56 protein-coding genes (1 of these 56 cut by a window edge) are annotated in these 54,751 nt (G+C 62.8%); 18 read left to right on the top strand and 38 right to left on the bottom strand.

The window, feature by feature from the left end:
* Positions 1 to 993, bottom strand: partial view of a tRNA 2-thiouridine(34) synthase MnmA gene (gene mnmA, locus NKH98_RS27800; protein ID WP_352903357.1) — the 5' portion only. It extends 198 nt beyond the left edge of the window; only the first 993 of its 1,191 coding nucleotides appear in the window; the start codon lies at positions 991 to 993; its stop codon lies off the left edge, out of view.
* Positions 994 to 1,254: 261 nt separating this feature from the next.
* Between mnmA and sciP the strand changes: the two genes are divergently transcribed.
* Positions 1,255 to 1,530, top strand: coding sequence for a CtrA inhibitor SciP (gene sciP / locus NKH98_RS27795; protein ID WP_023679563.1), 276 nt, complete (start codon positions 1,255 to 1,257; stop codon positions 1,528 to 1,530).
* A 57-nt stretch (positions 1,531 to 1,587) separates the two neighbouring features.
* Here sciP and NKH98_RS27790 read toward each other — a convergent pair whose 3' ends face one another.
* Positions 1,588 to 2,514, bottom strand: coding sequence for an NADP-dependent oxidoreductase (locus tag NKH98_RS27790; RefSeq protein ID WP_352903356.1), 927 nt, complete (start codon positions 2,512 to 2,514; stop codon positions 1,588 to 1,590).
* 93 nt (positions 2,515 to 2,607) lie between these two features.
* On the opposite strand from NKH98_RS27790, the gene NKH98_RS27785 reads away from it, so the two are divergent.
* Complete coding sequence (locus NKH98_RS27785) at positions 2,608 to 3,003, top strand: winged helix-turn-helix transcriptional regulator (RefSeq protein WP_352903354.1); 396 nt, start codon at positions 2,608 to 2,610, stop codon at positions 3,001 to 3,003.
* A gap of 62 nt (positions 3,004 to 3,065) precedes the next feature.
* Here NKH98_RS27785 and NKH98_RS27780 read toward each other — a convergent pair whose 3' ends face one another.
* On the bottom strand, positions 3,066 to 3,443 hold the full coding sequence (locus NKH98_RS27780) for a flagellar export protein FliJ (protein WP_352903353.1): 378 nt from the start codon (positions 3,441 to 3,443) through the stop codon (positions 3,066 to 3,068).
* Between the two features lie 451 nt (positions 3,444 to 3,894).
* On the opposite strand from NKH98_RS27780, the gene ctrA reads away from it, so the two are divergent.
* The gene (ctrA, locus tag NKH98_RS27775; protein WP_006203583.1) at positions 3,895 to 4,590 is read left to right on the top strand and encodes a response regulator transcription factor CtrA; all 696 of its coding nucleotides are present in this window, start codon (positions 3,895 to 3,897) and stop codon (positions 4,588 to 4,590) included.
* Positions 4,591 to 4,695: 105 nt separating this feature from the next.
* Here the strand turns inward: ctrA and NKH98_RS27770 are convergent, their stop codons facing one another.
* Positions 4,696 to 5,064, bottom strand: a complete 369-nt coding sequence (locus NKH98_RS27770; RefSeq protein WP_352466765.1) for a response regulator — start codon at positions 5,062 to 5,064, stop codon at positions 4,696 to 4,698.
* A gap of 239 nt (positions 5,065 to 5,303) precedes the next feature.
* A complete protein-coding gene (gene chpT, locus NKH98_RS27765; RefSeq protein ID WP_254819119.1) occupies positions 5,304 to 5,933 on the bottom strand; it encodes a histidine phosphotransferase ChpT in 630 nt (209 codons plus the stop codon).
* A 339-nt stretch (positions 5,934 to 6,272) separates the two neighbouring features.
* Between chpT and NKH98_RS27760 the strand changes: the two genes are divergently transcribed.
* Positions 6,273 to 6,854: a DUF1134 domain-containing protein gene (locus NKH98_RS27760; protein WP_023679557.1), complete on the top strand. Its 582-nt coding sequence runs from the start codon at positions 6,273 to 6,275 to the stop codon at positions 6,852 to 6,854.
* 147 nt (positions 6,855 to 7,001) lie between these two features.
* Positions 7,002 to 8,165 (top strand): coiled-coil domain-containing protein, encoded by a 1,164-nt coding sequence (locus NKH98_RS27755; RefSeq protein WP_352800111.1) that lies wholly within the window; start codon positions 7,002 to 7,004, stop codon positions 8,163 to 8,165.
* Between the two features lie 110 nt (positions 8,166 to 8,275).
* Here NKH98_RS27755 and NKH98_RS27750 read toward each other — a convergent pair whose 3' ends face one another.
* Complete coding sequence (locus NKH98_RS27750) at positions 8,276 to 9,073, bottom strand: TrmH family RNA methyltransferase (protein WP_352903352.1); 798 nt, start codon at positions 9,071 to 9,073, stop codon at positions 8,276 to 8,278.
* Positions 9,074 to 9,384: 311 nt separating this feature from the next.
* Between NKH98_RS27750 and NKH98_RS27745 the strand changes: the two genes are divergently transcribed.
* Positions 9,385 to 10,389, top strand: coding sequence for a L,D-transpeptidase (locus tag NKH98_RS27745; protein ID WP_352478068.1), 1,005 nt, complete (start codon positions 9,385 to 9,387; stop codon positions 10,387 to 10,389).
* 89 nt (positions 10,390 to 10,478) lie between these two features.
* Here the strand turns inward: NKH98_RS27745 and NKH98_RS27740 are convergent, their stop codons facing one another.
* From NKH98_RS27740 to NKH98_RS27725, 4 genes are all read right to left on the bottom strand, one after another.
* Positions 10,479 to 10,817: an ArsR/SmtB family transcription factor gene (locus NKH98_RS27740; RefSeq protein WP_254819124.1), complete on the bottom strand. Its 339-nt coding sequence runs from the start codon at positions 10,815 to 10,817 to the stop codon at positions 10,479 to 10,481.
* A gap of 173 nt (positions 10,818 to 10,990) precedes the next feature.
* Positions 10,991 to 11,797 carry a HugZ family pyridoxamine 5'-phosphate oxidase gene (locus tag NKH98_RS27735; protein ID WP_352478105.1) on the bottom strand — a complete coding sequence of 269 codons (807 nt, stop codon included), beginning with the start codon at positions 11,795 to 11,797 and terminating at the stop codon, positions 10,991 to 10,993.
* Positions 11,769 to 12,530: a 3-hydroxyacyl-CoA dehydrogenase gene (locus tag NKH98_RS27730; protein ID WP_352478066.1), complete on the bottom strand. Its 762-nt coding sequence runs from the start codon at positions 12,528 to 12,530 to the stop codon at positions 11,769 to 11,771. Before NKH98_RS27730 ends, NKH98_RS27735 begins: the two co-directional genes overlap by 29 nt.
* A gap of 65 nt (positions 12,531 to 12,595) precedes the next feature.
* On the bottom strand, positions 12,596 to 13,132 hold the full coding sequence (locus NKH98_RS27725; protein ID WP_352478064.1) for a GNAT family N-acetyltransferase: 537 nt from the start codon (positions 13,130 to 13,132) through the stop codon (positions 12,596 to 12,598).
* 278 nt (positions 13,133 to 13,410) lie between these two features.
* Here NKH98_RS27725 and NKH98_RS27720 point away from each other — a divergent pair, with 278 nt between their 5' ends.
* Positions 13,411 to 14,400 (top strand): glutathione S-transferase family protein, encoded by a 990-nt coding sequence (locus NKH98_RS27720; RefSeq protein ID WP_352478062.1) that lies wholly within the window; start codon positions 13,411 to 13,413, stop codon positions 14,398 to 14,400.
* A 114-nt stretch (positions 14,401 to 14,514) separates the two neighbouring features.
* Here NKH98_RS27720 and NKH98_RS27715 read toward each other — a convergent pair whose 3' ends face one another.
* Positions 14,515 to 14,994, bottom strand: a complete 480-nt coding sequence (locus NKH98_RS27715; protein ID WP_352800124.1) for an ABZJ_00895 family protein — start codon at positions 14,992 to 14,994, stop codon at positions 14,515 to 14,517.
* 57 nt (positions 14,995 to 15,051) lie between these two features.
* Entirely contained in the window at positions 15,052 to 15,552 is a 501-nt protein-coding gene (locus NKH98_RS27710; protein ID WP_352903351.1) for an NUDIX domain-containing protein, read from the bottom strand.
* Between the two features lie 53 nt (positions 15,553 to 15,605).
* Here NKH98_RS27710 and NKH98_RS27705 point away from each other — a divergent pair, with 53 nt between their 5' ends.
* A complete protein-coding gene (locus NKH98_RS27705; protein WP_352903358.1) occupies positions 15,606 to 16,550 on the top strand; it encodes a metallophosphoesterase family protein in 945 nt (314 codons plus the stop codon).
* Positions 16,551 to 16,622: 72 nt separating this feature from the next.
* Here NKH98_RS27705 and NKH98_RS27700 read toward each other — a convergent pair whose 3' ends face one another.
* From NKH98_RS27700 to leuA, 4 genes are all read right to left on the bottom strand, one after another.
* On the bottom strand, positions 16,623 to 17,240 hold the full coding sequence (locus NKH98_RS27700) for a hypothetical protein (protein WP_254819130.1): 618 nt from the start codon (positions 17,238 to 17,240) through the stop codon (positions 16,623 to 16,625).
* Between the two features lie 133 nt (positions 17,241 to 17,373).
* Positions 17,374 to 18,177, bottom strand: coding sequence for an alpha/beta fold hydrolase (locus NKH98_RS27695; protein WP_352903349.1), 804 nt, complete (start codon positions 18,175 to 18,177; stop codon positions 17,374 to 17,376).
* Positions 18,178 to 18,404: 227 nt separating this feature from the next.
* The gene (locus NKH98_RS27690) at positions 18,405 to 20,195 is read right to left on the bottom strand and encodes a tetratricopeptide repeat protein (RefSeq protein WP_352903347.1); all 1,791 of its coding nucleotides are present in this window, start codon (positions 20,193 to 20,195) and stop codon (positions 18,405 to 18,407) included.
* Between the two features lie 143 nt (positions 20,196 to 20,338).
* Complete coding sequence (gene leuA / locus NKH98_RS27685; protein ID WP_352651092.1) at positions 20,339 to 22,075, bottom strand: 2-isopropylmalate synthase; 1,737 nt, start codon at positions 22,073 to 22,075, stop codon at positions 20,339 to 20,341.
* 619 nt (positions 22,076 to 22,694) lie between these two features.
* Between leuA and NKH98_RS27680 the strand changes: the two genes are divergently transcribed.
* Positions 22,695 to 23,009 (top strand): nuclear transport factor 2 family protein, encoded by a 315-nt coding sequence (locus NKH98_RS27680; RefSeq protein ID WP_352651066.1) that lies wholly within the window; start codon positions 22,695 to 22,697, stop codon positions 23,007 to 23,009.
* Positions 23,010 to 23,026: 17 nt separating this feature from the next.
* On the opposite strand, the gene NKH98_RS27675 is transcribed toward NKH98_RS27680, so the two are convergent.
* The 4 genes from NKH98_RS27675 to NKH98_RS27660 form a co-directional block, all read right to left on the bottom strand.
* Positions 23,027 to 24,115 (bottom strand): AbrB family transcriptional regulator, encoded by a 1,089-nt coding sequence (locus NKH98_RS27675; RefSeq protein WP_352651064.1) that lies wholly within the window; start codon positions 24,113 to 24,115, stop codon positions 23,027 to 23,029.
* Between the two features lie 125 nt (positions 24,116 to 24,240).
* Entirely contained in the window at positions 24,241 to 24,546 is a 306-nt protein-coding gene (locus tag NKH98_RS27670) for a putative quinol monooxygenase (RefSeq protein ID WP_352508987.1), read from the bottom strand.
* A gap of 49 nt (positions 24,547 to 24,595) precedes the next feature.
* Positions 24,596 to 25,393 (bottom strand): SDR family NAD(P)-dependent oxidoreductase, encoded by a 798-nt coding sequence (locus NKH98_RS27665; protein WP_352690897.1) that lies wholly within the window; start codon positions 25,391 to 25,393, stop codon positions 24,596 to 24,598.
* A gap of 163 nt (positions 25,394 to 25,556) precedes the next feature.
* Positions 25,557 to 26,009, bottom strand: a complete 453-nt coding sequence (locus tag NKH98_RS27660) for a DsrE family protein (protein ID WP_352651062.1) — start codon at positions 26,007 to 26,009, stop codon at positions 25,557 to 25,559.
* Between the two features lie 102 nt (positions 26,010 to 26,111).
* Here NKH98_RS27660 and NKH98_RS27655 point away from each other — a divergent pair, with 102 nt between their 5' ends.
* Positions 26,112 to 27,212 (top strand): hypothetical protein, encoded by a 1,101-nt coding sequence (locus NKH98_RS27655; protein WP_352903344.1) that lies wholly within the window; start codon positions 26,112 to 26,114, stop codon positions 27,210 to 27,212.
* A gap of 224 nt (positions 27,213 to 27,436) precedes the next feature.
* On the opposite strand, the gene NKH98_RS27650 is transcribed toward NKH98_RS27655, so the two are convergent.
* The 5 genes from NKH98_RS27650 to NKH98_RS27630 form a co-directional block, all read right to left on the bottom strand.
* Positions 27,437 to 28,366, bottom strand: a complete 930-nt coding sequence (locus NKH98_RS27650) for a cation diffusion facilitator family transporter (protein ID WP_502894339.1) — start codon at positions 28,364 to 28,366, stop codon at positions 27,437 to 27,439.
* A gap of 32 nt (positions 28,367 to 28,398) precedes the next feature.
* Positions 28,399 to 30,588, bottom strand: a complete 2,190-nt coding sequence (locus tag NKH98_RS27645; RefSeq protein ID WP_352903342.1) for an anthranilate synthase — start codon at positions 30,586 to 30,588, stop codon at positions 28,399 to 28,401.
* A 227-nt stretch (positions 30,589 to 30,815) separates the two neighbouring features.
* A complete protein-coding gene (locus NKH98_RS27640; RefSeq protein ID WP_352646652.1) occupies positions 30,816 to 31,883 on the bottom strand; it encodes a M14 family metallopeptidase in 1,068 nt (355 codons plus the stop codon).
* Positions 31,884 to 32,013: 130 nt separating this feature from the next.
* Positions 32,014 to 33,390: an FAD-containing oxidoreductase gene (locus NKH98_RS27635; protein WP_352903340.1), complete on the bottom strand. Its 1,377-nt coding sequence runs from the start codon at positions 33,388 to 33,390 to the stop codon at positions 32,014 to 32,016.
* Positions 33,387 to 33,848 carry a DUF4126 domain-containing protein gene (locus tag NKH98_RS27630; RefSeq protein WP_352903338.1) on the bottom strand — a complete coding sequence of 154 codons (462 nt, stop codon included), beginning with the start codon at positions 33,846 to 33,848 and terminating at the stop codon, positions 33,387 to 33,389. Before NKH98_RS27630 ends, NKH98_RS27635 begins: the two co-directional genes overlap by 4 nt.
* 147 nt (positions 33,849 to 33,995) lie before the next feature.
* Here NKH98_RS27630 and NKH98_RS27625 point away from each other — a divergent pair, with 147 nt between their 5' ends.
* Positions 33,996 to 34,553 carry a sugar O-acetyltransferase gene (locus NKH98_RS27625; RefSeq protein ID WP_352903336.1) on the top strand — a complete coding sequence of 186 codons (558 nt, stop codon included), beginning with the start codon at positions 33,996 to 33,998 and terminating at the stop codon, positions 34,551 to 34,553.
* A gap of 57 nt (positions 34,554 to 34,610) precedes the next feature.
* Here NKH98_RS27625 and NKH98_RS27620 read toward each other — a convergent pair whose 3' ends face one another.
* The 3 genes from NKH98_RS27620 to NKH98_RS27610 form a co-directional block, all read right to left on the bottom strand.
* Positions 34,611 to 35,120 (bottom strand): RES family NAD+ phosphorylase, encoded by a 510-nt coding sequence (locus NKH98_RS27620; RefSeq protein WP_352903334.1) that lies wholly within the window; start codon positions 35,118 to 35,120, stop codon positions 34,611 to 34,613.
* A complete protein-coding gene (gene parS, locus NKH98_RS27615; protein WP_352903332.1) occupies positions 35,117 to 35,596 on the bottom strand; it encodes a type II RES/Xre toxin-antitoxin system antitoxin in 480 nt (159 codons plus the stop codon). Before parS ends, NKH98_RS27620 begins: the two co-directional genes overlap by 4 nt.
* Before the next feature lie 187 nt (positions 35,597 to 35,783).
* On the bottom strand, positions 35,784 to 36,773 hold the full coding sequence (locus NKH98_RS27610) for a helix-turn-helix domain-containing protein (RefSeq protein ID WP_352903330.1): 990 nt from the start codon (positions 36,771 to 36,773) through the stop codon (positions 35,784 to 35,786).
* A 128-nt stretch (positions 36,774 to 36,901) separates the two neighbouring features.
* On the opposite strand from NKH98_RS27610, the gene NKH98_RS27605 reads away from it, so the two are divergent.
* Positions 36,902 to 37,549 carry a cysteine hydrolase family protein gene (locus NKH98_RS27605; RefSeq protein WP_352903328.1) on the top strand — a complete coding sequence of 216 codons (648 nt, stop codon included), beginning with the start codon at positions 36,902 to 36,904 and terminating at the stop codon, positions 37,547 to 37,549.
* Positions 37,550 to 37,621: 72 nt separating this feature from the next.
* Here the strand turns inward: NKH98_RS27605 and NKH98_RS27600 are convergent, their stop codons facing one another.
* From NKH98_RS27600 to NKH98_RS27565, 8 genes are all read right to left on the bottom strand, one after another.
* Positions 37,622 to 39,301, bottom strand: a complete 1,680-nt coding sequence (locus tag NKH98_RS27600) for a formate--tetrahydrofolate ligase (protein ID WP_352903326.1) — start codon at positions 39,299 to 39,301, stop codon at positions 37,622 to 37,624.
* 307 nt (positions 39,302 to 39,608) lie between these two features.
* Positions 39,609 to 40,733 carry a DUF2333 family protein gene (locus NKH98_RS27595; RefSeq protein ID WP_023679513.1) on the bottom strand — a complete coding sequence of 375 codons (1,125 nt, stop codon included), beginning with the start codon at positions 40,731 to 40,733 and terminating at the stop codon, positions 39,609 to 39,611.
* 15 nt (positions 40,734 to 40,748) lie between these two features.
* Entirely contained in the window at positions 40,749 to 42,053 is a 1,305-nt protein-coding gene (locus NKH98_RS27590) for a DUF6638 family protein (RefSeq protein WP_254819151.1), read from the bottom strand.
* 198 nt (positions 42,054 to 42,251) lie between these two features.
* On the bottom strand, positions 42,252 to 44,162 hold the full coding sequence (locus NKH98_RS27585; protein WP_352800155.1) for an AAA family ATPase: 1,911 nt from the start codon (positions 44,160 to 44,162) through the stop codon (positions 42,252 to 42,254).
* A gap of 24 nt (positions 44,163 to 44,186) precedes the next feature.
* Positions 44,187 to 45,332: a hypothetical protein gene (locus NKH98_RS27580; protein WP_352903324.1), complete on the bottom strand. Its 1,146-nt coding sequence runs from the start codon at positions 45,330 to 45,332 to the stop codon at positions 44,187 to 44,189.
* A gap of 35 nt (positions 45,333 to 45,367) precedes the next feature.
* Positions 45,368 to 46,456: a hypothetical protein gene (locus NKH98_RS27575; RefSeq protein ID WP_352800159.1), complete on the bottom strand. Its 1,089-nt coding sequence runs from the start codon at positions 46,454 to 46,456 to the stop codon at positions 45,368 to 45,370.
* A 121-nt stretch (positions 46,457 to 46,577) separates the two neighbouring features.
* Positions 46,578 to 46,967, bottom strand: coding sequence for a c-type cytochrome (locus tag NKH98_RS27570; protein WP_352903322.1), 390 nt, complete (start codon positions 46,965 to 46,967; stop codon positions 46,578 to 46,580).
* 126 nt (positions 46,968 to 47,093) lie between these two features.
* Positions 47,094 to 47,705, bottom strand: coding sequence for a thymidine kinase (locus tag NKH98_RS27565; RefSeq protein ID WP_254819156.1), 612 nt, complete (start codon positions 47,703 to 47,705; stop codon positions 47,094 to 47,096).
* A 237-nt stretch (positions 47,706 to 47,942) separates the two neighbouring features.
* Between NKH98_RS27565 and NKH98_RS27560 the strand changes: the two genes are divergently transcribed.
* The 3 genes from NKH98_RS27560 to choV all read left to right on the top strand — a co-directional run bounded on the left by NKH98_RS27560 (position 47,943) and on the right by choV (position 51,028).
* Positions 47,943 to 48,878: a choline ABC transporter substrate-binding protein gene (locus NKH98_RS27560; protein ID WP_352903320.1), complete on the top strand. Its 936-nt coding sequence runs from the start codon at positions 47,943 to 47,945 to the stop codon at positions 48,876 to 48,878.
* A gap of 117 nt (positions 48,879 to 48,995) precedes the next feature.
* The gene (gene choW / locus NKH98_RS27555) at positions 48,996 to 49,850 is read left to right on the top strand and encodes a choline ABC transporter permease subunit (RefSeq protein ID WP_352903318.1); all 855 of its coding nucleotides are present in this window, start codon (positions 48,996 to 48,998) and stop codon (positions 49,848 to 49,850) included.
* Complete coding sequence (choV, locus tag NKH98_RS27550) at positions 49,847 to 51,028, top strand: choline ABC transporter ATP-binding protein (RefSeq protein WP_254819159.1); 1,182 nt, start codon at positions 49,847 to 49,849, stop codon at positions 51,026 to 51,028. The genes choW and choV overlap by 4 nt, the downstream gene beginning before the upstream one ends.
* 71 nt (positions 51,029 to 51,099) lie before the next feature.
* Here the strand turns inward: choV and NKH98_RS27545 are convergent, their stop codons facing one another.
* Both NKH98_RS27545 and NKH98_RS27540 read right to left on the bottom strand, forming a co-directional pair.
* Positions 51,100 to 52,509 carry an ATP-binding protein gene (locus NKH98_RS27545; RefSeq protein ID WP_352478006.1) on the bottom strand — a complete coding sequence of 470 codons (1,410 nt, stop codon included), beginning with the start codon at positions 52,507 to 52,509 and terminating at the stop codon, positions 51,100 to 51,102.
* Positions 52,506 to 53,222, bottom strand: a complete 717-nt coding sequence (locus NKH98_RS27540) for a response regulator (RefSeq protein WP_352478004.1) — start codon at positions 53,220 to 53,222, stop codon at positions 52,506 to 52,508. The genes NKH98_RS27545 and NKH98_RS27540 overlap by 4 nt, the downstream gene beginning before the upstream one ends.
* Positions 53,223 to 53,459: 237 nt before the next feature.
* Between NKH98_RS27540 and NKH98_RS27535 the strand changes: the two genes are divergently transcribed.
* The 3 genes from NKH98_RS27535 to clpS all read left to right on the top strand — a co-directional run bounded on the left by NKH98_RS27535 (position 53,460) and on the right by clpS (position 54,618).
* Positions 53,460 to 53,804: a hypothetical protein gene (locus NKH98_RS27535; RefSeq protein ID WP_292665026.1), complete on the top strand. Its 345-nt coding sequence runs from the start codon at positions 53,460 to 53,462 to the stop codon at positions 53,802 to 53,804.
* Positions 53,805 to 53,840: 36 nt separating this feature from the next.
* Positions 53,841 to 54,056 carry a hypothetical protein gene (locus NKH98_RS27530; RefSeq protein ID WP_352450529.1) on the top strand — a complete coding sequence of 72 codons (216 nt, stop codon included), beginning with the start codon at positions 53,841 to 53,843 and terminating at the stop codon, positions 54,054 to 54,056.
* Between the two features lie 256 nt (positions 54,057 to 54,312).
* Positions 54,313 to 54,618 (top strand): ATP-dependent Clp protease adapter ClpS, encoded by a 306-nt coding sequence (gene clpS / locus NKH98_RS27525; RefSeq protein WP_023679498.1) that lies wholly within the window; start codon positions 54,313 to 54,315, stop codon positions 54,616 to 54,618.
* Positions 54,619 to 54,751 lie beyond the last annotated feature (133 nt).

The raw sequence follows: 54,751 nt of genomic DNA, 5'->3' as shown, positions 1-54,751 counted from the left end.
GCGGTGATGCAGCACCGCCGGGCGCGGCGGCCGCGTCGAGCGCACCTTGGCGAAAAGCTCAAGCCCGGCCGCCGGGATATCGGTCAGCGGGCCATCGCCGAGCCAGTTCATGTTGCGCAAGAAGATCTTGTGGGTTTCCAGCGCCTCGCGCGGGCCGACGACGACACGGGCCCGGTCGGCGTCGAGATGGACGACGTAGAGCGGCTCGCCGGAGGCGATGCCGATGCCGCGGCGCTGACCGACGGTGTAGCGCAAAATGCCCTCGTGACGGCCAAGCACGCGCCCGTCTATATGGACGATGTCGCCCGGATTGGCGGCAGCCGGCTTCAGCTTGGCGATGATGTCGGAATACTTGCCCTGCGGCACGAAGCAGATGTCCTGGCTGTCCTGCTTGGCCGCAACCGTCAGTCCCATCTCCTCGGCGATGGCGCGAACCTCAGGCTTCGACAGGCCGCCGAGCGGAAAACGCAGATAGTCGATCTGCGCCTGGGTGGTGGCGAACAGGAAGTAGCTCTGGTCGCGGTCGGCGTCGACCGGCCGGTAAAGCGCGCGATGGGCGCCATTGGCGCCGGAGCGGATGTAGTGGCCGGTGGCCAGCGCATCGGCGCCGAGTTCCTTGGCGGTCGCGAGAAGGTCGGCGAATTTCACCGTCTGATTGCAGGAAACGCAAGGGATCGGCGTTTCGCCGGCGACATAGCTCTCGGCGAACGGGTCGATCACCGCCTTGCGGAAGCGCTCCTCGTAATCGAGCACGTAATGCGGGATGGCGAGCGTCTCGGAGACGCGGCGGGCATCGTCGATGTCCTGGCCGGCGCAGCATGAGCCGGCCCGGTGCGTTGCCGCGCCGTGGTCATAAAGCTGCAGCGTGACGCCGACGACGTCGTAGCCCTCGCGCTTCAGGAGGCCGGCAACGACCGACGAATCGACACCGCCCGACATGGCGACGACGACGCGGGTGTTTTCGGGGCGTCCGGGAAGATCGAGGCTGTTCATGGTTCTTTCGTTCTGCGCGGCGCTTCAATGCCAATGGCCGGAATATAGGTCAAGCGTCTCGGCTGCGCCAGCTTTGCCGGGCCGGTTCATTTTTCCTGCCGGGTTCAATGCGCTTGCCGGCAGATGTTTCAAATGCCGATGAAAAGGCTAACGCCGCGTTCATGATCCTTACCTAACCATTAGGGTCTGCTTAGGCAAATTTTAAAGCTGTGGCGGTAATGTGGTGGCGATTGGGTCTTTGAGTTTTTTGTAGAGAGTACGATGACCGATCTAATTAGACCGCGAGTCAAATATGTTATCGGGCCAGACGGCAGCCCACTTACTATCGCCGATCTGCCGCCGACAAACACACGTCGCTGGGTTATCCGGCGCAAGGCGGAAGTGGTGGCGGCGGTGCGTGGCGGGCTTTTGAGCCTCGAAGAGGCATGCCAGCGCTACAAGCTCACCACCGAGGAATTCCTGTCCTGGCAGGCGTCGATCGACGAATACGGCCTTGCCGGCCTGCGCACCACGCGCATCCAGCAATACCGGCATTAGGCCGATAAGGGCGCTGATCAGCGCCCTTACGTTTGCGAGGGGCGACGATCTGCAATTTCAGACCGTCAGCACCACCTTGCCGATCGGCCTGGTGGCGAGAAAGGCATGGGCGGCACCGGCCTGTTCGAGCGGAAACGCCTTTGCCACGTGGACGGCCATCTTTTTCGCGTCGATCAATTTGCCGAGCTCCACCAGGGCGGCACGGTCGGGCACTACGGACATGCGCTCGACGCGGATGCCTCGCGTCCTGGCCTTTGCCTTGGTGGCATCGCTGACATCGAGCAGCGACACCAGAACGCCGCCGGCGGTGAGCACTTTCAGCGATTGCTCCGCATGTACGCCGCCGAACGGGTCCAGAACCAGATCGATGTCGCGGGCCTTCCCGGTGAAATCATCCCTTGTGTAGTCGATCACCTCGTCGGCGCCGAGCGAGCCGACGAAATCGAGCTTTTCCGGGCTGGCGGTCGCGACGACGTAAGCGCCGTGCGCCTTGGCGATCTGTACCGCCAGATGGCCGACGCCACCGGCTCCGGCGTGGATCAGCACGCGCTTACCAGGTTCGAGCCGGCCATGGCGAACAAGGCCTTGCCAGGCCGTCAGGCCGGCCAGCGGCAGCGCGGCGGCTTGCGCGTGATCTATGCCTTCGGGTTTCGGCGCAAGCTCATCAGCCGGGACAGCGGCGAGTTCGGCGTAGGCTGCCGCCTGTTTGGGAAAGCGCGTCATGCCGAACACGGCATCGCCGACCTTGAGGCCGGAGACGCCGGAGCCCAGCGCCTCGACAACTCCCGAAACGTCCCAGCCAAGGACAAAAGGCGGCTCGCCAAGCAGCGGATAGTGGCCGCCGCGCACCGCACCATCGACCGGATTGATGCCGGCCGCCTCGATGCGGACGAGCACTTCGCCGGCCTCGGGTGATGGCGCGGGGCGATCGGCAATGACGAGGACGTCGGGTCCGCCGAAGGAATTCTGGACAATGGCACGCATGGAAGGCTCTCCTGCTGGTTTTGATATGCCACTATCATTTGGATAGTTACATTCTCTTGTCTAGTATGTACCTTTTTGATATATACGCACCTCATGGATAGTGAAGATGTTTCCCCTTTCGGCTATGACGCCTTTCGGCGGTCGTGCCCGTCACACGCCGTGCTCGAGACGCTCGCCAGCAAATGGGTCTACCTGGTGATCTGTGCGCTGCGCCGGGGCCGGCTCCGCAACGGCGAATTGGCGCGCAAGCTCGAAGGCATCACGCCGAAAATGCTGACGCAGACGCTGCGTATCCTGGAACGCGACGGGCTTGTGCGGCGCGAGGTTTTCCCGGTCGTTCCGCCGCGGGTCGAATATGAGCTGACCGAACTTGGCCAGAACCTGGCAGGACTGCTCAATCAGATCAGAGCCTGGTCGGAGCGGCATGTGCCCGACATCAAAAATGCGCGCGCACGGGCGGCGGAACAGCAAGAAGATCTGGGTGCCTGAGGCGGGCACAGTTCGGTGCGCAGCAATAGCGCGCAAGCGCGACGCGCGTTAAAGTCTTGTTTTCAGCCGATCATGGCGCTGCGGCCGCCGACTTCCGTGTCGCGCGCCTTGGTGTCGCGCGATTCCAGCATCTCGGCCTTGGAAAGCTCCGCTTCGGCTTCGCTCAGCAATGATTCGGCGACATTTCGCTGCTGGGCGAGGTCGCTTTGCGAATTTCTAAGGTTGTCGCGGCGTAGACGTGCCGCCTTGGCGAAGGTTGGATAAGCAAAGTGATTGATGTCGGTGATGCCGGCCTTCTTCTCTTCGGCAGCGATCTGAAGTTCCAGCTCGACGGCCATGCGCTCGAATTCGGCGATCATCATGTCGAGCTGCAGCAGCTGCCGCCGCTTCTCGCTCACCTGAAATTGCTTCAGCCGAACGAGGTTTTCACGTGACTTCATGATTCGGTACTCCCGGAAACGCACACCTGCACATATCGTCCAATTCACCCGGCAAGGCCCAGGCCTGACCCGTTTCCACCGGCTTTCCCGGAACTATGGGAAACAAACTCCTAAAGTTTTTTGCCGGCGGTAACCATTCGTTTACGGGCATTGTTAATCATACGGCTCAGGACTTAAGGGCGGGTAAAAATTCTGCTTCTCGTCGCGAAACCCGGCCAGTGAGTCCGAAGAGTCACTTAGTCTGGCTTATTAATGTGCCGCATTAACGGTTTGGGTCTGTGATTCGTTATTGGATTCAACAAGGTGTAGAAAGGGGTTAAAAAATCTGATACCGTCACGGACGGGGAATTAGGTTTTATTAACCATTCGATGGCAGCCTCTGCTCAGGGCAATCACTGCTCCGGTCCTGGACGGGTCGTGAAATGGTCCGGCAGCAGAAAAGGGGAATGAAATGCGCGTTCTGCTGATAGAAGACGACAGTGCAACCGCACAAAGCATCGAGCTGATGCTGAAATCAGAAAGTTTCAATGTCTATACGACCGACCTTGGCGAAGAGGGCGTCGATCTAGGCAAGCTTTATGATTACGACATCATTCTCCTCGATCTCAATCTCCCCGACATGTCGGGCTATGAAGTTTTGAGAACGCTTCGCCTTTCCAAGGTGAAGACGCCGATCCTTATCCTCTCCGGCATGGCCGGCATCGAGGACAAGGTGCGCGGCCTCGGCTTCGGCGCCGACGATTACATGACCAAGCCCTTCCACAAGGACGAACTGGTCGCCCGCATCCATGCCATCGTGCGGCGTTCCAAGGGCCACGCCCAGTCGGTCATCACCACCGGCGACCTGGTGGTCAATCTCGATGCCAAGACCGTTGAGGTCGGTGGCCAGCGCGTGCATCTGACCGGCAAGGAATATCAGATGCTGGAACTGCTCTCGCTGCGCAAGGGCACCACGCTGACCAAGGAAATGTTCCTCAACCATCTCTATGGCGGCATGGATGAGCCGGAGCTGAAGATCATCGACGTCTTTATCTGCAAGCTGCGCAAGAAGCTTGACGCCGCGTCTGGCGGGCAGAATTACATCGAGACCGTCTGGGGCCGCGGCTATGTGCTGCGTGAGCCCGAAGATATCCGCGTCAGCGCCTGAACTAGCGGCGTGATCCCAAGGTGGGCGCCGGGTTTTTCGGAAAAGAACTTGGCAAAACAACAAGATAGAGCCGATCCGATTTTGGTCGGAATGGAACAGCTCTGATCAGGCGGCAATCTTCAAGGCGCGGAAGCACTCGAGCAATTGCGGCCGGTTGAACGGCTTCAGCAGGTAGCCCTGGGCACCGGCTCGTTTTGCGCGCATGATCGCCCCGACATCGACCTCGACCAGCGAAATCAAAACCTGCGGCAATACCGGGCTTTCCATGGCGCGCACGCGGCGGATGAGGTCCTGCGCCTGCATGTCCGGCAAGGCGCCGTCGACGACGATGATATCAGGCATGTCGGCCGCGCACATCTCGATCGCCTCGTGGCCGCTGGCGGCTTCGATCACCATCATGCCGGAACCGCCCAGGATACGCCTTGCGACCTTCCTGATGACGCTCGAATTATCGACGAACATGCAGCGTTTCATTCCCGGACCCTCTTGCCGTTTGGCGAACCGACAGCGTCGTGGCATCTGTCGGGGAACATAGGCCGATCTGGTAAAGAAGCCGAAAAGCCGTTAGGTAAAATTCTCCTGAAGGTGTTTTTTAGCGAAATCTTCTTTCGCAATGCTTCACGCAATCAATCTGCAAGCGCGTCTCACAGATATTAAGACCACGCCGTAAATATGACTTGGAGAAAATACTTTCCCCGCTCTTTCGGAGAACTTCAGGCTGCGGAAAGGACGATCTCGTCGGCGGTCGCGTGGATCGAAATCGTCATGTTGGCTTCGCGGGCCAGGAGCAGCGTGTAATAGGGCTGCACCGAATGCGCGTCGATCGGCTCGTCCGGCCTGTTGCCGGAATGCAATTCCAGGAATTTGGGCGGCACGCGCAGCATCGGGCCGCTCGCCGCGAGTGCAAAGCGCGGCTCGGTCTCCAGGTTCTCCAGCGTGACCGCCAGCCTGCCGCCGCGCGGAATGGCGGCGTTGGCGACGAGGATGAGATTGAGCAGCAGCTTGACCTTGTTCTTGGGCAACAGCGCACGGGTCCCGTTCCAGACCAGTTCCGGCTTCTCGTTCTTCAGGAAGGCGATGGCCACGGCCTCGGCATCCCCGGTGTCGATCAGCATGCCGGCGGAACCGGCGGCGCCGAAGGCGATGCGGGCGAATTGCAGGCGGGCGGAAGCGTTTTTGGCGCTTTGGCGGATCAGTTTCATGGCGTCTTCGTCGGCGCCGCCCTCGTCGAGCAGCTCAAGCCCGTTGTTTATGGCGCCGACCGGCGAAATGATGTCGTGGCAGACCCGGCTGCACAAAAGCGCCGCCAGGTCGGGTGCGGAAAGGGTGAAAAGCTCGGCCATCGGCAAAAATCCCTGCAAATTTCACAACACAATGACCGGGCGATCATGACCACGCCTGTCAACACGAATCACGCTCTCTCCCAAGCATTCTGAATACACAGCGCTTGTGCGTGCAGCAACAAATCCAAAATTGTCGTTGTCGAAAATGGTGTGTTCACGCAGCAGGGTGCTGCGCGGGCGATGCGAAACAGCCTTCGAACCGCCATCTTCATGTGAGAGTTTAATGGTTGAAAAAGGATTACGGCATAGTTTGCCCCTAACAGTCATCCTTAACGGCCGCCAAAGAGCCGTACGGATGCGAGGCGTCGGCGAAAGTGCTCCCTGACGGAGATTGGAAGCATGGTTTCCCGATTCTACGACCGGACTTTTTTCCGTGTCATCTCAATGACGATCGCGCTCATCGGCCTTGTCGCCTTTTCGGCATCGGCGGCGCGGGCGCAGGAATACACGGCCCAGGAGATCGTCGATTCCGGTCATAAATTCTTCGGCGCGACATCGGGCGGGCTCGCCACCGTCGTCGAGAAGATTTTCGCCACCTATGGCCTGCCGAACGGCTATCTGCTCGGCGAGGAGGGGTCCGGGGCGCTGATCGGTGGCCTGACCTATGGCGAAGGCACGCTCTACACCAAGAATGCCGGCGATCACAAAGTGTTCTGGCAAGGCCCGTCGCTCGGCTGGGATTTCGGCGGCGAGGGCTCGCGCGTCATGATGCTGGTCTACAATCTGGACGATGTGAGCAGCCTCTATAACCGTTTTGGCGGCGTCGCCGGCTCCGCCTATGTCGTCGCCGGCGTCGGTTTCAACGTGCTGAAGAACAACAATGTGCTGCTCGTGCCGATCCGTACCGGCGTCGGCGCCCGTCTCGGCGTCAATCTCGGCTACCTCAAGCTCACCCAGCGCGCGACCTGGAATCCGTTCTGACCGGCATGACGGAGCGACGGCGATTGGGCCTGTGATCCAGCGGCCCGAGCTTTGCCGCGGCATACTCTTGCCGTGGCGCCGGATTTCCGTCATGCGAAGATGGCAAAGTCGACCTTTGGCGGTTGCCATGCACAACGGATAGTCATCTTGGTCCAGTCGATCCTGTTCTTTGTTCTCGGCTTTCTCTGCGCGGGCTTTCTGGCGCTGATGATTGCTCCGGCCGTGTGGCGGAGGGCGGTGGCGCTGACGCGCAAGCGCGTCGAGAGTTCGATGCCGTTGACGCTGGCCGAGATCCAGGCCGACAAGGATCGCATTCGCGCCGAGTTCGCGGTTTCGGTGCGCCGGCTTGAAATGACCGTCAAGTCATTGCGCGAGAAGGCCGCCGAACAGCTGGTCGAGATCGGCCGCGACCGCGAAGCCCTGAAGGAATTGGCGGCCGAGCGGCAGGACAAGAACCGGGTCGTCGCCGATCTTACAACCAGGGGCGAGGAGCTTCGCAAGCGCGATGAGCAGCTGCAGCAGCTGTCGGAGCGGCTTGCGGAGACCGAGCGCGCCCTCGAAAAGCGCGGGCTCGAACTGCGGAAACTGGAGCACATGTATGACGACGCCAGTTTCTCATCCAGCAGCCGGCAGATCGAGCTGGTGGCGCGCGAATCCGAGCTGCAGAAGCTGGCGAGCGACATTTCGCTGCTGCGCGGCCAGCGCAAGGAGGCGGACAGGCGCAGCCAGGAATTGGCAGCCGAAAGCAAGGCTTTGCGGGACGCGCTGAAGGCCGAGAAGAAAAGAACCGGCGACCTCGAAAAGAAAATCGAACGCCTGCTCGCCACGCTGGCCGATCGCGAGGACAGGCTGGAGCGCCGCGAGAGGGAACTGGTGCGCCTTCGCGAAAAGCCGAAAAGCGCTGAAAGGGCGCCTGCGGCGGGTCTTGCCGGCGTGCCAGGCAGTCAGGTCAATGCGGCCGCCAACGGCGACATCGAAAAGACAACCGCCAAGCTCGACGCCGACCGCGAGCGGCTGGAGGCCAGGCTGACATCGCTGGCACGCGAGAACAGGCGGCTGAAGACAGATCTTGCTGCCGTCGAAACGTCGAAATCACGGGCCGGAGATGATGCCGGCAGCCCCAGCGCGGCATTGCGCGAAGAGATGAACGATCTGGCGGCGCAAGTCGTGGCCTTGACGGCAAGGCTCGACGGGCCGGATTCGCCGATCGCCCGGGCGCTTGCAGCGGCTGAGGATACGCGGCCGGGGAGCGGCGGACGCAGCCTTGCCGATCGGGTGCGGGCGCTGCAGAAGGCCGCTTCGACCGACTGAGATTCCGCAAGCGCGAGCGCGGCGGCTCTGAAGCGCGTCGCGTTCGACCGGCCTCATCAGACGTGCTTTAAGTTATCGCAAAACCGCCGCACGCTTTTGCGCAGCCTGCATCAGGCTGCGGAAAAATGATGCAGCGCGATGGCTGACGCGGCGGCGACGTTCAGGCTGTCGAAGCCTTGCGCCATACCGATCCGCAGTGTCTGCAGGCGGGCAAGCAGGCTTTCCGGCAGGCCTTCGCCCTCGGTGCCGAGATAGAGCGCCAGCCGCTCGTTTCTCCTGGCATCGCGAATGTCGATCTGCCCGCGCGGCGACAAGGCGAATTGGCTGAAGCCTTGCCGGTCGAGCATTGCGGTGCAGCCGGCGGTATCGGCAAAACAGGCGAAGGGGACTTTCAAGGCAGCGCCGACCGAAACGCGGATTGCCTTGCGGTACAGCGGATCGCAGCAGGTCGGGTCGAGAAGCACGGCATCCGCGCCAAAAGCCGCGGCATTGCGGAAGATCGAGCCCATATTGTCATGATTGGCGATGCCGACCAGCACCACGATCAGCGCGCGGGCGGGCAGCGCGCCAAGCAAGGCTTCGGGGGAGATGGCCGCACCCTTGCGGCCGATCGCCAATATGCCGCGATGCATGTGGAATCCGGCGATCCTGTCTATGATTTCGCCGGATGCGACATAGATCGGAAGCCCGGCAGGCGCCTTGCGCAAGACGTCATCGAGGCCGGCCAGCCGGTTTTCGAGTACCAGCACCGATTCTGCCTCGAAGCGCCGGGCGGCGAGCAGCGTGTCAAGCACCACCTTGCCTTCGGCGACGAACCGGCCTTGCCGGCCGGCAAGATCTCGCTCCCGGATGTCGAGATAGGCTGCGACGCGGGGATCGTGCGGATCGTCTATGCGGATCGGATTCATGGCTTCCTCGGCGGACCATGGCGTCGGCCACGAATCGGGACTCGGTTTCGGAAGGCATGATGCCGGAACCGAAGCTCAGACCGTATCTCAGCGTCGAAATGGATGCACGCCGTTCTAACGGTCATCCAGTCACTGGGGCGCCGGGCCAGGATGGAATCTGCCCGGGCTTTGGCGACGGGGGAATATTGATTCCCGCGGTACGGCTCTTCGGCAAGCCGCTTCAATGCAGAATTTCGATGGGGCGAGGGAACCGCACAGGGCCATGCCGCGTCATAGAAGCGGGCTCCTGCTGCGGTCCTGGGAGGACATCGATGATCAGGCTCCTCCTCGTCTTTGCCGCCACGCTTGCCCTTGCATGCGGCGTGGCCCGCGCGGCCAAGCTCGATCCGGCCACCGTCAATCAGGCCCAATTCACTGTCGGCGAACCGAAGGGTGTCGATCCGATGCTGCTGAAGGCGCAGATCCTTCTGGATCGCGCCCGCTTCTCGCCGGGCCTGATCGACGGTCGCCTTTCCCAGAACTTCGCCAAGGCCGTCGCCGCGTTTCAGGCGGCAAACGGACTTCCGCCCGATGGCAAGCTCAGTCCACAGACCTGGAGCAAACTCATCGCAACCTCCGCCAAGCCGGTGCTGGCGACCTATGAGGTGATGCGCAAGGATGTGCGTGGACCGTTCACCCGGCGTATTCCCGCCCGCTTGGAGAGGATGGCTCGCTTGCGGCGGCTCGGCTACCGCAATGCGGTGGAGAGATTGGCCGAGCGCTTCCATGTCAGCGAGCAATTGCTGAGAATGCTCAATCCGGGCACCAGCCTCAGGAAGCCCGGCAGGACCTTGGTGGTGCCGGATGTCGACAGGGGCGACCCTCCCGCCGGCGTCGCCACCATCGAGGTCGACAAGGGCGCTCGCCTGGTGCGTGTGCTCGACCGTGCCGGCAAATGGCTGGCGGTCTACCCCGCCTCGATTGGGAGCGAGGAGAAGCCGGCGCCGAGCGGCATGGCAGAGGTCAGGCGCGTGGTGCACAACCCTACCTATCACTACGATCCGGACTTCGCTTTCAAGGGGGTCAAGACCAAGCGGCCCTTCACCATCGCTGCCGGGCCGAACAATCCCGTGGGATCGGTCTGGATCGACCTTTCCATCGAAAGCTACGGCATCCACGGCACGCCCGAACCAGGCAAGATCGGCACGACCTTTTCGCATGGCTGCATCCGGTTGACCAATTGGGATGCCGAAGACCTTGCCTCCATGGTGCAGCCGGGCACCAAGGTCGAGTTCAAGGACGAGATGGCGCAGGCCGCCGACGAGCGTGTTCAGTAGCAAGGCCGACTTGGCAGCAAGGCGGATTTGGCAGCAAGGCGGATTTGGCGGCAAAGCGGATTTGGCGGGGTGTTCTCCGCCTCGGCCGCTCAAGTCCCGGCGCGACGCAGCCGGTGAGCCATCTGCGACAGTTCACCTTCGCCAAAAATGCCGTCCAGCATATGCAGCAATTCGCGCACCGCCCCGGATTTGCAGGAATAATAGATCATTTGCCGATCGCGGCGGGTCTCGACAAGGTCGGAAGCCCTGAGCTTGGCCAGATGCTGTGACAGGGCGGATTGGCTGAGCGACACCTTCTCGGCTATGGCGCCGACCGACATCTCGCCCTCGGCCAGATAGCTCATGATCAACAAACGCTTTTCGTTGCCCATCAGCGTCAGAAACGCAGCCGCGGTTCCGGCGTTGGCGACTAGTTTGTTCGAGACCATAGATCCCCCATGCCTTCTTGCTCATCCGCCGCTATGGGGGCAATAGCGTCGGATTCCATAGACTTTCCCTATAGATGCACGCCAGCGATTCAGCGTCACTCGCAAAGGTAGAACATTTCGCTCAAATCTCAAGGCTTGCTTTCCATGCAAGCCGATTAACTGTGCGGCTGTGATTAATTTGCCGATCGGGCAGCCTTTGCCATGTCGACCAGGACAAGCCTGAGGTCGCGCGCCGCTCTCAGCGGCTCGGGGAAGAAAACCCGACAGACATTGTCGCCCGATACGAGATCCATCCCGTCCGCGTCGAACCCGGTGACGATCCAGCCGTCGCCCCCGGCTCCGCCGAAATGACTTGCGTAGAGGGCAATCGCATCGAGATGGTCGGCGTTCATATGGTCGAGTGCCGATTGCTCGCCGGCGGCAAGCTCTTCGACGATCGCTCCCGTCGCGACCAGATCGGTGCGGTCGAGCAGATAGGCCTTGCCGAAGCCTCCGTTCAGGCTGGCGCGCTCCGGTTCGAGCCGGAAGATCGAGAAGTCGCCGAGCCCGGCATAGAGTTTTGCCTTGGGGTTGCGGTTGAGGTAGCGCCGCTCGGCGCGGGCGTGTTCGTTCGATCCGCGTTCGAGCCGCACGGCGCGGCAGACGAGCGTCAGTCGCGGATGCGCCAGCGGATCGCCCTTGCCGGGTTCGCCGACGAGCAACGAGCAGCGCGGGTCGGCAAGGATAGCGCCGGTGTGGGCGGACAGCATCGAGACCAGGATCAATGGCGTGCCGTCGATGTCGGTGGCGACGCCGACGCGGCTGGCCAGCGGCGAACCGGTCCCTGGTTCGAGCACCGCCATCGCGCCGAAACGGGCGCTGCGGATCAGCGTCTTTGCCAACCTGATCGCCTCGGCGTCGGTTGCGCGGATCACATCTTTCCTGGGTTCGTCCAAAGCACCACCGTCGCTTTTATTTCGGCGCCATGCGGATGGCGCCATCGAGGCGAATGGTCTCGCCATTGAGCATCTGGTTCTCGACGATGTGCAAGACAAGTGCCGCGTATTCCGAAGGCTCGCCCAAACGGGAAGGGAAGGGTACTGCGGCGCCGAGCGAATCCTGCACCTCCTGCGGCATGCCGGCCATCATCGGCGTCCTGAAGATGCCAGGCGCGATGGTGCAGACGCGAATGCCAAAGCGGGCGAGATCGCGCGCCACCGGCAGCGTCATGCCGACGACGCCGGCTTTGGACGCGGAATAGGCCGCCTGGCCGATCTGGCCGTCATAGGCCGCGACCGATGCGGTGTTGACGATCACGCCGCGCTCGCCGCCCTGTAGCGGTTCGAGCCTCGCGGTCCGGTCGGCGACCAGGCGGATCATGTTGAAGGTGCCGATCAGATTGACCTCGATCACCTTGCGGTATTGATCGAGTGGGTGCGCTCCATCCTTGCCGATCGTCTTCAAGCCGATGGCGATGCCGGCGCAATTGACCAGAATGCGCGGCTCGCCGAGCGTCTCACCCACTCCCGCGACAGCAGCGGCACCGCTCTCCGCGTCGCTCACATCACATTGGACGGCGATGCCGCCGATGTCGGCCGCCACCTTGGCCGCCCGGTCAATGCCGAGATCGAGGACGGCAACCCTGGCGCCACGGACGGCAAGAGCGCGCGCCGTCGCCTCGCCAAGGCCAGAGCCGCCGCCGGTGACGATCGCAATCTGGCCGTTCGGGTTCATCTTGACGTTCGCCTCCCTGCCCAGACTAATGCTGCGAAGCCACCGTGCCAACAGCGCCGGAACGGTCACGCCATCGCGGCGATGTGCTCGGCAATCCTTGCCTGGTCGGCGTGGCAAACCTCGCCCACCAGCCTTGCCACCGCGCCCGGCATGATCTCGTGCGCCAAAAGCCGATCGGGATCGACCGGACGCGGCATCGAGATCTGCCCGCGCGGCAGCCTCTTGAAGCCGAGCGGGCCGTAATAGGGTTCGTCGCCGACCAGCATCACGGCAGGCGCGCCGGCCTTGGCGGCGGCTTCCAGCGCGATTGCCACCAGCTTGCGGCCAATGCCGAGATTTTTGAAGGCCGGCCGCACGGCGAGCGGCCCGAGCATCAGCGCGCGGCCGGCACCGGCGGCGATACGCGTCATCCGTACCGAGGCGACGACGATTGCGCCGTCGACGGCGACGAATGACAAAGCGCGTTCGTGCGAGCCAGCTTGGCGGATCTTGTAGGCGGCAAGCACGAAACGGCCCGGCCCGAAAGCCTCGTTGTTGATGGCGTCGATTTCAGGATCGTGCGCCGGAGTTTCCGGCAGGTATTTCACGTCGGCAAGGCTCATGGTCTTTGCGTTCCGGTATACGAGGAAAGGTTTGCTGCAAGCGGCAGCGTTCGCCAGTCAGCGCTTCATCAAGCGCGGGCGCTCTTTCGTCGTCGGTCGAACCGGATCACGGCAAAGTCAAACATGCGGATGTCCGCTACCACCAATTTTCAGCCGCCGCAATCGGCCGGCGCAGCCGACATGCACTCGACGCAGCCGTTGACGATCTGTTCAGCGTCGGGGATTTCCGCGGGGCCGCTTGCTGCCCTACATCGGGTAGGAACGCGAAAGGATATTTCATGGGATTGCTAGTCGAAGGCCAATGGCAGGACCGCTGGTACGATACCGGGGAGAGCGGCGGGAAATTCGTGCGCGCGCAGTCACAGTGGCGCGACTGGGTGACCCGCGACGGCGCGCCGGCCGAAGGGCGAAAACGCGGCTTCAAGGCCGAGCCCGGCCGCTATCACCTCTATGTCTCGCTCGCCTGCCCGTGGGCGCATCGGACGCTGATCTTTCGCGTGCTCAAGAAACTCGAGGACGTGATTTCCATCTCGGTTGTCCATCATTTCATGGGCGCCGACGGCTGGACGTTCCTGGCCGAGGACGGCGCCACCGGCGACACGCTCTACGGCCTCGATTTCCTGTACCAGATCTACACCAGGGCCGATCCCGGCTATTCGGGCCGGGTCACCGTTCCCGTGCTGTGGGACAAACGCGAGCAGACCATCGTTTCCAACGAATCCTCCGAGATCATCCGCATGCTCAATTCGGCCTTCGACGAATGGGGCGATGCCAAGCTCGATTTCTATCCGCAACCGTGGCGCGGCGAGATCGATGCGATCAATGCGCTGGTCTATCCCGCGGTCAACAACGGCGTTTACCGTGCCGGCTTCGCCACCACGCAGGCAGCCTACGAGGAGGCATTCGGCGAATTGTTCTCGGCGCTCGACACGCTGGAGGATCGCCTGTCAAAGCAGCGCTATCTCGTCGGCGGCCGCATCACCGAGGCGGATTGGCGGCTGTTCACGACACTGGTCCGCTTCGACCCGGTCTATGTCGGCCATTTCAAATGCAATCTGCGCCGCATCGCCGACTATCCGAACCTGTCGAATTATCTGCGCGACCTCTACCAGGTGCCGGGCGTCGCCGGCACGGTGAATTTGCACCACATCAAGGCGCATTATTACCGCAGCCACGAGACCATCAACCCGACACGGATCGTGCCCGTCGGGCCAGAGCTCGACTATTCCGCCCCGCATGATCGGGCGCGATTCAGGAAGGCGGCGTGAGACCGGTGGACCTAAAGCGCATCGTTCGACCCGGCCTTATGCGGTACGCTTCAGGTTCTTGTTTTGATGCATGTCGCGATCGCGAATCCGCTGCACACTTTTGCGCGACATGCATTAGCGGAAGATTTCGGTGTTGATACGGGCCTGTCTGGCAAGCTCTGCTTTCAGAAAATTCTTGCCCATGCGACTGGAGTAGCCTGCGGCGTTAATGCCGAAGACGACAAGTCCGCCAAACAGCAGGACAAAGACCCAGACGAAGAGAGGGATGGCGTCGCCCCCCGGGATGGTTCCAGCCGCAAAAGCTAGGCCTCCCAGTATCAGCGAAAGCAGACACGAGGTTAAAGACGAAAAAAGCGTTATTTTCCAATATTCGTCGCGATTAAAAAGTCGAAGGTTTTTCCTGATGAATTTGTAAGAGACGAAGGAGGTCGACCCAAACGCAATTGCAATGCCGGTGGCGTTGCCGAAGCTGTCCGGTAACGAAGGGAACATGATCGATATGCCCATAAATATGACGGTCAGGCCCATCATTACCAGACTATAGACCCCTACATAGGGCCAGACGTTCACCGATCTTGCTTGTCCGACATCCATGGTATTGCCCCCATTTCGTGAGCGATAGCTTGGAATTTTTCAAATAGCCAAGCAAGCCTACCAATAGGGTAGTGTTGGTTGACTCCCAAAAATCTCGGCGATGCGCCGCAAAGTCGCTGGTGTCGTGCCTTCCGGCAAGCGATCGAGCGAAAAGAAGCCGGCTTCGGCGATCTCGCGGTCGGGCAGTTTCGGTGCTGTCTGGTTGAACTCCTCGACCAGATAGAGGCCGACATGATCGCGGCGGCTAGCGCGGCGGTTGAAATGCAGCGATTTCAGCACCGGCGGTCCGGTCAGCGCGATGTTGCCTTCCTCGGACAGTTCGCGCGCCAGCGCCTCGATCATGGTCTCGCCCGGCTCGACGCCGCCGCCCGGAAGATGCCAGCCCGGAACATAGGTGTGGCGGATGAGGAAGACCGAATTGGAGGCTCGGTCGTGGATCAAGCCGCGCACGCCGAGCGTCATCGGCCGCCGCAGTACGAAGTACAGGTGAAACAGCCTTGCCCTGAGGCCCGGCCATCCGGTCTGGCGCAGGGCTTGCTCCGGATCCGGTGTCGTCATCGTCCGCGAAACCGTGAGTGGAAAGCGGCGCGCGCCTCGCCTATGAAGAAAAGATGTTCAGGCTCGCGCATGTTTCCGATGTCCATCTGGGGCCGCTCCCCGATGTAACCTATCGCGATCTCGCCTCCAAGCGCGTGGTCGGCTACGTCAATTGGCAGCGCAACCGCCGCCGCCACATGCACGACGCCGTCATCGACACGATCGTCGCCGACATGAAGGCCAGCGGGCCGGACCATCTCGCCATCACGGGCGACCTGGTCAATCTGGCGCTCGACGGTGAGCTCGAGATGGCCAAGCACTGGCTGGAGACGCTGGGCTCGCCCAACGACGTGTCGGTCGTGCCGGGAAACCATGACGCCTATGTGCCGGGTGCCTTCGACAAGACCTGCCGGTCGTGGGCGGCGTGGATGACCGGCGACGGCGTTAATACGCCGGTCGACCGCAACACCTTTCCGTATCTGCGCGTACGCGGCGATGTTGCGCTGATCGGCGTCTCCACGGCGCGCGCCACGGCTCCGTTCATGGCCAACGGCTTCTTTCTGGAAGGCCAGGCGGAACGGCTGCGCGGCATGCTCGACGCCACAGGCAAGCGCGGCCTGTTCCGGGTGATCATGATCCACCACCCGCCGATGCGCGGCGCCGTTTCGCAGAACAAGCGGCTGTTCGGCATCTCGCGCTTCCACAGGGTGCTTCACCGGCACGGCGCCGAGCTTGTGCTGCATGGCCATTCGCATGTGCCGTCGCTGTTCTTCATCGGCGCCCGCAAGACAAAAATCCCGGTGGTCGGCGTCGCCGCTGCCGGGCAGGCCCCCGGCAGTTCGCATGCGCCGGCGCAATACAATCTGCTCGACATCGACGGTGAAAAGGACAATTGGCGGATCAGGCTGACGCGCCGCGGCCTGACCGGGCCGGCATTGCCGCCCAGCGACCTGCAGACGCTGGAGCTTGGCGTCGAGGCCGAGGCGTCGATGGCTAGAGCAATTCCAGGAAAAGTGTGAAGCGGTTTTTCGGAATTGCGTCAGAACAAAGAGATAGAGCCGTTCAGCATTTCGGTGAAACGCTGAACCGCTTTAGAAGCTGATTTTCATCGCGACGATGCGGTCCCAGAACAGTACGAGCGAAATCGCCAGGCCGACCAGGGCGCCGGCGGCGATCAGGCCGAGGCCGGAAAAGAACGCCGACCAGCCGTTGCTGCGCGCGGCGATCTGCAGCGGCGGCTCGGCCTCCGCCACCAGGGCGCGTTTGAGGCCGGCGACGGCTTGCTCGATGCCGCCTTCCATCATTCTCTGGCGCTCGACAACGCGCTCGGCGACATAGCGCGTCACCTGGTCGGCAACGACCTTCATGTCGGTCGATTCGGCAAGGACGACGCGGCCGATGCGCGTGTCCTTGAGAAAGCGGTAGGTGCGGCGGTCGCGTCCCATGGCGACATGGCTGACGGCGTCGATCCACAGCCGTGGCTGCAGGCCGGACGAGACGGCGAAGTCGAAACTGTCCATGTCGGTGGGCACGTCGCCGAAGACCGGTGCGAGTTCGGCGGCAAGCAGATCGAGCCGCATGCGATGCGCTTCGCGCATGTCGACGACGACATCGTCGCGGTCGGCGAAGGCGTTCTTGACGTCGCGAATGGCATCGGACAGTTTTCGCGACTGATCGATCTGGGTGATGTTCTCGCCTGCGTCCTTCATCGGCGTTGCCTCGCGGGTTTGGTTAACACCGAATTAACACAGCCGCCGGCAAAATGCACTTGCCAGATCGACGGGCCGGCAAGGGTTCGGTGGAAGGAGCACCAGCGCCGCGGCCGTCCCGCGCCAGGACGGATCAGCTCGCCGCCGCAGCCAATTCTGGACGAGGCCGCCTGCTGCGGCGCCGCATGTTGCGACGGACAGCCTCGACGACCAGGCCGGGCGCTTCCTCGACCAGCATATGGCCGGCTTCCAGCACGTGGTGCAGATGAAAATGCTTCGGCAGGCCGTCCGCCTGGCTGACGGGCAGCATCGCGTCGTCGGTTCCCCAAACCACCATGATTGGCATATTCAGCGTTTCAAGCCGCTCGCTTGGGATGACGCCTTGCCGATCATCCCTGGTCATGGCGGCCCCGAGCTCGACAAGTGTCCGTAGCTGGCCGGGACGCTGCCGCATCTCGTTGACGAGATCGACCCTATGCTGCGAAGGTCGGCTTTGTGGTCCCGACATGGCGGCAAGACAGGCGCGGATTTCATCCGTGCCGGCAGCGGCGGCGTAACGACGCAGCAGCGGACCATTGATCTCAGGACCGAAACCGCCCGGCGCCAGCAGCGTCAGCGAGGCTATTTTTTCCGGCTCGTTCAATGCCATCAGGGCGGCCACGGCGCCGCCCATCGAGTGGCCGACGAGATGGGCCCGCTTAATCCCGCGAGCGGAAAAATCCGCAAGGACGGCACTGGCTGCAATCCTGGCCGGACCGCCGCCCGGAAAATCGAGTGACAGCCCATGCCCCGGCAGATCATAGGCCAACGTCCGCGCGCCGAGTGCCAGGGACGCGGCCACCTCGCGCCAGTCGTCGTGGCAGCCACCGAAACCATGCAGCAAGGCGATGATTGTCGGGCCGGTGCCCCGTTCGGCGGCGTACAGGGATGGGGTCATGCAAACTTTATGGCTTGGTGCCGGGATCAGTCAGGATGCCGGGGGCGGTCTTATGCGGATCAGTCTTTGTGGGAGGTCAGACTTATGCGGAGATCAGTCTTATGCGCGATCAGACCTATGTGGGATCAGATTGGCCGGTTCAAATTGTGTCTGAATTGCGCTTTGGCCGTCCGGATGGCCAGTAAAATCTTCGCGATCAGCTGACGTCGTGCACGCGCCGGGAGACGTCAGCTGGCGCCGCCAAGCCCGGCGGCGCGCAGGGCTTCCACCAGCCGGTTGGTCAGATCGGCGGGATATCTTCGCTCGACGAAGGTTGCGCGCGGATCGGCTGCGAATTTCGGGAATTTGGTAGTGAGTTCCTGCAGCAGCCTGCTCGCCAGCTTCTCGCGGCCGGCAGCCTTGGCGCCGATCAGCCGCGCTGCCAGATAATGCGATTTCATTTCCGTCGTTCGCAAGCCGTCGCCGGCAAGCGTCGCCTTGTTCATGTCGCCCATCATGAACTCTCCGGCGAACAGCCCGTAATCCCACCATGTCGGATGGGCGCTGGCGATGTCCACGGCGTGAGCGATGATCGGGGTGCCCTCGCTGTACCTGCCGGCGAAAACCAGCCCGTAGCCATAGGCGGCGGCCATTGCGAGATCATAGGGATTGAGCTCATAGGCCTTGCGCATCCAGCGGATCGATTCCGCGGAATCGCCCATGCGCGAGTTGAGATAACCAAGGGCGCGGTGCGCGTAGGGGCTGGTCGGGCCCATCTGGATGGCGCGATGGGCAAACGTCATCGCTTTTTCGATCGTCGCGTCGGCGGGGTAGGGATAGTGGTCGGTGACCGCTTCAAGATGCAGGGACGCGAGTTCCGAATAGACGAGCGACGACTTCGCCTTCGCGTTGGCAAGATCTTCGAGGCAGCGGTAGGCGGCTTCGTGCGTCTGGGCGTTCTGGTCGAGATAATATTTGCCGTTGAGCACCAGGCACGCCGTCAGCCCGGTCTGGATGCCGCTCTGCTCGATGTAGTTGTAGATCGTGCCCGAGGCGGGCAGAGCCGAGCTCAAAATGCCGGAGATCTGGTCCTCGATGGCGGTGTTCGCGCTGTCGCCGGCGGTCAGGTTGCGTGACAGCAGCACGCGGCCGGTCGCCACGCTTTGCAGCTCGAGCATGATGTCGCCGCTGCGCGGCCCGGGCAGGACATCGAATACGAAGCTGGCGGCGTCGGTAACTGGATCGGGCGGGCTGTCGGCATCACGGCCGATGAAATTGACGGTGTCGAAGCCGCTAAGGCCGGCGCGCAGCGATGCGGCGACACGGCGAGCCACGTCGCTGTCGGCCTTGATGGCGATGTAGACCTGGGGAAGGTTTTCAACCGGAGGCGCTGCAATGCTGGCGGTCGCCACCGCGGTCTCGACCGCCGTGTCGCCGCCGGTCAGCAACACCACGCTGCCCTGGCGAAGGATCAGCACACCCAGCATGAGGATGACCAGCGCGATCGCCAGCCAGAAGAACTGCAAATGGCGCTGCAGCGAAGGTGCAGCAGGGGCGACGGCTGGAACGCTCAGCAATGCAGCCGGATGTGCCCGGTTGCGGGCGTCCTCCAGCGATCCGGGCGGGGCGGTTGTCGCCGCCTCCTCTGTCGCTGGCTGCGGCTTGCTCTTTGCCTCCACCTCCGCCGGCAAGCGAATGGCATTGAGTTCGTAGGATGGAACATAGCCGCCGCGCGGAATGGCGATGCGGACCGGTTCGGCAACGCCCTCATTGGCGAAATACTGCTGCAGAAGCTCGCGCAGCCTGCCGGCCTGCACCCGCACCACCGCATCGGTCGACGGATCGAAATCGCCGTCCTTGCCGAAGACGTCCATCGCTATGGAGAAGCCCTTGAGCCGGTCGGCTTCGCCTGCCTGCTCGCGCTCGACGAGGTAGCGGAGCAGCTTGCGCGCGCGCTCGGATCGTCCGAACGTTTCGCTGGCAAGCAATCGCTCCAGCGTTTCGCGCACTGCGGGGGCGGCAGGCGTGGTATGCTGCAAGTGTCGATCCCTTCGAATTCGGCACAGGTTGAGGTACAATCATATAGCGCTGGCGGCGCCTTACAAGCGTGTGCTTATGGTGCGATAGCGTACCCACCGGATAAAAGTCCGGTGGGCCGATGGCGCGAGTCTGGCAGTCTCGGCTAGCCGAGCTTTCGGCCGACGATGCGGTTGGCGGCCGAAACCACGGCTTCGAGCGAGGCGGCGACGATGTTGGTGTTGATGCCAGCGCCGAACAGCTTGCCGCCCGGATATTCCATCTCGACATAGGAAATGGCCGAGGCATTCGAGCCGCGCTGCATGGAATGCTCGGAATAATCCAGCACCGACATCGGCACCCCGACATGGCGCGACAGCGCATCGACGAAGCCGTCGATCGGGCCGGTGCCGGTGCCTGATATGGTCACCTCCTTGCCTTTGTCGAGGATCACCGCCTCGACCACGCGCCGGCCCTTGACCTCGGTGTCGGGGTAGGTGTGGTGGTCGAGGAACTTCAGCCGCGCGCCGGGCTGGTCGACATAGGTGTCGAGAAAGCGCTCGTAGATGCGCCTGGCCGGCACTTCCTTGCCTTCGGCGTCGGTGATCGCCTGGATGGCCTGGCTGAACTCGATCTGCAGGTTGCGCGGCAGGTTGAGGCCGTAATCCGCATGCAGCACATAGGCGATGCCGCCCTTGCCGGACTGCGAGTTGATGCGGATGATGGCTTCATAGCTGCGGCCGACATCGGCCGGGTCGATCGGCAGGTAGGGCACCTCCCAGTGCGGCGTGTTGGCTTTGCGCAGCGCCTTCATGCCCTTGTTGATGGCGTCCTGGTGCGAGCCGGAAAAGGCGGTGTAGACGAGCTCGCCGACATAGGGATGGCGCTCGGGGATCTTCAGCTGGTTGGAGTATTCGTAGACGTCCTTCATGCGGTTGATGTCGGAGCAGTCGAGCTTGGGATCGACGCCTTGCGTGTACATGTTGAGCGCCAGCGTGACGATGTCGACATTGCCGGTGCGCTCGCCATTGCCGAACAGCGTGCCTTCGACGCGGTCGGCGCCCGCCATCAGGCCGAGTTCGGTGGTGGCGATGCCGGTGCCGCGGTCATTGTGCGGGTGCAGCGAGATCAAAAGGTTCTCGCGATTGTCGAGATTGCGGCACATCCATTCGATGCGGTCTGCATAGATGTTGGGCGTCGACATCTCGACCGTGGAGGGCAGGTTGATGATCAGCTTGTTTTCCGCCGTCGGCCTGACGATCTCGGTGACCGCGTTGCAGATCTCCAGCGCCACTTCGAGCTCGGTGCCGGTAAAGCTCTCCGGCGAGTATTCGAAACGGTAGCCGCCGCCGGCCTTCGCCGCCATGTCCGTGATCATCTTGGCCGCATCGGTAGCGATCCGCTTGATGCCGGCGACGTCCTTCTCGAAGACGACGCGGCGCTGCAGCTCGCTGGTCGAGTTATAGAAATGGACGATAGGGTTGGTGGCGCCCTTCAGCGCCTCGAAAGTGCGGGTGATCAGTTCCGGCCGGCACTGTACCAGCACCTGCAGCGAGACGTCGGCGGGCACGTTGCCTTGTTCGATGCACCAGCGGGCGAAATCGAAATCTGTCTGCGAGGCCGACGGGAAGCCGATCTCGATCTCCTTGAAGCCCATGTCGAGCAGCAGGGCGAACATGCGCGCCTTGCGTTCCTGGCCCATCGGATCGATCAGCGCCTGGTTGCCGTCGCGCAGGTCGACCGAGCACCAGATCGGCGCCTTGTCGATCACTTTCGAAGGCCAGGTGCGATCGGCAAGGCCGACGGTCGGATAGGGTTGGTATTTGCGGGCAGCGTCCGGCATGCCCCTCGCGGGCTTGGTGGTTTCCTCTACGTTCAGACGGATATCTTCTCGTGCGTTCATCGTCTTTTCTCCCGGCGGCTCGCGGATCCAGCTTCAGGCGGATTGGTGGCGAGCGGCGCCTTTACCAGAATTTCGTTCGCTTGATGTGACGTGCCAATTTGCAGACTGGCCAAGGAGCGTGCGCGTGAGCGGCGAATTCGACCGCCGGGCGCTCCTTCAGCGAACCCGGCGATCGCCGATAAGGCCGAGAAGCAGCAGGGTGGAGGCAAGCGCGCGAACGGTCTGGCCGGCAATGCCGGTCGGACGGGACGCAAAAGAGGTGGCGCGCGGGCTCATGGCGGTTTTCATACAGGAGCGGGCAAAGCGAGGCAAGTGGGAGCACGCGCCGTCGGCTTGGGGCTTCTCGATGCCAGAGAAATCAATCAAGCGGATGACCGATGCCGGCGCTGCCCTTCACGCAGGGCGGCGCAAACCTGTCGCGATTGTCCGGGGTAGCCACATTTTGTTCTTGCTTTGTGCCGGCAGCTATGCTACTAATCTGGGTATGGTGCTAATTGGCTCCAACGACCCGCCTCCCGAGGCGGGTTTTTTATTTTCGGCGTCATGCTTCGAGGACTACCCTATCGTCCCATCCGGCCGCTCCTTCCAGAGCACCGGAATCCGGTCCAGGAGGAAAGACATGGACACGCCCGATCCCATCCGCCGCTTTGTCGAAGCCACCAATGCCAGCGACACCGAAGCCTTCCTGGACAGTTTCACGCCGGATGCCTTTCTGAGCGACTGGGGCCGGTCGTTCCGGGGCCGCGAGCAGATTGCGCGCTGGAACCAGTCGGACAATATCGGCGTGCAGTCCAGGTTCAGCATCCTCGGCATCGCAGCAGCGGACGGCACCTGCCGGGTTCGCATCGCCGTCGAAGGCAACGGTTTCAACGGCGAGGGCGATATGGTCTTCACGCTGGATGGCGAGCGTATATCGAGCCTGGTGATCAGCTGACGCAGCCCAGCTGGTCTTTACTCCCGCAGGCTTCTCGCCACCAGCCGCGCCACGCTTGGGCCGACCAGAAGCACGATCAGGAAGCGTGCCGATTGCAGCGCCATGACGAAGGAGATGTCGACATGCTGCGCGGCGGCGGCGATGATGGCGACGCTGTCCATGCCGCCCGGGCTGGTTGCCAGATAGGCGGTCAGCGGATCGATGCCGAGCAGGCGGCTGATCAGGAAGGCGAGGCCGCCGCAAAAGCCGATCAGGGCAATGATCGAGCCGACGATCTGCGGCAGCGCGCGGGCCGCGTGGCGCAAAATGGCCCTGGTGAAATTCAGGCCGATGCTCCAGCCGATCGTCGTATAGCTCAAGGCAAGCAGCCAGGGCGGCAACTGCATGGTCACGCCGAGCCCAAGATGGATCACAGTGCCGAAAATGAAGGTGCCGAGGAAGAACGGCGACGGCAGCCGGAAAATCTTGCCGGCGAGGCCGCCAACCAGCGCCACGCCGAAAGTCGCGGCTAAGCCTTGCGGGTCGACCGGTGGGAACCAGACGATGGCCGGCACCTCGATGCCCGAGGTGTCGACCCAGAGCTTGGCCACCAGGGCTGCCGTCATCGAGACGCAGATGACGCGCAGATAAAGCATGAAGGCGACGAGGCGCTGGTCGGCGCCGAAGGCACCGGCCATCAGCACCATGGCGGTGGCGGCGCCCGGCGACGAGCCCCAGACCGCGGTGGTGCCGGGCAGGATGCGCCAGCGGCTGATCAGCCAGCCGAGCAGGCTGGATGCCGCGACCGTCGCCATCACGACGCCAAGGAACAGCGGCCATTCCTTGTAGAAGACGGGAAAGATATCGGCCGAGATGGAACTGGCGACCAGGCAGCCGACGATCGCCTGGGCTGAGCCGAACAGAACCCGCGGCACGCGCACCGTGGCGCCGTTGGTGCCGGCGACGATGGCCGCCAGCATCGGTCCGATCAAGAGCGCGGCCGGCAGGGCGGCGAGTTCCAGCGCGCCGGCAAACAGCACCGAGACCACCACCAGGACCGGCCACTGCCAGGCCTTGTGGATCCGCGCCAGGTGCTCGATGGCCGGCGGGTTCGGGGAAGAATCCATAGATGGGCTCTTAGACCGGCCGCGAAAAAATGCGAACCCTTTTTGCGGGGTTGGCCTTGGGTGACGACTGCACTAGGAGATGGCCGGCAGGCCAGAGGGGGGCGCTGTCCCGCCGGCCTCTCCCTCTATTCCGCCTTCACTGGCAAGCCGAACCCGCCAACAGGATGCGTCTCCACCTGGAACTCGAACCCGGCGATGATCGGCCGTGCCTTGGCGATTGCCGCCTGGACTTCGGGCAGCTGCAGCGAAGCTTTGTGGCTTTCGGCGTCGGTCCACACTTCGGTCACCCAGATCGCGTCGGCATCGGCCGGGTCGGTGGCAATGATGTAGTTCAGGCAGCCGGGCATGGCGCCGGTGCTGGCGAGCAGGATATCCATCATTGCGTCACGCTGGCCGCGCATCGCCCGCATCTTGCCGATCAGTCCGTACATTCGCTTTGCTCCGTTGAGATGACGCAACCACGAGTATGCAGTTCGCCGTCTACGGCATCAACTGCCCGCCATTGACCTCGATCACCTGGCCGGTGATGTAGCCGCTCAACAGATCGGAGGAGAGGAACAGATAGGCGCCGACGCAGTCCTCGGCCGTGCCGGCGCGGCCCTGCGGGATGGTGGCGATCATGCCTTTCATCTGGTCGTCGGTCGAGTAGCGTTCGTGGAAAGGGGTGGCGATAGTGCCGGGCGCCACTGCGTTGACGCGGATGTTGAAGCCGATCAGCTCCTTGGCCATGCCGCGCGTGACGTTGGAGACGAAGGCCTTGGCCGAGCCGTAAAGGCCGGCGCCGCCACCGGCGCCGTTGCGTGCGGCGATCGAGGAGGTGTTGACGATGAAGCCGCCCTGCCGCTTCAGCCATGGGATCGCCTTGCGCGAAGCTGTCAGCACGGAGCGCGCGTTGAGGTCCATCACCGCGTCGTAATGCGCCTCGGTCTGCTCGGCATAGGGCACGCGGCCGAGCATGCCGCCGGCATTGTTGACGAGGCCGTCGAGCCGGCCGAAATGTTGCGCACTGTCCTCGACAACGCGCTCGACATCGGCAGGGATCGAGAAATCGCCCTGGGCGAGGAACACGTCGCCGCCGCCGTTGCGAATGGTCGCGGCCAGGTTTTCGGCAGCCGTACGGCTCGAATTGTAGTGCAGCGCGACGCGGCATTTCTGCGCGGCGTAGGCAAGTGCAAGCGCCGCGCCGATGCCGGTCGAGGCGCCGGTGACCAGCACCGCCTTTCCGGCAAGGTCGGGGATGACCAGAGAGGGGCTGACAAGGGTGGTGGTGGCTGGCACGTCTATTCCTCCGGGGGACTCTGCCTGCTCTTCGTAGGCCCTCGCAGTCCTCGCATTCAAGTCCGTAAAAGTTTAGAGCGGTTCACTGTTTCACGACCGCTCCCTCTTTGTCTTGACGCAATTCCGGACGGAAAACCGTTTTCACACTTTTCCTGGAATTGCCCTATGGCCTGAGATAGGCGTAGCCCTGGCGTTGCAATTCGGCGAGCTTGACGACGCCGCCCCTGTCGGCTGCATGGAAGCCGTCGAGCAGGTCGGCCAGGCCGATATCCATGCCGTGCATGGTGTTGGCGCAAGCGTGCGGGCTGAGTCCGTCCTGGACAAGCCCGGCGAACCGCCCGGAAATGGCGGCGGATATGCCCTTCGACTTGAAGGCGGCAAGTGCCGGGCCGTGCACGACAAGCGCGATGTCGGCATTGCCGTCGGTGCCTTCGAAGTGGTTCTTGATGTTGCCGAGCACGAAATTGACCTTGTCGAGGTCGCTGAGGTGATAGGCGACCTTTTGCCTTTCCTCTTCGACGGCCTTGACTTCAATGGCTGCCGCCTTGATCGGGCGCAGCCCGAAAAGCCCGGCAACTCCGGCAAGACCGACGCGGAAAATATCGCGGCGTCGCATGGCTTCATCTCCCATTTGGCCGGCCGGCGCAAATTGCGTGGCCTCGGCCGCGATCCTAGCATAAATTGACGCCACGTCTTGTCGGGGCAATGGAGGGGTAGCATGACGTCGAGGACCATAATGGGGACCATGATGGGCGCCGGGCTCGGGGTTGCCTTGCTTGCCGCCGTCGCCGGCTCTGCTTTCGCCGATGACACGCTCAAACTCACCGAGCTCAGCCCCGACGGCAAGGACGCCTGTTTCGGCCGCGTCTACGACGCCGCGCATCTCAAGTCGCATCCGCAGCAGAAGGTGACGCGCATCTTCTTCTATTACGGCCGCGATCCGGTCAGCCGGCCGAACGAGGAGCCAAGCACCGGCATCGATTCCTCCTACAATGGCTTCATGGCGACGACGGTGCGCGGCGCCGAGGCGCCTGAATGGCTCGGCGGCTGGTGCAGCCACGAGTCGGAGGACGGCAAGACCGGCCCGATCCGCTGCGGCATGGACTGCGATCGCACCATGGCTTCGCTGAAGGTCGACGACAAAGGCCGGCTGATTGTCTCGGACGTGCAGCCCGACCTCTATCTCGACGCCGGCTCGGAAGACGAGCTCGGCAAGGCGGAGTACGAAAGGCAGGCGCTGGGCAAGGACGATAACGGCTTCAGGCTCGACCCGATGCCAGCCGCCACCTGCAAGGCGGAGTTCGCGCGCATCGACCCGATCGACCCGGCCCTTGGCCCGCCATTGCGCGAGCGACTGAAGCCGGACCAGGCCTTCTGCTACGGACGCGACTACGACGCCGCGCATCTCGGCTCGCATCCCGATCAGCTGACCCAGTCGATCAGGGTTTTCCGCGGACCGGTCGAGCTGGCGTCTTTCGCCAAGGAGGGCGATCCGGCCAATTGGCCAAGCGGCGCCGACATCGCCGTTTCGGTTACCACGCGGCAGAAATCGGCCAAGGTCACGCAGGTCTACAACTGCCAGGGCGAGGGCGACCAGTGGCGCTGCGCGGCGAGCGCGAAGACGGGTGTTGCCTCCTGCGACATCGCGCAAAAGGAGGTCTTCCTTCGCCGCGGCGCCAACGGCACGATGATGCTGGCCAACCCGAACAGCGGCCTGCCGATCGTCGATCTGTGCTCGAAAGCGGCGGCAGGCGACACAATGTCCGACGACAAGGTCTACCGGCTGCAGCCTATGCAGCAGGCTGCCTGCGGGCTTTGAGCACTTGAGAACCGCGATGCCGGCAGGACAGCGCCCCCCTCTGTCCTGCCGGACATCTCCCCCTCAAGGGGGGAGATCGGCAGCTTCGCCGACAGCGCTTGTCGTTGGAGATTGGCGAAGCCCGAAGCGACATCCAATCTCCCCACTAGAGGGGGAGATGTCCGGCAGGACAGAGGGGGGCGCGAAGGATCACGACTGAGCGATGTTTTCTCTGAGACGCCACCTCACGCGAACGGCACGGCCGTCGTGCCCTTGGGCAGTTTCGCTTCGTCGTCGGGTTCGACATGGATGATGACCCGCACGGAAGGGATTTCGGCCTTCAGCGCGTCTTCGATGCGGTCGCAAATGACGTGGCTGGCGCCGACCGACATGTCGGCGTCGACGACCAGATGGAACTCGATGAAGGTGGCGCGGCCGGCGATGCGCGTCTTCAGGTCGTGGACCTCGAGCGCGCCCTTGCAATTGGCCGAGATGATGTCGCGGATGCGGATATGTTCCTGGGTGTCGACGGCGCGGTCCATCAGCCCGTTCATCGACGAGCCGATGACGTGCCAGCCCTGCCACAGAATGTTGAGCGCCACGATCACCGCAAGAGCCGGATCGAGAACCTGCCAGCCGGTCAGCACGGCGCCGACCAGGCCGATGAACACACCGACCGAGGTCGCCACGTCGGTCATGATATGCCTGCCGTCGGCAACCAGCGCCGGTGATTTTTCACGTCGTCCGGTGCGGATAAGCGTCAAGGCCCAGACGGCGTTGATGACCGTTGCGACGCCGTTAATGGCAAGGCCGGTCCAAGGCTGTTCGAGCGGGGCGGGATGCTGCCAGGACCACCAGACCTCGTTGAGGATGAGCAGCGCGGCAAGCACGATCAGCACGCCTTCCAGGACGGCCGAGAAATACTCGGCCTTGTGGTGGCCGAACGGATGGTCCTGGTCGGCCGGCTTGTAGCTGACCTGGATCGCCCAATAGGCGGCCGCCGAGGCAATGACGTTGACGATCGATTCCAGCGCGTCCGAATAAAGCGCAACCGAACCGGTGACGTACCAGGCCACCAGCTTCAGGCCGAGCACGACGAAGGCGACGACGATCGACCAGAAGGCGAGGCTGGCGACCTTCTGCCTGGCGGCGGCTTTGTTATCCACCGCGGTCACTGGGGAAGAAATCCCAACACTGAGCCCTCAAATTAAGCAGCCTTTTCCTTGGCCTTGCGCGGCAGGTGCGCGACGATGTTCTCGATGATGCGCATGCCGGCATTGTGGCCGAGCGTCATGATCGACTCCGGGTGGAACTGCACCGCAGCGATAGGCTCCTTGCGGTGCTCGAAGGCCATGATGATGCCGTCTTCGGTCTCGGCGGTGACGACAAAACCATCGGGCAGCCGCACCGGATCGGCGAAGATCGAATGGTAGCGGCCGACGGTCACCTCCTTGGGCAGGCCGGAGAAGATGATGCCCGGCTTCGACACGCGGATGCGCGACGGCTTGCCGTGCATCGGGATGTGCAATTGGCGCAGCTCGCCGCCATAGGCCTCGGCCAGCGCCTGCAGCCCGAGGCAGACGCCGAAGATCGGCAGGTCGCGTGCACGGGCCCGCTTGATGGTAGCGGCGCAGTCGAAGTCCTTCGGTGTGCCGGGACCGGGCGACAGCACGACCAGGTTTGGCTTCAGCCGGTCGAAGATCTCGTCCGGCACCGGTGTGCGCACCGTCGAGACATTGGCGCCGGTCTGGCGGAAATAGTTGGCGAGCGTATGGACGAAACTGTCCTCGTGGTCGACCAGGAGGATGTTGACGCCGTCCCCGACACGCGCGGTGCTGCGTTCGGTGCTGGCGGCATTGCCTGATTTGGCGTCGCGGATGGCGGAGAGCATGGCGGATGCCTTCAGTTCGGTTTCGGCTTCTTCTTCCTCGGGAATGCTGTCGAAGAGCAGCGTGGCGCCGGCGCGCACTTCGGCGATGCCATCCTTGATGCGGATGGTGCGAAGCGTCAGGCCGGTGTTCATGTCGCCGTTGAAATTGACCATGCCGATCGCTCCGCCATACCAGGCGCGCGGGCTCTTCTCGTTCTGCTCGATGAAGCGCATTGCCCATAATTTCGGCGCGCCGGTGACGGTGACGGCCCAGGCATGCGACAGAAAGGCGTCGAAGGCGTCCATGCCTTCGCGCAGCCGCCCCTCGATGTGGTCGACGGTGTGGATCAGGCGGGAGTACATCTCGATCTGGCGGCGGCCGATGACGCGCACCGAGCCCGGCTCGCAGACCCTCGACTTGTCGTTGCGGTCGACGTCCGAGCACATGGTGAGTTCGGATTCGTCCTTCTTCGAGTTGAGCAGCTTCAGGATCTGCTCGCTGTCGGAGATGGCGTCGTCGCCGCGCTTGATAGTACCGGAGATCGGGCAGGTCTCGACGCGGCGGCCGTTGACGCGCACGAACATTTCCGGCGAGGCGCCGATCAGATATTCGCCCTCGCCGAGATTGATGAAGAAGGAATAGGGCGAAGGGTTGATGCTCTTCAGCTTGCGGGAAATCTCGGAGGGCTGGGTTTCGCAGCGTTCGTAGAACATCTGCCCCGGCACCACTTCGAACAGGTCGCCGCGCTCAAAGCTCTTCATCGCCTTGCGCACCAGCTTGGCATATTCGCCGGGCTCGTGGTCGCCGCGCGGCGGGATGCGGTCGGCGGTCCTGAACGGCTCGACGATTTCGTCGCGCGGCAGGCCTTCGGTCGAGAAGCCATCGCCGGAATAGTCGTAGCGGTCGGTCCAGGCCTTGGTCGAATAGTGGTCGACGACGAGGATCTCGTCGGGCAGGAACAGCACGAGATCGCGTTGGCTTGACTTGCGCTCGAGCTTGTAGTCGACCGGATCGAACTGGAAGGCGAGGTCGTAGCCGAAGGCGCCATAGAGGCCGAGATTGGCATCTTCCTCGGTCTTGAACAAGGCGGTGATGGCGCGCAGCACGGTGAAGACGGAGGGAACGCGGCTGCGTTCCTCCTCGGTGAAGACACGGCCGGGCTTGGCGACTTCGAGGCGGACGAGTTTGTTCGACGTCTCGGCGATCGTGACATCGTCAAGGCCGGCAAGCACCGTGCCGATTACCGGCAAAAGCACCTCGCCGCGGCGGTTCAGCGCCTCGATGCGCATGGCACGGCCGCGTGCCGAGATCACAACCGGCGGATCGATGATGGCGGTGTCCCAGCGCGTATAGCGGCCGGGATATTCGTAATTCGAGGAAAACACAGCGCCGCGGCGCGAATTCAGCCCGTCGACATAGCCATCGATCGCTCCCTCATACGGCCGGTCGTGGCGCTGGCGGGTGATCGCCACGCCACCCGCGGTGACGAAGCGCTCGGCTCCATTCTCCAGAATTTTCGTCGTCATTGCCGTCTCCATCAGCGTCTTTTGGGGCAACGGACCCGGGAATGGCTTGAAAAAACAAATGGCCGCCCGGACATTCCGCTGCGGCCACCCTCTATTGTCACGCGAACGCGTTCGAACAGGCCGCTGTCAGCGAGCCCACCACCAAATGGTCTTGATCGAACGCATATTCATGGCGATTCCCATAGCGGCGATTGGACGGCCGCGCAACTGGATTCAAATGAAGGCCCTCAGTCCTCCAGCGTTCCCGACCTTGCATCGGCGCTCGTCCTGTCGCCGACCAGCTTCAAGAGGTCTTCGCCGGCGCGGATGATGCGCCGGGAACGCCGCGTCAGGATGAGGCCCGCCTGCGGCGCCAACACTTCCGTACGGCCGTCGGGCTCGCCGGGCGCGTGGACGATGGTGGCAAGGCGCGCACCCTTGGTGACGCGGTCGCCCGGCTTCACGTCGTAGAGGATCGCGCCCGAGCGGGGCGCCGGCATCATCTCGATGTTTTCGAGCGGCGCGACAATACCGGTAAAACAACTTGGCCCGACGAAGCTGCCAGGCGCGGGCAGCGCCTGATCCTGGATGACGCCGCGCGCCACCAGCAGCCGGTAGAGCCCTTCGGCATCGGCGCCGGCGAGCGCGCCGTCAACATCGAGTACGCCGCGATATTCGACCGTGGTGGCGACGCGCCGGTCCAGGCGCGCCACGTCGGCTGGAGCGTTCTGATACGGCATGATCGAGGCGCCTTCGAAGGTGCCGTCGGCGTCTTCGTGCCACAGCATCACCGCATCCACGCCCATGGCCGCTGCACAATCCGCCATGGCCGGCCACAGGCTGGTGTGGACGTAAAGATAGGCGAGGCCCTCATCGTCGCAATGCAGGTCGAGCACGATGTCGTGGCCGATGGAGAGCTGCAGCAGCCGCGTTTTCAGCCGCTGGTCGACCGTGCCGTGCGTCGGCAGCAGGGCGACGTCGGGCGCGGCGAGCCGCGGAAAGCCGCGATTGAAATTGGTGCGCGTGCCCAGATGGAAGCGGCCCTGATGGTCACCGTAAAGATATTGCGCGCGGCCTATCGGATTGGCCCAGGGCACGATGGTGATATTGCCGCTGACACGGCCTTCGGCTTCCGCCTTGCTGAGCATCGGTATCAGCGTGTCGATGGCGACGACGCCCGGCAATTCGCCGGCATGAAGCGCCGCCTGCAGATAGGCGGAAGGCGCCGTCTTGTCCGACCCGACGAAGCGGAAGACGGGGAATTCGTAGGAAACGCCTTCGCTGTCGCCGGCGATGCGTTCGATGGACTTCTGCATGCTGCCCTCCGTCAAGAGTTCGGAAGACATGCCCGTCGCCGGCGTGCTTGTCGATTGGTCCAGCCAGCGGCGCTATGGGCGCAATGAGCCTCCCTGCGGGATGCGCGTGGGGTCGCGCGATACACCCGGTTCACACCAGCGGCTTCAATTCCTGGGCGATGGTCGGCAGAAGCTCCGAGACGTTCGGGTGGATGTGCACGGCGCGCGCCAGCGTGCTGACCGGCGCCTTGGCATACATCAGGTCGAGCACGCAGTGCACCGCCTCGTCGCCGCCCGGGCCGAGCACCGAACAGCCGAGGATCTCCCTGGTGTCGGCATCGACCAGGATCTTCATGAAGCCTTGCGTCTCACCTTTTTCGACGGCACGGCTGACGCGGGTCATTGGCCGCTGGCCGACCAGGGCGCGGCGGCCGGATTTCCTTACCGCTGTCTCGGTCATGCCGCAGCGGCCGAGTGGTGGGTCGATATAGAGCGCGTAGGCCTCGATGCGGTCGCTGACCTTGCGCGGATCGTTGTCGAGCAGGTTGGCGGCGACGATCTCGTAATCGTTGTACGAGGTGTGGGTGAAGGCGCCCTTGCCGTTGCAGTCGCCCATCGCCCAGATGCCGGGCACGCTGGTGCGCAACTGGTCGTCGACGACGATGAAGCCGCGTTTGTCGACCTCGACGCCGGCTTTGTCGAGGCCGAGATCGTCGGTGTTTGGCGTGCGGCCGAGCGCCAGCAGCACATGCGAGCCGACCGCAGCCGCCTTGCCTGGCGCGAAGGTCACGGCGATTTCGTTGCCTCGCCTGGCGAAGCGGATGTCGTCGGCGCCGAGATGGACGGCAATGGCTTCGTTTTCGAGGATCGACAAAATGGCGTCCGAGACGTCCTCGTCCTCGCGGCCGATCAGCCGCGGGCTCTTTTCGATGACCGTGACTTCCGAACCGAAGCGGCGGAACATCTGCGCGAATTCGAGCGAGACATAGCTGCCGCCGACAACGATGAGATGGCGCGGCAGCTCGTCGAGATCCATCATCGACGAGTTGGTCAGGTAAGAAATGCCGTCGATGCCGGGCAGGTCGGGCACCGAGGCGCGCCCGCCGGTGTTGAGGAATATCTTTTCGGCGCTCAGCAGATCGTCGCCGACGCGCACCGTGTTGGCGCTTACGAAGCGCGCATGGCCGCGATAGAGCGTGCATTTGTCCATGCCGGCAATCCAGTCTTCGAGATTGCCGCGGGCGTCGTTGGAGACCTTGTCCTTGCGCGCCTTGATCGCCTTGTAGTTTACACTGACGGGACCGGAGAGCGTCACGCCATAATCCGCGGCGGAGCGGGCGAGATGCGCGGCATAGGCGCTTGCCACCATCGTTTTGGTCGGCGTACAGCCGGTGTTGACGCAAGTGCCGCCGACCAGCTTTCGCTCGATCAGCGCCACGCTCATGCCGGCCGCATTCAGCCGGCCGGCGAGCGGTGGGCCGGCCTGCCCGGCACCGATGATGATGGCGTCGAATGCCTTTGCCATCATGCCACCGCCGCCACGATCAGAAGCCCGCCGACGATCGCCACCGCGTCCTCGATGAAGGCGGCGGGCGGGTCCTTACCGAAGGCGGTGGCCAGGCGTTTGCGCGCCTCGGCGCCGCCCAGCGTGCCGATCACCGCACCAACGGCGCCGGCGATCATGCCGCCTATGGTGGCGCCGTCCGTGGCGCCGATCACCGCGCCGGTGAACGCGCCCAGGACGATGCGCGTGCCGAATTGCTGCGGCACCTTGCGGCTCGGCGTCGATGGCAGCTGGTCGGTGACCAGCTCGGCGATGGCCAGGATGGTGAAGATGCCGACGGCGATCCAGTGGCCCATGAGGCTCGCCCAGGTGCCGGCGACCGGCAACCAGCCAAGCCAGGCGCCCCAGGCGACCGCGGCGGGCGCAGTCATAGCGCGAAGCCCGGCAACGATGCCAATCAGGAGTGCAAGAATGTACAGCATGATCGATCCCCTCGACGGCCGGCTTGGGACAGGTCCGAGAGGGCAAGCTACCATAGGTCGGGTATTTGACCAGAGGTGGTGTCGCCGCCGGCGCTTCCGTATTTTCACCACTTGTGCTTTGGCAAAGTTGAAACTGGAGTTGCGGCCATGACGGCGAGCGAACGCACGAAAATGGCGGCGGGCGAGTGGTATTGCTGCCTCGATCCGGAACTGGAGGCGCTGCGCATTACGTCGCGCGACGCGGTGTTCGAGCACAACAGCCTGCCACCGCGGCAGCGTGGCGATATCGGGCCTGGATTGCGGACGCTGCTCGGCGCTGCGGGCGAGGGCGCCCGGATCGAAGCGCAGTTCCACTGTGCCTATGGCTTCAACATCTTTCTCGGCGACCGCGTCTTCCTCAATGCCGGCTGCACCATCCTCGACACGGCGCCAGTGCGCATCGGCAAGGGAACGCTGCTCGGCCCCAATGTGCAGATCTATTGCGCCGAGCACCACAAGGAGACTGCTGGGCGGCAGGCAGGGCTGGAAATCGCCAGGCCCGTCGAGATCGGCGACAATGCCTGGATCGGCGGCAGTGCCATCATCCTCGGCGGGGTCAGGATAGGCGACGGCGCCATCGTCGGCGCCGGTGCCGTGGTGACGCGCGACGTGACGGCGAACACCACGGTGGTCGGCAGTCCGGCACGGATAATCAGCAACGGCTGAGCACCTGTGCTTCTGTCGCCGGTCATGTCGTCGTTTTGATGGACATTGGCGGCCGTGTCACTTGGCCGGAGGTGGATGCAACCGTGTGTCGAGCGCAAACGCCTCCTGCGTCTTCATGGCGTATGCCCCTCTGGCGCGGCCCGCGTCGAAGATCAGGTTCCAGCTATGCTGCGATACGGCGCTCGGAATCACAACGAAACGGTGCCGTTGCAGAAGATCGTCGCCAAACGCCTGTTGTCCGGGGCTCGGAATGCCCGGGCGCAACCAGTTGGGGTTGGGCACGGCGACGGGGTCGACAATATGCACATCTGCGACATCGCTGACGATCGCTGCCGTCATGACATGCGCAATCGTGTCGAGCACCCTGAAGCCCTTATGGACCGCAACTTCGAGGATCGCAGTCGACGGATCGATCGAGCAGTAGACGGCGCGCACGCCCTTGCTGTTCCAGCGTCCGCCCACCCTGTATGCGCCCTCGCCACTATCCCATGCAGGCGCAAACGCGGCTTGATCGAGGCGCCATCCGATGAGGTCGGAGCCACCAAGCGCCGCCGGCAGCGGCGTCATGCATAAACGCCATATTCAAGCCGTTCCAGATAGTCTTCTACAAGCTCGATCCCCGCCGGTGTCGCCAGAAGGTCGATTGGACGACGCTGGTCGAGCCCAATCGCCGGGCGCTCCAGCCATTGCTCTGCCTCCACCTGCGAACCGAACACGTCGGTCGCTTTCGACAGGATCTCCGCGAACTTCCAGGTTCGTCCGCTCTGGTCCTGACTGAGAGGCTTGGAAGGAGCATCCTTGCGGCGCTGGTAGGTGCGCAGGCTCATGCCGACGGCCTTCTCCAGCGAATCAGTCTTCTGGATGAAGACGAGTTGCCCGATAAGATGGTCCAGCGCTGAAGCCGGCAGGCCGTGCAGAAGCAACTCGTGGGCATCCAAAGCGCTGCTGAGGCGCCTTGCCAGAATGCGGCTGCCGCCTAGCAATTTCACCACCTTCTGAAGTTCATTGTTTTTTGCTGCTGGCGCAGCCTTTTCCAATGCCATCGCCCCGGCGAGCCCTCTTCGCGTCATCTGTCGCTTTAATATATGACAGATGACGCAGAGCCTTTCAAGCACGACAGGATCGAGAGCAGGGCAATCGCTTCGAGAAAAAAGATAGCCTGCTCGGGCCAGATGGCAGTCCAACGTCGGCACTGAAGCGATTGCCCTGGAATCGAGCGCGAGCCGAATTTCACCTCGGCATGTGCGCCACGCGCTCCTCCTGAGCACTCTTCGAGAATTCGCGCCGGTACTGCGCCGGCGAGGTTCTGAGCCGCGCCGCGAAATGCTGGCGCAGCGAGGTGGCGCTGCCGAAACCGGCCTCGAAGGCAACCGTGTCCATCGATTTTTCCGTTGCTTCCAGCAGCCGCTGCGCCAGCTGGACGCGCTGGTCGGTCAGCCAGTCACCGAAACTGGTGCCGATCGTTTTCTGGAAACGGCGCGTGAACGTCCGGCGGGTGAGGCCGGCGTGACCGGCAACGCTGTCCAGACTGTGCGGCTCACCCAGGGTTTTGCGCACCGCTTCGAGAGCCTGGGTGAAGCGGTCCGCATTGCCGGTCCTGGCGATGGGACGTTCGATGAATTGAGCCTGCCCGCCCTGCCTATGCGGAGAAAGCACGATCTGCCGGGCCAGGCGAAGTGCCGCCTCCGCGCCGTAACGAGCCCGTACGACGTGCAGGCAGCAGTCGAGCCCGGCGGCGACGCCGGCGGATGTCACGACGTCGCCATTGTCGATGTAGAGCACTTCCGGTTCGACGAGAATGTCGGGATAGAGTTCCTGCAGCTGATCCGCGTAGGCCCAGTGCGTCGCCGCTCGCCGCCCCGAAAGCAGTCCGGTCGCCGCAACAGCGAACGTTCCCAAGCACAGCCCGACGATCAGCGCGCCGCGCTCGTGCGCGCCAAGCAACGCGTCGATCAAGGCGGCTGGAGGCGAGCTCCCGAGATCCTTCCAGCTTGGCACGATGACGATGTCGGCGTCATCGAGCGCGGAAAGCCCGTGCGGGACGCTGATGGTCAGCCCGGCATCGGTGCGGATCGGCCCGTCCTCAATCGCGCAGACCCGGAAGTCGAAGCGCGGCAGGCCGAGCCTCGTGCGATCCGCGCCGAACACGAGACACGGCACGGAGAGATGAAACGGGCTGATGCCATCGAAGGCGATGGCGGCAACGGCAGGATCGGTCATGGCAGCACCAACAGGAGTAACAACCAATTGTCCCAATTCTTTCGAATAATGTCAATTGGGACACTTTTTGCGTTCCCGTGCCGAGCTTATCGTCCACCCATCACTGTCCAACGGGAAAGGAAAACCCCATGTCGCAACCAGCCACAGGCAAAGCTCCACGCCGCGCCCTCATCGTCATCGATGTTCAAAACGACTATGACGGCGGCAACCTCGCCATCCAGCATCCGCCCTTCGGCGACAGCGTCGTCAATGTGGCGCGAGCGATGGACGCGGCCACCGAGGCAGGCGTCAAGGTGGTGGTCATCAAGCAGTTGGCACCGGAAACCTCGCCGGTCTTCGCCAAGGGCAGCCATGGCGCCGAGTTGCACCCGGAAATCGCCAAGCGAAACCGTGACCACTACATCGAAAAGAACTTGCCCAGCGCCTTCACCGGCACAGACCTTGAGGAGTGGCTGCGCGCCAACTCTGTCGATACGATCACGGTCATCGGCTATATGACGCATAATTGTGACCTGTCGACGGTCATCCACGCCGTGCATATGGGCTTCGAGGTTGAGTTCCTATCGGACGCAACGGGGTCGTTGCCATACGCCAACAGCGCCGGCTACGCGTCGGGGGAGGAAATCCATCGCGTCGTGACGATCGTCCTGCAATCGCGCTTCGCGGCCGTTCTCAAAACCGCCGAATGGATCGAGTGCCTGAAGACCGGCGTGGTACCCCAGCACGACACACCCTATGCCTCCAACCAGCGCGCGCTGGCGCGGAGCGCAGCGTAGGAGACCATTGCGGACAGGCAGAAGGGCGCCGCAGCGTTGCGGCGCCCTTTGCCGTTCGAGCATTGATTATCCCTAAAACAGGCCTTCGATCTGGCCCATTTCGTTCAGGAAGATCTTTTCCGAGGATGGCGCTTTGGGCAGGCCGGGCATGGTCATGACCTCGCCGCAGATGATGACGACGAAGCCGGCGCCGGCAGACAGCCTGACCTCGCGCACCGGTACGGTGTGGCCGGTCGGCGCGCCGCGCAGATTCGGATCGGTCGAGAAGGAATATTGCGTCTTGGCCATGCAGACCGGCAGGTGGCCGTAGCCGGCGTGCTCCCAGGCGTGGAGCTGATCGCGCACCGACTTGTCTGCGATCGCTTCGGAACCGCGATAGATGCGCTGGACGATGGTGTTGATCTTCTCGAACAGCGGCATGGCGTCGGGATAGAGCGGGGCAAATTGCGACGCGCCGGAGTCGGCCAATGCCACGACCCTTTTGGCCAGTTCCTCGATGCCGGCCGATCCCTGGGCCCAGTGCTTGCACAGGATCGCCTCTTCGCCCATCGAGGCGACGTAGTCCTTCATCGCCTGGATCTCGGCCTCTGTGTCGGAGTAGAAATGGTTGATGGCGACCACAGCTGGCACACCGAACTGGCGGATGTTCTCGATGTGGCGGCCGAGATTCGCACATCCCTTCCTGACCGCCTCGACGTTCTCCTTGCCGAGGTCCTCCTTCTTGACGCCGCCATTCATCTTCATGGCGCGAACCGTGGCGACGATGACCGCCGCTGCCGGCCTCAGGCCGGCCTTGCGGCATTTGATGTCGAAGAACTTTTCGGCACCGAGATCGGCGCCAAAACCGGCTTCGGTGACGACGTAATCGGCTAGCTTCAGCGCCGTCGTGGTGGCAACGACGGAGTTGCAGCCATGCGCGATGTTGGCGAAGGGGCCGCCGTGGACGAAAGCCGGGTTGTTCTCCAGCGTCTGCACGAGATTGGGCTGCATGGCGTCCTTCAGGAGTACGGCCATTGCACCGTCGGCCTTGAGGTCGCGGGCATAGACGGCCGACTTGTCGCGACGATAGGCGACGATGATGTCGCCGAGGCGCTTTTCCAGGTCCTTCAGGTCGGTCGACAGGCACAGGATGGCCATAACTTCCGAGGCGACTGTGATGTCGAAACCGGCCTCGCGCGGGAAACCGTTGGCGACGCCGCCGAGCGAACAGATGATCTCGCGCAGCGACCGGTCGTTCATGTCCATGACGCGGCGCCAGACGACACGGCGGGTGTCGATGCCGAGCTCGTTGCCCCAATAGATGTGGTTGTCGATCAGCGCCGACAGCAGATTATGCGCCGTGGTGATGGCATGGAAATCGCCGGTGAAGTGGAGGTTCATGTCCTCCATCGGCACGACCTGCGCGTAGCCGCCGCCGGCGGCACCGCCCTTGACGCCGAAATTCGGTCCGAGCGAAGCCTCGCGGATGCATACGATGGCCTTCTTGCCGAGGCGGTTGAGGCCATCGCCCAAGCCCACCGTCGTCGTCGTCTTGCCTTCGCCGGCCGGTGTCGGGTTGATGGCGGTGACGAGGATCAGCTTGCCGTCCTTGTTGCCCTTCACCGACTTGATGAACTCGGCCGAGATCTTCGCCTTGTCATGGCCGTAGGGCAGAAGATGTTCGCTCGGAATGCCGATCTTCTGGCCGATCTCCTGGATCTGCTTCTTCCTGGCGCCGCGCGCGATCTCGATGTCGGACTTCACTTCGGCCATGACGGCTTCCCTCTGGATTGGACGGATTTGACTAGTGTGGTCGCAAGAACAGCCCGGCATTGCAGGCGCGAGCATGTTCTACCCCTGTCGCTGCCGCGGCGTCAACTTTCATGCAACTATGTTTCCTGCGAAGAAAATACCTCTGCCGCCGGCCGCTCTGCTACAGGTTCTTTTTTGCGCCGGTCGCAGCGCCGTATAGAAGCCAGAGCAGGGGCGCTTCCGCCGTCTCAAAACAGCCGCCTAATACGCGAAAAGCGACAGAAGCAACGGCGCAAATTCACCAGCGCCGGCTGTGCGGAACGATCGGCTACTGCGTCAGCACGTTGCTGATCTCGACCATGTTCGAGCGCACCCTGAGTATGTAAAACCCCATCGTCGTCAGATGTGTCGGCAGCAGCCAGCCGTCTTCGCGGCCATTGGCGATGATGAAGGGCTGGATGCGCAGCGCCGAGACGAATTGCGCGTCCATCGTATCCCACAGGTTCTGCAGGTGCTTTTCCTTGATGACGTCCTCGAAGTCGGCCTGTGCGCCCTTCATCAGCCCGTAATAGGCATAGAGCTGGCCATAGGCGAACCAGAAGCGATCGTCGGCGCGCGTGTCGAACCAGCCATTATTGTGGTTTTCGGCACGCTCCTTGAGGATCGCCGAGGTCGAACCGATATCGGACGAGATGCGGTCGATATACTGCTTGAGATTGTCGGCTCGGGCATCGAATGTCGCCTGGCAGGCTGCGAGGCGGGCGTTGAAGGAGCGCAGCTTGCGCACCGCGTCGCGATAGTAGCTCGGCGTCGGCGTCTTGGGGCCGAACGGGTTCAAGCCGAAATACCAGGTTTCCTCATCGAACTGCAGATTGCCGCGGGCGTCCTGCAGGTCGGCGTCGATCTGCGAGGTGGTGCGGACGCGGCCGAGATTATCGGCAAGCTCGGTCGCCGTACGCCGCACTGCCTGGTTGATGCCGCGCTGGAACGAAGCCTTGTTGTCCATGAACGGCGTGTGGTCCCAGTCGATGCCGAACAGGCCGAGCTTGTAGAGGATCATCGACGACACCCAGGCATTCTGGTTGACGTTGAAGTCGGTCAGGTCGGCAGCAACCTGGGCAATGGCTGAATTTCCGCAGGTCTTGGCCGTGTCGGTGCCGGCGCCGGCGGAAACCTGTTCACCGGCGGAGCTGTTGCGTTTTTCGAAAGTGTATTTGTCGACGTAATTCGGGTCGAAATTGTTCCACCACTGCGTGGCATAGAAGAAATTGACATAGAGGCCGATCAGCACGAGCACAGCCAGGCCGAGCACCGCCTTCAGGATCCAGCCGCGTTGCGTGTACCAGCGCCCCGCCCACAGGAACGGCCACAGGATCGCGCCGATGAGCAGACCAATGCCGCGGCCAATCCACTGGAAAATCCGGGTGAAGAAATTCACGATCGGATCAAGCATGGCGATGTCACCCCCTCAGTCAGTCAAGCCGTAGAGGCGTGTGCGAAACGCCACCTTGTCCTTCAAATATGTGGTTTTCAGAACGTCCACAACATGCGATCGCCAGGCGTCGCTGAAGCCGTCATAATCCCTGTAGAAGCCCGGCTTGTTGAAGACGTAACGCGAGACGAAGTCCTGCGGCACGAAGTCCGAGATCAGCTGGTTGGTCAGCCAGGCGTCGGGATGGTCCGGCTTGGCCCGGATGACCAGGAAGCGCTGCTGCGGGAACACATCCTCGATCTTGAGATGGCCGAGCTGGGCGATCTCGCGCTTGGCGGCGTTGAGGAAGGGAAAATTGCCGTCCCTGGTGATCAGATCGGCATGGCCGTGGATCCAGGTCTGCAGCCAGACCTTGTCGACATCGGTCAGATTGCGGTCGGGCTCGGCGTCGCGGATCAGCGCGCGCACCACCATTTCGGCGCGATGCTCGAGATAGCCGGAGGTTTCGATCCATGAGGCGCGCGGCAGCTCGATGCGCCCGGTCGAGGCGAGGAACTTGAACACCTTGTCGGCATCGTGGATCGAAAGGTAACTCACCTGCCACGGCCGCGAGCGGCGGAAACCGGGCGCTGCCGGGTCGCTGATCACCGTCGTCACGTCGGGATCGACGAACACATAGAGCCCGCCGAAATGGCTGGTCCAATAGGCATTGTGACGGAAGATCACCTGGTCCGGCACCAGCGCATTCTCGCGGATGTCGCCGCAGATCTTCGCCAGCTCGACCATGTGGGCCAGCATGGCGTTGTCGCGCCAGGCATCCGGCTCCTGCTTCAGCCGGTCGACCAGCTTGCCGAGTTCGGCGGCCTTACCGAGCACATCCTCGGCCGAGAGCACCTTGAATTCGACCTGGTTGATCGACAGCAGGTCCTCGATGTCGTCGACCTTGGGGACCGAGTCCTCGATCTCGCCGTAGATGACGTCCTTGATCGTCAGCGCATCGATGGCGCGCTGGTTCTTCGACATGAATTCGTACATCAGCAGCGAGGTGTTGGAGAATGCCGTGTGCACCACCGGCAGGTCGATCTGCGACGGCGTCAGGATGATGAAGCGGCGGTTGACCTCGTTCGGATCGAGGTAGCTGTAGTCGCCGCATTCCTCGGCGACCTGCGGCGAGAAGCCGGTGCGATCGATCTCGAAGCTTTTCAACTTGGTCGGCTTCAAGCCGAACGCGATCATCGCCTTGTTGTAGCGCTGGATCAGGTGCGGCTCGTCGATCGTCAGCAGCCGGCCGTAGATCAGCTCGTTGTCGCGCAACAGATCGGGCTTCTTGGCGGGGCTCATGCTTTCTTCTTCCCGTTCACGGGGAGAAGGTGTCCGAACGGCGGATGAGGAGCGCGAACGCTCCTTCTTCCCTTGTGGGAGAAGGTGGCCGAGCGAAGCTCGGTCGGATGAGGGGTGTTCCAGCTTGACGAATACCCCTCATCGGTCGCCTTCGGCGACACCTTCTCCCACAAGGGGAGAAGGGGGCGTCGGCGCATCTCACGCATTCCATAGCCCCTTCTTCTTCATCTCCTCGATCTCGCGGACGGCACGCTCCCGCAGCCGAGTATCGCGGATCATCTTGCTCACCGCGGCGTCGTCGGACTTGTCGGAATAACGGAATTCGGAATCCGCATAGCGATTGATCTCCTGCATGACCATGTCCATCGAGAATGGCCCGCGCAGTTCCTCGATCATGGCTTTCTTGTCGTCGTAACCCTTGTGCATGAAGGCTTCCGGCTTTTCGAACCACTCGTCGGGCAATTCGATGTCCATGGCGCGCATCTTGATCGCGTCGGTGACGTTCTTGATGGCGCGGCCGGTAAAGCGCGGTTCGGCATCCTTGATCATGTGCAGATAAGTCCCGATGTCGGCCATCGTCTTCGGTGCGCCGTTCTCCTTCATATAGCGCTCGTAGACCTTCATCAGCCCGTCTTCGTGCGGCTTTTCATGCTCCTCATAGGCTTCCATCACCGCGCGCTGGATCTCTTGCGCCGCATAGAGCTTGTGATCGCCGAGCGGGATCTTGTGGTTCTTGCCGGCGAGCAGAACGAAGATGTCGATGTAGTCGTCGCGGCTCTGCGGGCCATCGACCAGCCAGCGCGCGCCGGCGCGCTGGCGCAATGCGTCGTCGACGTTCTCGGGATAGTTGGAAAACATGCCGAACGAGCAATTGCCGCGCACCACGGTGCCGGCACCCCCGAACGCGTCCATAAGGACGCCGGTGATTTCCTGCTGGCCGGCAGAGGCACGGTCGTCTGAGCGGCGTGCGGCGACCTGGTCGATATCGTCGATTGTGCCGAAGCCGATGACGCGCGGGTTCAGCACATTGTTGATGAACTGGCGGCAGTTCTGGCCGGACTTGCCCTGGTAGGAGGAGATCTGGTCGACGCCGAAATTCTCGTAGGCGAAGGGATAGCCGGCGACCTGGCAGTAGCCGTTGACGAGACCGGCGATCATCTGGATCAGCGTCGTCTTGCCGGTGCCGGGCGCGCCGTCTCCGATGAAGGTGAACAGGAAGCCGCCAAGCTCGACAAACGGGTTCAGCTCGCGCTCGAAGTCGTAGGCCATCAGCATCTTGGCGAGCTTGACCGACTGGTATTTGGCGATGTGGTTGCCGACGACCTCTTCTGGTTTTTTGAAGGTCATGACCAACGGTTTTGCCCGCTTGCCCGGCGCGACGTCGAAACCATCGAGCGTGAAATCGTCGACGTCGATGCGGATATGCGCGTTCTCGAACGGGCCGATGCCGTCGAAGCGGCCTTTTCGCGCCAAAAGCCCATCGATGGCAATGCGGGCAAAGGCGCGCGCCCGGGTCATCAGGTCGGCGTCGTCCTTCGCGCCTGATATCGCCCTGTCGAGGCCGGCCACGATCGATTTCACCGCGTCCTGGGGCGTGTCGAACAGAAAGTCCGGCTCGGGCGTGTCGTTCGGCGCCTCGCCGTCGCTATCGATCAGCTGGAACAGATAGGAGGCGAAGCTGAAGGCGGAAATATAGGCCGAAGCCGACAGCAGCTTTTTGAATGTGGCGGCCTCGTCGCCTTCGAGCGGCGCGCGGGCGTTTTTCGCCTGCAGGCTTTCGAGGTCAGAGCCTTCGGCGAAGACATCGGATATTGCCAACGCAATGGCCAGCCCACGCCGGGCGCGAAACAGCAGCATGTGCTGCGGGATGGTCAGCAGCTGGTCGTCGGGATGGACGGCAGCGACGGTTTTGGCGAGCTCGACCTCGCGCGTGCGGCGAACCGAGCCGACCGAAACGGTCGAGACGAAGCGGCGGTTGGTGCCGGCAAGCGCGGTACCGGATTCGCGCGATGGGTCTTCCAGCACGACGATGCGGGTGATGAAACTTTGCGCAGTGGCGCGGTGCTTTTCGATTGCCGCTTCCGGGATGGTGGTCAGACCGGTGTCCATGGAGGATGCTCCGCGATTTGATGGTCAGACGTCGCTGATGACCTGCCCTTTGGACAGGATATGGACCTTGTAGCCCGAAAAGATCTTCTGCGCCTCGCCGGCGGCGTAAAGCGACTGATAGGCCTCATGTGGAATCAGCGCGTGGTTCTCGTAGCTCGACACGCCCTGGCGTGCGGCCTCGAGATCGTCGGTGTTGATGAAGAATTCCTGCGTCGTCTTCTCGCTCGAAAACAGCCCCTTGCGGCCGGGCTTCTCGGCCTTGGAAAAGACCTCCTGGATGGTCCAGGTCAGCAGCCAGGCGTTTTCCGGCTTGCGCACTTTGGCCAGCACTTCGTTCACCGTCGAATTGTTGTCGGTAATGCCGGCAGAATAGAACGGGCCGAGCACGACGCGGCGCAGCTGCTTGGGATGCAGCGTCTCGAAATCCTTGTCGAGGTTGACCGCGATCGTCGCCGGCGACAGCGTGTAGGCGGAATTCTTCTCGGTGAAATCGTCGAAACGGTGGGCGAGTTCGGGATTGAGCAAGCCGTCGACCGGCAGCGGAATATCGACCCTCTCATTAAGTTTGCCGCTACTATCGACCAGCTGCCGGATCATGTCGTCGGAGGAATCCTCGACCGTCGCCATGTAGACCAGCGGCAGGTTGGCGCTGCCGTCGAAGCAGGCCCAGTGGACCAGATAATAGGGCCGCAGCGTCTTCGGGTTGACCGAAACCTTGGCCGTCTGCGCGAGCGTGAACGGGCCGAAGGTGGTCCCGCTCTTGACGTCTTCGAGGTAAAGCCGCTCGGCCATCGACTTCTGCAACGCTTCGGGAAATTCCTTGTGGCGCAGGATGAAGTCGGCCATTTCCTCGCGCAGCTCGCTGGCCGAAGGGACGACGGCGAGACGGCTGTCGGCCTGGAGGCGGTCGTTTTCCAGTTCGAGCAGGTTCTGGAAAACCGGAAAACCGCTTTCGGCGCGCGAGATGCGGAACGTCTCGGTGAAACCCAGCCGGTTGCGCCAGCACGAGAACGACTTGTCGAGCCGCGCAATATATTCGGCGACGACCTTGGCGACGATGCCGTGCCGATAGAGCGGCGAGCGATCGTCGCGCATGAACACTTCGAGGCCGCCAAGTGCCGCCGCGATCGCCGAGAAATAGCGCGCCGCGGCTTCGTTTTCGGGGGTCATGCTGCCAGCCCTTGGGAGCAGTGCACGTGCAGCAATTACGACTGCACGTAATTTGCCGAATTGTGCTTCTTCATCACATCGTCGAAGCGGCGGGCGAAGGCATCGTCGGCGAGCTTCTTGCGGCGCTGGATGTCGGCGGTGGCGACCATGTTCTTCTCGTGCATTTCAAGCAGATCGCCGATGTGCTTTTGCGAGGCGGCACCAATGCCGGCCATGGTCTCCTCGGCAGTGTTGTCGACCTGGCTGCCCAGCGTGTTGATCTTGTGGGCGACATCCTGCTGGGCGGCGGTCTTCAGCGAATCTTCCAGGGCCTTGTACAGCACGATGCGCTGCTCGGTATCGATGGTCAGCTTGTTGATCAGCGTCGATTGCGCCGCGATCTGATTGTTGAGCGAATCGACGAAGGTCTGGAACATCGAGGTGTAGCGCTCCAGCGTCTGGCTCTCGGCCAGCAATTCCTGCTCCTTGGCCTGCTTTTCGTTGTATTCCGTGGCCAGTTTCGAGCGTTCGCCTTCAAGCTGCGTGCGCTCCTTCTGGCTGGTCGAGGCGGCGATCTTGTTCTCGATGTCGAGCAGCATCGGGTTGAGTTCCTCGATGCGCTTCTGCACGGTCTCGAGATTGGACATGGTTGTCTTGCGGCGCTCGATCACCTGTGACAGGCTAGCCTCGGAGGTCTTGTAGCGCGTGTCGAGAACCTGCTTCTGCGCCTTGAGGATGCCGACGATGGTGTCGGATTTCGCCAACAGCTCCTGCAAATTGCCGGCCAGCGACATGTTGCGGACGCGGTCGGTGCGCATGCGCTGTTTGCGCTGGCTGGAGAAGACGCCGACGAAATTCTCCCAGCCGGTGTAGTTCTTCATGCTCTCGAATTCGGCGCCGAAGACGTTGGTGGCGTCCTCCAGGCCGATGATCAGGTCGGCGATATTGCCTTCCATCACCTTCTGCTGCTTCAGCACGTCCTCGATGCGGGCATTCTCGATGTCGAAATTGGCGTCGCCGATCTTCTTGTCGGCGGTGGCGAGCGTGTCGAGCACGCTACCGGACTGCTCGATCTTGGCGCGCATGTCCTCTACGACCTGCTTGGTCTTGGCAATCTCGGCATCGAAATTCTGCAATGTCGCCATTGGGGCCTCCCGCTTCGGCATCGGTTTCGTGTCGCAAACCGCCGTGACTATATGTGCCGGGTTTGGCGAATGAAAGACGGAAGACGGGCGACACCAGGAAACGAGGCAACTGGGGTCACGCTCAGGGCTTGGGATCGGCCTTGAGGTAGGCGATGACATTGGCAATGTCCTCGTCGCTGGTCAGGCCGGAGGAGGCCATTTTATTGCCGGGGACCTTCTGCCGCGGCGCGCGCAGGTATTCGGCAAGGTTTATTTCGTCCCAGACCAGGCCGGCGGCGCCGGCGTCCTTCATCCCCTGCGAGTAGCGGCTGAGATAACTGTCCGCGGTACCGGCGGTGCGACCGACGACACCCAGCAGATGCGGGCCGACCTTGTCGCGTTCGCTCGTTGCCTCGTGACAGGCCATGCATCTGTTGAAGACCTTCTTGCCGAGAGCGGCATCGCCGTCGGCATGCGCGGCAGGAGCGCCGACGAAGAGGAAAGCAGTTGCAGATGAGATGGCTCGAAACATGGGAACTCCCCGACGGCTCTGGCTGAGAGGTTTTGAAAATAGGAAGCAGGCCTTAACAAGCGCCGCACGATGACGCGATTGCCGAACGAATGTTGGCTGGGCGGTCGGATGGACGCAACGCGCTGGTCAGGTTTTGATGAAGCCGATGAAATCGTCGGGCATGGCGCGGCCCATTTCCTCTTCCCAATGGCGGCGGCAGAGTGAGACATAGACGTCCTTGCCGATCGCCACCTGTTCGCCCTGTTTCGCCACCTTGCCGTCGGCCCCTAGGCGTACCACCATCGTCGCCTTGCGGCCGCAACGGCAGATTGTGCGCACCTCGCGCAGCTCGTCTGATATCGCCAGCAGGGCGCGCGAGCCGGAAAACAGCTTGCCCTGGAAATCGGTGCGCAGGCCATAGCACATGACCGGAATGTTCAGCCGGTCGGCGATGCGGGCGAGTTGCCAGACCTGATCCTCTTCGAGGAACTGCGCCTCGTCGACAAAGACGCAATGCACCGTGGCGTGGTCATGATGCTCGGCGACCCGGGCAAACAGATCGTCGCCGTCGCGGAACATCTCGGCCTCCGTCTCCAGGCCGATGCGCGACGAGATCAGCCCGGTATCGCCCTTGCGGTAGTGGCCGGCGATGAACAGCATCGTCGTCATGCCGCGCTCGCGGTAATTGTACGAGGCCTGCAACAGCATCGTCGTCTTGCCGGCATTCATCGTCGCATAATGGAAGTACAGTTTGGCCATGCCGTCCTTTTAAGCCGAGTTGCAACAAAGCGGGGAGGGGGAGCGCCTACATTCCACCGGGAAAAGACGACTTCCATCCGTAAAGCGGCGGGCGTGTCGCCGATCGGCCAGTCTGCGCCGTTGTTCGTGATTGCCTTAGTGCTTGAAACCGCAGCAGAATGGTGTTTGGCTGACGGAACAAAGGTGGAGATAAAACCGCCACTTCGCTTCACCGAGAACTGAAATGGGAGAATTTCTATGTCGCGCATGAGTTCATTCGTCGCCGGCCTCGGCCTGGCGGCTTTTCTATCCACGAGTGGGGCCTTCGCCGGTGATGCGGAAAGCTGCAAGACGGTGCGGCTGTCCGATGTCGGCTGGACCGACATCCAGGCGACTACCGGCGTCGCCTCGGTGCTGCTCACGGCGCTCGGTTACGAGCCGCAGGTGATCCAGCTTTCGGTGCCGGTGACCTATGCGTCGCTGACGAACAAAGACCTCGACGTGTTCCTTGGAAACTGGATGCCGTCGATGACCAACGACATCAAGGACTATACCGCCGAAGGCTCGGTCGAGACCGTCAGCGAAAATCTCAGCGGTGCCGGCTATGGCATCGTCGTTCCGACCTATGTCGCCGATGCCGGTGTCAAGACGCTGACCGATCTCGGCAAGTTCAAGGACAAGTTCGACGGCAAGATCTATGGTATTGAGGCCGGCAATGACGGCAACCGCATCATCCTCGATATGATCAAGGACCCGAAGACCAATCTCGAAGGCTTCGAACTGGTCGAGTCTTCCGAGGCCGGCATGCTCACCCAGGCCGAGCAGTCGATGAAGAACAATGAATGGATCGCCTTCCTTGGCTGGACGCCGCATCCGGTGATGGGCGCCATGAAGATCACCTATCTCGAGGGGATGGGCGACAGCGGCTTCGGCGCCGCCACCGTGCATACCAACGTACGCAAGGGCTACATGAGCGAATGCCCGAACGCCGGCAAGTTCATCGCCAATCTGAAGTTCAACCTGGACATGGAAGGCGAGATGATGGACGCGATCCTGAAGGGCGCCGACGCCAATACCGCCGCCACCGACTGGCTGAAGAAACACCCTGACGCGATCACCCCCTGGATCGCCGGCGTCACCACCTTCGACGGCGGCGATGCGGCGGCTGCGGTGAAAACGGCGCTCGGAAGCTGACCCGACCATCTGGCATGACGAGACAAGGGGCAGCCACGGTAGAAATGGCTGCCTTTTTCATATCCTGTGACAAGATGACCGTGCGGCGAAGGACGGCGCCGGCAGAAGAGGGGCTAGATGGATCCGATCTCCAAATTCCTGGTCAGTTACAAGATTCCCATCGGGGCATGGGGGAAGGCGTTTTTCGGCTTTCTAACCGACAATTTCGACACCATCTTCAGGGCTTTTTCCAACAGCCTCAACTTCCTGCTCGACGGCATCGTCGACGGGCTGCTGTTGCTGCCGCCGGTTCTGCTGATCGCGCTGATCGCTCTGCTCGCCTATTTCCTGCAGCGCTCGAAAGGCCTGGCTTTGGCGGTATTCATTGGATTGCTGTTCATCCTCAACCAGAACCTGTGGAAGCAGACGGTGGAGACGCTGGTGCTGGTGGTCGCCGCCGCCGCCGTGTCGATGGCCATCGGCGTGCCGCTCGGCATCTGGGCCGCGCACAAGCCGAAGGTGTATCGCATCATGCTGCCGGTGCTCGACCTGATGCAGACATTGCCGACCTTCGTCTACCTGATCCCGGTGCTGACCCTGTTCGGCCTCGGCAATGCGCCCGGCCTCATCGTCACCATCATCTTCGTCATCCCGACCTCGGTTCGGCTCACCCATCTCGGCGTCACCTCGGTGCCGAAATCGATCGTCGAGGCGGGCGAGGCGTTCGGCGCCACCAAACGCCAGCTGCTGTGGAAGGTCGAGCTGCCTTCGGCGCTGCCGACCATCATGGCGGGGCTGACCCAGTCGATTATGCTGTCGCTGTCGATGGTGGTGTTCGCCGCCCTTATCGGCGCCGGCGGCCTCGGCACCGAGATCAACCGCGCGCTCGGTTCGCGCCGGATCGACCTAGGGCTTGAGGCAGGGCTGGCCATCGTCGTGCTTGCCATCGTGCTCGACCGAATGACGCGCATCGGCGTGGGAGGCAAGAAATGACCGTCGCCGTCGATTTCAGAAATGTCGACATCGTCTTCGGCGCCGACCAGGCAGGCTCGCTGGCGCTGATCGACAGCGGCGCCACCCGCGCCGAGATCCTCGAACAGACCGGCAACGTACTGGGCTGCGCCGGCGCCAGCCTCACCGTGAACGAGGGCGAGATCTCGGTGCTGATGGGGCTTTCCGGCTCCGGCAAATCGACGCTGCTCAGGGCCGTCAACCGGCTGAACGTCGTCTCGCGCGGCCAGGTGCTGGTCAAGGACGGCGACGGCACGGTCGACGTCGTCACCTGCGACGAGGCGACGCTTCGGCGGTTGCGGCAGAAACAGGTGGCGATGGTGTTTCAGCAGTTCGGCCTGCTGCCGTGGCGCACGGTGGAGGAAAATGTCGGCCTCGGCCTCGAGCTCGCCGGCGTGCCTGAAGCCGAGCGCAAGGAGCGGGTGAACAAGCAACTGAAGCTGGTTCATCTCGACCAGTGGTCGAAGAAATACGCGCACGAGCTTTCCGGCGGCATGCAGCAGCGTGTCGGCCTGGCGCGCGCCTTCGCCACCGAGGCGCCGATCCTGCTCATGGACGAGCCGTTCTCGGCACTCGACCCACTGATCCGGACCAAGCTGCAGGACGAGCTGCTGCAGCTTCAGGCCGAGCTGAAGAAGACCATCATCTTCGTCAGCCACGACCTCGAGGAGGCGCTGAAGATCGGCACCCACATCACTATCATGGAGGGCGGGCGCATCGTGCAGACCGGTGCGCCGGAAGACATCGTGCTGCGGCCCGCCAACGACTATGTCCGCGACTTCATCGCCAATGTGAACCCTCTGTCGGTGTTGACCGCGTGGAACGTCATGCGCGACCGCCGCGACCTCGAACATGGCGAGAACGGCTGGGTGTGGCTCGACCGGCGCAAGACGACGCGCTTCAAGATCGACGAGCATGGGCTGGTGGCGGCGGCCGAGCGCGACGGCAAGCCGGCGGTATGGGTGTCCTGCGCCGATGTCGAAGCCCAGCCGGAGGAGACGGCGCAGGTGTTCTGGGCCAATCCCGGCACCTCGCTGAAGACCGTGATGCTGGCCATGCATCGCTCGCAGACCGCACCGGTGGCGCTGTTCGACGACCAGTCGCGCTTCGTCGGCGCCATCGGCGTCAGGGATGTGCTGAGCGCGGTGCTGCGAAGATAATTTCTCTCCTTGGCGAGAACCGAGACCAAACGCCGGCGCGAAGGAACGCCGGCTTAGCCCGATACCGCAAGCTAAACCGCCAGCGGCAATCTCAGTTCCGTCAACAGGCCGCCATCGGGGTGATTGGACAGGATGACCTCGCCGCCGGCGCCGCGGGCGATGTTGCGGGCGATGGTCAGGCCGAGGCCGAGGCCGCCGGTCTGACGGTTGCGCGACTGTTCCAGGCGCACGAACGAGCCGAACACGGCGTCGAGCTCGGCTTGCGGTATGCCCGGCCCTTCGTCATGGATCGCCAGCGTGATTGTCTTGCCTGACTGACGCAGGCTGAGATGCGCCCTCTTGCCATAGGTCACCGCGTTCTGGACGAGGTTGGTGACGCAGCGCCGGAGCGCGACCGGCCGCGCCATGCAGATCAGGCCGCGCGAGCGCCCGTCTTCATTCTCGAAGGAGACCTCGTCGAAGCCGTCGGCGATCGATGCTACCAGCGACCAGAAATCGATCCTCTCGCTCTTCTCCTCGGTCACCTCGAAAGTGGCGAAGTCGATGACCGAGCTGGCAATGCCTTCGATGTCGGCGAGGTCGTGCGCCAGTGCGGCGCGCACGGACGAATTCCTCAGCAGTTCGAGGCGCAGCCGCATCCTGGTCAGCGGCGTGCGCAGGTCGTGCGCCAGTGCGGCCGCAAGATGCTCTCGGTCCTCGACGTAGGCGCGCAGCCTCGCCTGCATGGCATTGACCGCCTTTGCCGCGGTACGCACCTCGCGGCTGCCGCTCTCAGCGATCGGCGGGCTTTTCAGGTCCTCGCCGATCCGCTTCACCGCGGTCTCCATCATCCGGTAGGGCGCCGTCAGCCGGCGCAGCGACCAGATCGAGGAAGCCACCACCAGCCCGGCGATCAAGGCATAGAGCGGCAGGCTATCGAAGCTCAGTATCGGCCCGGCCGGCGTGTTCGGCTCGGTGAAGTTCAGCCATTGGCCGTCGGCAAAGCGAAGCGAAGCCGTCAGCTTGTCGCTCTGGGCGAAATCGGCCGCCAGCACCAGCAGGTCGCGCTCGACCTGGCCGATATCGGGACCGGCGACCGTCCCACCGGGAGCGTCGGCTTCGTGCGTTGCCGGGTCGCGGCGGACCCGTGCATCGGTGATGCCGAACTTCGACAGCCGACCGACCAATATGTCTTCCAATTCGGCCAGCTCGTCGTCGCCCGCTATCGACGAGGTGACGGCGGGCGTGTCGGAGACGGTGAGCGCATAGGTGGCGTTGAACAGCCCGGAGGCCGTCGCCTTGCGCTGTTCTGGGGTGGCATCATGCATCAGCTGCACCAGGGAGAAGGCGCGGTCGTTCAGCCGATAGAGATCGACGACGTCATTGGCGGCGGCACGGTCGCGCGAAACGATGTAAAGGGTCGCGATCTGGCTGATCAGCAGGCCGGCGATGACGATGAGCAGCACCCAGACCGGCAGCGTTTGCGGCAGGATGCGTCTCATTCGGAGGTCGTCTCAGGCAGGAACTGGTAGCCGCCGCTGCGCACAGTCAGGATCAGTTTCGGCGTTTTCGGGTCGTCCTCCATCTTGCGCCGCAGCCGGCTGACCAGAATGTCGACGCTGCGGTCGAAGCTGTAGCCGCTGTCGCCGCCGGACAGCTCGATCAGCTGCTCGCGGCTCAGTACGCGCTGCGCGCTCTTGACGAAGGTCTGCAGGAGATTGAATTCGGCCATCGTCAGCTCGATCCTGACGTCGCCGGGCGCCATCAGCCGGCGGCGCGAACAGTCCATCGTCCAGCCGGCGAAATGGTAGATCTGCCGCGAGGCGGCGCGTCGCGGCTCGGCGGCGCCATTGCGTCTCAAGACGGCACGAATGCGGGCGAGCAGCTCGCGCGGATCGAAGGGTTTCGGCACGTAGTCGTCCGCGCCCATCTCCAGCCCAACCACGCGGTCGGTTGTCTCGGTAACCGCGGTCAGCATGATGATCGGCGTCGAATAATTGGCGCGCAACTCGCGGCAGAGCTCCAGCCCGCTCTTGCCGGGCAGCATGACGTCCAGGACGATCAGGTCGACCTGGGCGCGGCGCAGGATGGTCTCCATCTCGGTGCCGTCGGCGGCGACCGATGTATGCAGCCCTCGCTTCTGGAAGAATTCCTGAAGCAGGTCACGAATGCCCTTGTCGTCGTCGACGATCAGTATGTGGGGGTCGGATTTCACAGGAAACCTGTCATTTGTGGATCGCCCAAGCGGTGCTTCGGCCGTCAGCCAGACGATAGAATTCAGGCCATAAGTTGGCCAGTGAAGATCGGCGGCCCGATCCGGGCTGCCCAGAAACAATCCAGAAACAAAATTCTACAATCCGGAAAAACTGCCGAAAAAAATCAAGGTCATAAGTGGTGCCGTGGCGGTCAGGTCATCGGCTGCGACACGCGTTACGGGATTACGGATAGACCAATGCAAAGGTTCTCGATCAGTCTGATGGGTGCGTTGCTTTCCATTTCGCTCGTCACGGCTGCGGTTGAACAAGCCGATGCAAAACTGGCCGATGCAAAGGTGGCCAATGCAAAGGCGGCCGATGCAAAGGTGGCGACCACCCGCAGCGAGCGTTGCATCGATCTGAACCGCCAGTTTGACGAAGCCCTCGAAACCCATGCCGCGGCAACGCAGGTCACCGCGGCGAAAGCACTTCAAAGAAAGGGAAACCGGTTCTGCGCCAACAAGAAACAGGCACAGGGAATCCGGATGCTCGCGAACGCTTTGAAGCTGCTTGGAGTGACACCGATCGATCCCGTTCAGTGACACTCAATCCGATCTGCACAAAAAGGAAGTGAAGCCATGAAAAAGTCTCTCCTCTCCGCCCTCGGTCTTGCCATCGCGCTGGCCGTCTCGATGCCGGTTCTCGGCGCCAGCAGCGCCAATGCCGCGACCACCACCCCGGCTGCGACGACAACGACGACCGCTGCGCCGGCCAAGGCCGTGAAGAAGGTCGCTGCCAAGAAGACCGTCAAGAAGCACAAGAAGCACGCGGTCAAGGCAGCTCCGAAGGCCTGATCAAGCGACAGCTTTCTACCCTATGAGAAGACCGCTCCAGTTGCGATTTGCCTGGAGCGGTCGTCTTTTTTGTTGCGTGCAGACAATGGGGGCAGTCCCGGCCCACACCCCCGTTGAACGCCAGACGGCAGTTCCCACATAGGCACGGACTTTTGAACTGCGCCCGCCGGGAAGCCGCTCGCGCGCGGTTGAATGGACGACCGCTTTTGCCCATGTCAAAATGACCGCAAAGCCGTCGTACGCAATTGCCGGTCCAATGCCTGAAATCACGACAAAACCCCGTACCAGCACGAAGCCGAAAGTCGAACGGCCGAAGCTCTACAAGGTTATCCTGGTCAATGACGATTTCACGCCGCGCGAGTTCGTCGTGACTGTGCTGAAGGCCGAGTTCAAGCTCAGCGAAGACCAGGCGCATAGGATAATGATCACTGCGCACCGGCGCGGCGTCTGCGTTGTCGCCGTCTTCACCAGGGATGTCGCCGAGACCAAGGCGGCGCGGGCGACCGATGCCGGCAAGGCCAAGGGTTACCCGCTGATGTTCACGACGGAGCCGGAGGAGTAGGGCTCCTTTTCCCTTCTCCCCTTGCGGGAGAAGGTGGGCGAGCGAAGCTCGGTCGGATGAGGGGTGTTCCAGGGAACGCCGACGCCTCATTTCTTCCGGCACCCCTCATCCGTCTTGGCGCTTCGCGCCAATC

Source organism: Mesorhizobium sp. M0833, from assembly GCF_040319905.1.
Taxonomy (GTDB): Bacteria; Pseudomonadota; Alphaproteobacteria; order Rhizobiales; family Rhizobiaceae; genus Mesorhizobium.
The sequence above is the reverse complement of the archived record's forward strand: the minus strand, read 5'-3'. Positions and strand labels throughout refer to the sequence as shown.

Bases quoted from the DNA above. Each gene is read 5' to 3' on its own strand.
- NKH98_RS27725 (WP_352478064.1), bottom strand. From the start codon at position 13,132: ATGAGCCTTGCCGACGTGAAATACCTGCCGGAAACTCCGGCGCACGAT.
- chpT (WP_254819119.1), bottom strand. From the start codon at position 5,933: ATGGCCGAGCTTTTCACCCTTTCCGCACCCGACCTGGCGGCGCTTTTG.
- NKH98_RS27560 (WP_352903320.1), top strand. From the start codon at position 47,943: ATGTCGCGCATGAGTTCATTCGTCGCCGGCCTCGGCCTGGCGGCTTTT.
- NKH98_RS27625 (WP_352903336.1), top strand. From the start codon at position 33,996: ATGACGGCGAGCGAACGCACGAAAATGGCGGCGGGCGAGTGGTATTGC.
- NKH98_RS27620 (WP_352903334.1), bottom strand. From the start codon at position 35,120: ATGACGCCGCTGCCGGCGGCGCTTGGTGGCTCCGACCTCATCGGATGG.
- NKH98_RS27670 (WP_352508987.1), bottom strand. From the start codon at position 24,546: ATGTACGGACTGATCGGCAAGATGCGGGCGATGCGCGGCCAGCGTGAC.
- NKH98_RS27790 (WP_352903356.1), bottom strand. From the start codon at position 2,514: ATGCGTGCCATTGTCCAGAATTCCTTCGGCGGACCCGACGTCCTCGTC.
- NKH98_RS27570 (WP_352903322.1), bottom strand. From the start codon at position 46,967: ATGTTTCGAGCCATCTCATCTGCAACTGCTTTCCTCTTCGTCGGCGCT.
- NKH98_RS27710 (WP_352903351.1), bottom strand. From the start codon at position 15,552: ATGACGACACCGGATCCGGAGCAAGCCCTGCGCCAGACCGGATGGCCG.
- parS (WP_352903332.1), bottom strand. From the start codon at position 35,596: ATGGCATTGGAAAAGGCTGCGCCAGCAGCAAAAAACAATGAACTTCAG.
- sciP (WP_023679563.1), top strand. From the start codon at position 1,255: ATGACCGATCTAATTAGACCGCGAGTCAAATATGTTATCGGGCCAGAC.
- NKH98_RS27695 (WP_352903349.1), bottom strand. From the start codon at position 18,177: ATGACCCCATCCCTGTACGCCGCCGAACGGGGCACCGGCCCGACAATC.
- NKH98_RS27645 (WP_352903342.1), bottom strand. From the start codon at position 30,588: ATGACGACGAAAATTCTGGAGAATGGAGCCGAGCGCTTCGTCACCGCG.
- NKH98_RS27640 (WP_352646652.1), bottom strand. From the start codon at position 31,883: ATGCAGAAGTCCATCGAACGCATCGCCGGCGACAGCGAAGGCGTTTCC.
- NKH98_RS27780 (WP_352903353.1), bottom strand. From the start codon at position 3,443: ATGAAGTCACGTGAAAACCTCGTTCGGCTGAAGCAATTTCAGGTGAGC.
- choW (WP_352903318.1), top strand. From the start codon at position 48,996: ATGGATCCGATCTCCAAATTCCTGGTCAGTTACAAGATTCCCATCGGG.
- NKH98_RS27785 (WP_352903354.1), top strand. From the start codon at position 2,608: ATGGATAGTGAAGATGTTTCCCCTTTCGGCTATGACGCCTTTCGGCGG.
- NKH98_RS27635 (WP_352903340.1), bottom strand. From the start codon at position 33,390: ATGATGGCAAAGGCATTCGACGCCATCATCATCGGTGCCGGGCAGGCC.
- NKH98_RS27730 (WP_352478066.1), bottom strand. From the start codon at position 12,530: ATGAACCCGAACGGCCAGATTGCGATCGTCACCGGCGGCGGCTCTGGC.
- NKH98_RS27660 (WP_352651062.1), bottom strand. From the start codon at position 26,009: ATGCGACGCCGCGATATTTTCCGCGTCGGTCTTGCCGGAGTTGCCGGG.
- NKH98_RS27770 (WP_352466765.1), bottom strand. From the start codon at position 5,064: ATGAAACGCTGCATGTTCGTCGATAATTCGAGCGTCATCAGGAAGGTC.
- NKH98_RS27760 (WP_023679557.1), top strand. From the start codon at position 6,273: ATGGTTTCCCGATTCTACGACCGGACTTTTTTCCGTGTCATCTCAATG.
- NKH98_RS27735 (WP_352478105.1), bottom strand. From the start codon at position 11,797: ATGGCGCCATCCGCATGGCGCCGAAATAAAAGCGACGGTGGTGCTTTG.
- NKH98_RS27700 (WP_254819130.1), bottom strand. From the start codon at position 17,240: ATGAAGGACGCAGGCGAGAACATCACCCAGATCGATCAGTCGCGAAAA.
- NKH98_RS27720 (WP_352478062.1), top strand. From the start codon at position 13,411: ATGGGATTGCTAGTCGAAGGCCAATGGCAGGACCGCTGGTACGATACC.
- NKH98_RS27610 (WP_352903330.1), bottom strand. From the start codon at position 36,773: ATGACCGATCCTGCCGTTGCCGCCATCGCCTTCGATGGCATCAGCCCG.
- NKH98_RS27745 (WP_352478068.1), top strand. From the start codon at position 9,385: ATGATCAGGCTCCTCCTCGTCTTTGCCGCCACGCTTGCCCTTGCATGC.
- leuA (WP_352651092.1), bottom strand. From the start codon at position 22,075: ATGAACGCACGAGAAGATATCCGTCTGAACGTAGAGGAAACCACCAAG.
- NKH98_RS27675 (WP_352651064.1), bottom strand. From the start codon at position 24,115: ATGGATTCTTCCCCGAACCCGCCGGCCATCGAGCACCTGGCGCGGATC.
- NKH98_RS27740 (WP_254819124.1), bottom strand. From the start codon at position 10,817: ATGGTCTCGAACAAACTAGTCGCCAACGCCGGAACCGCGGCTGCGTTT.
- NKH98_RS27715 (WP_352800124.1), bottom strand. From the start codon at position 14,994: ATGGATGTCGGACAAGCAAGATCGGTGAACGTCTGGCCCTATGTAGGG.
- NKH98_RS27530 (WP_352450529.1), top strand. From the start codon at position 53,841: ATGAAAAAGTCTCTCCTCTCCGCCCTCGGTCTTGCCATCGCGCTGGCC.
- NKH98_RS27535 (WP_292665026.1), top strand. From the start codon at position 53,460: ATGCAAAGGTTCTCGATCAGTCTGATGGGTGCGTTGCTTTCCATTTCG.
- NKH98_RS27680 (WP_352651066.1), top strand. From the start codon at position 22,695: ATGGACACGCCCGATCCCATCCGCCGCTTTGTCGAAGCCACCAATGCC.
- NKH98_RS27605 (WP_352903328.1), top strand. From the start codon at position 36,902: ATGTCGCAACCAGCCACAGGCAAAGCTCCACGCCGCGCCCTCATCGTC.
- NKH98_RS27705 (WP_352903358.1), top strand. From the start codon at position 15,606: ATGTTCAGGCTCGCGCATGTTTCCGATGTCCATCTGGGGCCGCTCCCC.
- NKH98_RS27585 (WP_352800155.1), bottom strand. From the start codon at position 44,162: ATGGACACCGGTCTGACCACCATCCCGGAAGCGGCAATCGAAAAGCAC.
- ctrA (WP_006203583.1), top strand. From the start codon at position 3,895: ATGCGCGTTCTGCTGATAGAAGACGACAGTGCAACCGCACAAAGCATC.
- NKH98_RS27600 (WP_352903326.1), bottom strand. From the start codon at position 39,301: ATGGCCGAAGTGAAGTCCGACATCGAGATCGCGCGCGGCGCCAGGAAG.
- NKH98_RS27590 (WP_254819151.1), bottom strand. From the start codon at position 42,053: ATGAGCCCCGCCAAGAAGCCCGATCTGTTGCGCGACAACGAGCTGATC.
- NKH98_RS27655 (WP_352903344.1), top strand. From the start codon at position 26,112: ATGACGTCGAGGACCATAATGGGGACCATGATGGGCGCCGGGCTCGGG.
- NKH98_RS27565 (WP_254819156.1), bottom strand. From the start codon at position 47,705: ATGGCCAAACTGTACTTCCATTATGCGACGATGAATGCCGGCAAGACG.
- NKH98_RS27545 (WP_352478006.1), bottom strand. From the start codon at position 52,509: ATGAGACGCATCCTGCCGCAAACGCTGCCGGTCTGGGTGCTGCTCATC.
- NKH98_RS27750 (WP_352903352.1), bottom strand. From the start codon at position 9,073: ATGAATCCGATCCGCATAGACGATCCGCACGATCCCCGCGTCGCAGCC.
- choV (WP_254819159.1), top strand. From the start codon at position 49,847: ATGACCGTCGCCGTCGATTTCAGAAATGTCGACATCGTCTTCGGCGCC.
- clpS (WP_023679498.1), top strand. From the start codon at position 54,313: ATGCCTGAAATCACGACAAAACCCCGTACCAGCACGAAGCCGAAAGTC.
- NKH98_RS27595 (WP_023679513.1), bottom strand. From the start codon at position 40,733: ATGCTTGATCCGATCGTGAATTTCTTCACCCGGATTTTCCAGTGGATT.
- NKH98_RS27630 (WP_352903338.1), bottom strand. From the start codon at position 33,848: ATGCTGTACATTCTTGCACTCCTGATTGGCATCGTTGCCGGGCTTCGC.
- NKH98_RS27575 (WP_352800159.1), bottom strand. From the start codon at position 46,456: ATGGCGACATTGCAGAATTTCGATGCCGAGATTGCCAAGACCAAGCAG.
- NKH98_RS27580 (WP_352903324.1), bottom strand. From the start codon at position 45,332: ATGACCCCCGAAAACGAAGCCGCGGCGCGCTATTTCTCGGCGATCGCG.